Annotated in this window: 41 protein-coding genes and 1 other RNA gene (1 of these 42 running past the window's edge); 16 read left to right on the forward strand and 26 right to left on the reverse strand. The window is 42.5% G+C overall.

Going from position 1 to position 57,671, the window contains the following annotated elements:
• From I6E84_RS07940 to I6E84_RS07975, 8 genes are all read right to left on the reverse strand, one after another.
• Window positions 1-908: Ig-like domain-containing protein (locus I6E84_RS07940; protein ID WP_227681372.1), on the reverse strand; the 908-nt coding region annotated here is incomplete at its 3' end.
• A gap of 83 nt (window positions 909-991) precedes the next feature.
• Window positions 992-1,954 carry an OmpA family protein gene (locus I6E84_RS07945; protein WP_197217342.1) on the reverse strand — a complete coding sequence of 321 codons (963 nt, stop codon included), beginning with the start codon at window positions 1,952-1,954 and terminating at the stop codon, window positions 992-994.
• Between the two features lie 380 nt (window positions 1,955-2,334).
• Complete coding sequence (locus I6E84_RS07950) at window positions 2,335-2,937, reverse strand: class I SAM-dependent methyltransferase (RefSeq protein ID WP_197217344.1); 603 nt, start codon at window positions 2,935-2,937, stop codon at window positions 2,335-2,337.
• Between the two features lie 165 nt (window positions 2,938-3,102).
• A complete protein-coding gene (hrpA, locus tag I6E84_RS07955; RefSeq protein WP_197217562.1) occupies window positions 3,103-7,236 on the reverse strand; it encodes an ATP-dependent RNA helicase HrpA in 4,134 nt (1,377 codons plus the stop codon).
• 288 nt (window positions 7,237-7,524) lie between these two features.
• The gene (locus I6E84_RS07960) at window positions 7,525-8,271 is read right to left on the reverse strand and encodes a hypothetical protein (RefSeq protein WP_197217345.1); all 747 of its coding nucleotides are present in this window, start codon (window positions 8,269-8,271) and stop codon (window positions 7,525-7,527) included.
• A gap of 82 nt (window positions 8,272-8,353) precedes the next feature.
• Window positions 8,354-8,962 (reverse strand): DUF1543 domain-containing protein, encoded by a 609-nt coding sequence (locus I6E84_RS07965; RefSeq protein WP_197217346.1) that lies wholly within the window; start codon window positions 8,960-8,962, stop codon window positions 8,354-8,356.
• Between the two features lie 168 nt (window positions 8,963-9,130).
• Window positions 9,131-9,919 (reverse strand): metallophosphoesterase family protein, encoded by a 789-nt coding sequence (locus I6E84_RS07970; protein WP_197217347.1) that lies wholly within the window; start codon window positions 9,917-9,919, stop codon window positions 9,131-9,133.
• Window positions 9,920-10,058: 139 nt separating this feature from the next.
• A complete protein-coding gene (locus I6E84_RS07975) occupies window positions 10,059-11,480 on the reverse strand; it encodes an SLC13 family permease (protein ID WP_110923844.1) in 1,422 nt (473 codons plus the stop codon).
• Between the two features lie 446 nt (window positions 11,481-11,926).
• Here I6E84_RS07975 and I6E84_RS07980 point away from each other — a divergent pair, with 446 nt between their 5' ends.
• Window positions 11,927-12,079, forward strand: coding sequence for a hypothetical protein (locus tag I6E84_RS07980; RefSeq protein ID WP_197217348.1), 153 nt, complete (start codon window positions 11,927-11,929; stop codon window positions 12,077-12,079).
• 53 nt (window positions 12,080-12,132) lie between these two features.
• On the opposite strand, the gene I6E84_RS07985 is transcribed toward I6E84_RS07980, so the two are convergent.
• Together I6E84_RS07985 and I6E84_RS07990 are read right to left on the reverse strand one after the other, a co-directional pair.
• Window positions 12,133-12,831, reverse strand: coding sequence for a YoaK family protein (locus tag I6E84_RS07985; protein WP_197217349.1), 699 nt, complete (start codon window positions 12,829-12,831; stop codon window positions 12,133-12,135).
• Window positions 12,832-12,990: 159 nt separating this feature from the next.
• Complete coding sequence (locus I6E84_RS07990) at window positions 12,991-13,797, reverse strand: enoyl-ACP reductase (protein WP_110923842.1); 807 nt, start codon at window positions 13,795-13,797, stop codon at window positions 12,991-12,993.
• 342 nt (window positions 13,798-14,139) lie between these two features.
• Between I6E84_RS07990 and folE the strand changes: the two genes are divergently transcribed.
• Window positions 14,140-14,736, forward strand: a complete 597-nt coding sequence (folE, locus tag I6E84_RS07995) for a GTP cyclohydrolase I FolE (protein WP_227681373.1) — start codon at window positions 14,140-14,142, stop codon at window positions 14,734-14,736.
• 99 nt (window positions 14,737-14,835) lie between these two features.
• On the opposite strand, the gene msrB is transcribed toward folE, so the two are convergent.
• The 12 genes from msrB to ffs all read right to left on the reverse strand — a co-directional run bounded on the left by msrB (window position 14,836) and on the right by ffs (window position 31,001).
• Window positions 14,836-16,059 carry a peptide-methionine (R)-S-oxide reductase MsrB gene (gene msrB / locus I6E84_RS08000; protein ID WP_197217351.1) on the reverse strand — a complete coding sequence of 408 codons (1,224 nt, stop codon included), beginning with the start codon at window positions 16,057-16,059 and terminating at the stop codon, window positions 14,836-14,838.
• Between the two features lie 290 nt (window positions 16,060-16,349).
• Window positions 16,350-17,669 carry an iron-containing alcohol dehydrogenase gene (locus I6E84_RS08005; RefSeq protein ID WP_197217352.1) on the reverse strand — a complete coding sequence of 440 codons (1,320 nt, stop codon included), beginning with the start codon at window positions 17,667-17,669 and terminating at the stop codon, window positions 16,350-16,352.
• 227 nt (window positions 17,670-17,896) lie between these two features.
• On the reverse strand, window positions 17,897-19,561 hold the full coding sequence (locus tag I6E84_RS08010; RefSeq protein ID WP_197217563.1) for an ABC transporter ATP-binding protein: 1,665 nt from the start codon (window positions 19,559-19,561) through the stop codon (window positions 17,897-17,899).
• A gap of 7 nt (window positions 19,562-19,568) precedes the next feature.
• Entirely contained in the window at window positions 19,569-20,600 is a 1,032-nt protein-coding gene (locus tag I6E84_RS08015) for an ABC transporter permease (RefSeq protein WP_197217564.1), read from the reverse strand.
• A gap of 50 nt (window positions 20,601-20,650) precedes the next feature.
• A complete protein-coding gene (gene yejB / locus I6E84_RS08020) occupies window positions 20,651-21,721 on the reverse strand; it encodes a microcin C ABC transporter permease YejB (protein WP_110923836.1) in 1,071 nt (356 codons plus the stop codon).
• A 58-nt stretch (window positions 21,722-21,779) separates the two neighbouring features.
• Window positions 21,780-22,559 (reverse strand): hydroxyacylglutathione hydrolase, encoded by a 780-nt coding sequence (gloB, locus tag I6E84_RS08025; protein WP_197217354.1) that lies wholly within the window; start codon window positions 22,557-22,559, stop codon window positions 21,780-21,782.
• Between the two features lie 87 nt (window positions 22,560-22,646).
• Window positions 22,647-24,479, reverse strand: a complete 1,833-nt coding sequence (locus I6E84_RS08030; protein WP_197217355.1) for an extracellular solute-binding protein — start codon at window positions 24,477-24,479, stop codon at window positions 22,647-22,649.
• Between the two features lie 291 nt (window positions 24,480-24,770).
• Complete coding sequence (serC, locus tag I6E84_RS08035; protein WP_197217357.1) at window positions 24,771-25,895, reverse strand: 3-phosphoserine/phosphohydroxythreonine transaminase; 1,125 nt, start codon at window positions 25,893-25,895, stop codon at window positions 24,771-24,773.
• Between the two features lie 157 nt (window positions 25,896-26,052).
• Entirely contained in the window at window positions 26,053-26,922 is an 870-nt protein-coding gene (locus I6E84_RS08040) for a hypothetical protein (RefSeq protein WP_197217359.1), read from the reverse strand.
• A 156-nt stretch (window positions 26,923-27,078) separates the two neighbouring features.
• Entirely contained in the window at window positions 27,079-29,940 is a 2,862-nt protein-coding gene (locus I6E84_RS08045; protein WP_197217361.1) for a M48 family metalloprotease, read from the reverse strand.
• Between the two features lie 72 nt (window positions 29,941-30,012).
• Window positions 30,013-30,609 carry a LemA family protein gene (locus I6E84_RS08050; protein ID WP_197217363.1) on the reverse strand — a complete coding sequence of 199 codons (597 nt, stop codon included), beginning with the start codon at window positions 30,607-30,609 and terminating at the stop codon, window positions 30,013-30,015.
• Between the two features lie 295 nt (window positions 30,610-30,904).
• Window positions 30,905-31,001, reverse strand: an RNA gene (gene ffs / locus I6E84_RS08055) — signal recognition particle sRNA small type.
• A gap of 261 nt (window positions 31,002-31,262) precedes the next feature.
• On the opposite strand from ffs, the gene I6E84_RS08060 reads away from it, so the two are divergent.
• Window positions 31,263-31,976 (forward strand): SIMPL domain-containing protein, encoded by a 714-nt coding sequence (locus tag I6E84_RS08060; RefSeq protein WP_197101422.1) that lies wholly within the window; start codon window positions 31,263-31,265, stop codon window positions 31,974-31,976.
• Window positions 31,977-32,115: 139 nt separating this feature from the next.
• On the opposite strand, the gene I6E84_RS08065 is transcribed toward I6E84_RS08060, so the two are convergent.
• The 3 genes from I6E84_RS08065 to glnA all read right to left on the reverse strand — a co-directional run bounded on the left by I6E84_RS08065 (window position 32,116) and on the right by glnA (window position 35,587).
• Entirely contained in the window at window positions 32,116-32,868 is a 753-nt protein-coding gene (locus I6E84_RS08065; protein WP_197217365.1) for a DUF4124 domain-containing protein, read from the reverse strand.
• A gap of 330 nt (window positions 32,869-33,198) precedes the next feature.
• Window positions 33,199-33,984: a hypothetical protein gene (locus tag I6E84_RS08070; RefSeq protein ID WP_197217366.1), complete on the reverse strand. Its 786-nt coding sequence runs from the start codon at window positions 33,982-33,984 to the stop codon at window positions 33,199-33,201.
• 193 nt (window positions 33,985-34,177) lie between these two features.
• Window positions 34,178-35,587: a type I glutamate--ammonia ligase gene (glnA, locus tag I6E84_RS08075; protein ID WP_110923825.1), complete on the reverse strand. Its 1,410-nt coding sequence runs from the start codon at window positions 35,585-35,587 to the stop codon at window positions 34,178-34,180.
• A 776-nt stretch (window positions 35,588-36,363) separates the two neighbouring features.
• Between glnA and I6E84_RS08080 the strand changes: the two genes are divergently transcribed.
• The 5 genes from I6E84_RS08080 (at window position 36,364) to I6E84_RS08100 (ending at window position 40,881) form a co-directional block, all read left to right on the forward strand.
• Window positions 36,364-36,987, forward strand: a complete 624-nt coding sequence (locus I6E84_RS08080) for an anthranilate synthase component II (RefSeq protein WP_197217368.1) — start codon at window positions 36,364-36,366, stop codon at window positions 36,985-36,987.
• Between the two features lie 95 nt (window positions 36,988-37,082).
• Complete coding sequence (gene trpD / locus I6E84_RS08085; RefSeq protein ID WP_197217370.1) at window positions 37,083-38,204, forward strand: anthranilate phosphoribosyltransferase; 1,122 nt, start codon at window positions 37,083-37,085, stop codon at window positions 38,202-38,204.
• Between the two features lie 178 nt (window positions 38,205-38,382).
• Window positions 38,383-39,252 (forward strand): indole-3-glycerol phosphate synthase TrpC, encoded by an 870-nt coding sequence (gene trpC / locus I6E84_RS08090; RefSeq protein WP_197217371.1) that lies wholly within the window; start codon window positions 38,383-38,385, stop codon window positions 39,250-39,252.
• Between the two features lie 115 nt (window positions 39,253-39,367).
• Window positions 39,368-40,099: a Smr/MutS family protein gene (locus I6E84_RS08095; protein WP_197217373.1), complete on the forward strand. Its 732-nt coding sequence runs from the start codon at window positions 39,368-39,370 to the stop codon at window positions 40,097-40,099.
• Between the two features lie 149 nt (window positions 40,100-40,248).
• Entirely contained in the window at window positions 40,249-40,881 is a 633-nt protein-coding gene (locus I6E84_RS08100; protein WP_197217375.1) for a DNA-3-methyladenine glycosylase family protein, read from the forward strand.
• Between the two features lie 100 nt (window positions 40,882-40,981).
• On the opposite strand, the gene I6E84_RS08105 is transcribed toward I6E84_RS08100, so the two are convergent.
• Window positions 40,982-42,973, reverse strand: a complete 1,992-nt coding sequence (locus I6E84_RS08105) for a mechanosensitive ion channel family protein (RefSeq protein WP_227681377.1) — start codon at window positions 42,971-42,973, stop codon at window positions 40,982-40,984.
• 405 nt (window positions 42,974-43,378) lie between these two features.
• Between I6E84_RS08105 and I6E84_RS08110 the strand changes: the two genes are divergently transcribed.
• The 8 genes from I6E84_RS08110 to I6E84_RS08145 form a co-directional block, all read left to right on the forward strand.
• Window positions 43,379-45,280: a TonB-dependent receptor plug domain-containing protein gene (locus I6E84_RS08110; protein ID WP_197217377.1), complete on the forward strand. Its 1,902-nt coding sequence runs from the start codon at window positions 43,379-43,381 to the stop codon at window positions 45,278-45,280.
• A gap of 271 nt (window positions 45,281-45,551) precedes the next feature.
• Window positions 45,552-46,976, forward strand: a complete 1,425-nt coding sequence (ahcY, locus tag I6E84_RS08115; protein ID WP_197217379.1) for an adenosylhomocysteinase — start codon at window positions 45,552-45,554, stop codon at window positions 46,974-46,976.
• A gap of 13 nt (window positions 46,977-46,989) precedes the next feature.
• Window positions 46,990-47,838 (forward strand): methylenetetrahydrofolate reductase [NAD(P)H], encoded by an 849-nt coding sequence (gene metF, locus I6E84_RS08120; protein WP_197217381.1) that lies wholly within the window; start codon window positions 46,990-46,992, stop codon window positions 47,836-47,838.
• Window positions 47,839-48,073: 235 nt separating this feature from the next.
• A complete protein-coding gene (locus I6E84_RS08125; protein ID WP_197217383.1) occupies window positions 48,074-48,940 on the forward strand; it encodes a 16S rRNA (uracil(1498)-N(3))-methyltransferase in 867 nt (288 codons plus the stop codon).
• Between the two features lie 62 nt (window positions 48,941-49,002).
• Window positions 49,003-50,706, forward strand: a complete 1,704-nt coding sequence (locus tag I6E84_RS08130) for a putative bifunctional diguanylate cyclase/phosphodiesterase (RefSeq protein ID WP_197217385.1) — start codon at window positions 49,003-49,005, stop codon at window positions 50,704-50,706.
• A gap of 388 nt (window positions 50,707-51,094) precedes the next feature.
• On the forward strand, window positions 51,095-52,888 hold the full coding sequence (locus I6E84_RS08135; protein WP_110923814.1) for an acyl-CoA dehydrogenase C-terminal domain-containing protein: 1,794 nt from the start codon (window positions 51,095-51,097) through the stop codon (window positions 52,886-52,888).
• Between the two features lie 313 nt (window positions 52,889-53,201).
• Complete coding sequence (locus I6E84_RS08140; protein WP_197217387.1) at window positions 53,202-54,986, forward strand: acyl-CoA dehydrogenase C-terminal domain-containing protein; 1,785 nt, start codon at window positions 53,202-53,204, stop codon at window positions 54,984-54,986.
• Window positions 54,987-55,233: 247 nt separating this feature from the next.
• Window positions 55,234-57,671 carry the 5' portion of a site-specific recombinase gene (locus tag I6E84_RS08145; protein ID WP_197217389.1) on the forward strand. It continues 16 nt past the right edge of the window, so 2,438 of the gene's 2,454 nt are visible here — the first part of the coding sequence; the start codon lies at window positions 55,234-55,236; the stop codon falls past the right edge of the window.

Genomic DNA, 57,671 nt, shown 5'->3' on the forward strand with positions numbered 1-57,671 from the left:
GTTGGGTCTATGTCGCCATCAGGGTCGGTGTCGTTACCCAACACGTCAATCAATACGGGCTGGTTTAATGGGCCTGATCCTACGTCATCTACTGCCACGGGGGCTGATTGTATATAGTCAACGGTAATGGTCGCTTGGTTAGATTTCAAGCCAGTACTGTCTGAAACCACATAGCTAACAGGAGTTGGATCGCCAGTAAATCCTGTTTCTGGCGTAAAGGTAACCACACCTGTGTCTGGGTCAACGATCCATTCGCCTTCGCCTAGTACGGTTAATGTTGTCACTTCAGAGCCATCAGTCGGATCAATAAGCTTGACGCTGGTTGGGTCTATGTCGCCATCAGGGTCGGTGTCGTTAGCCAAAACATCTATAACTACAGGTTGTCCCACCGTACCGCTTTGGGTTTCACCTATTGCTGATGGTGCGCTATTCTCGTCATTATCATCACTACTATAGCTAGCAATCAAACCTACCAAACCGATCCCTGCTGCTGCAGGAATCCACCAAGGTATGGCTGCAGCAATATATTCTTCTCCACCCAAAGCTTGTCCTTCTACGTCACCATTTTCTAATTGCGTGACATAGTCATACGTTTCACCAGTATCTGGAATGTAGTAATAATACTCTCCATCTTCAGCAATACCGACTAAAGCACTATCTGGATTGTCATAAAATCCTTCTATGATGAGATCGCTGTCTTCACCATTTTCTTCAAATGAGACATGTAAATCATTCTTAATGCGTTTGGTAATGATGTGATTAGGGGCACGGTTAATCGCGGTATCATGAAACTCGTAATTGACTTTATCTGTCGCTTGGATGACTGTTGGTATGCCATCTTGAGTAACCACTTCTATTTGGTTGATGGTCTTATGCACATCGTTCGTTTTTACGATTATAGTATTCATGTTATTACCTTCTTTTTTTAATTCAGTGATACCGCTTAGTATTTCTAATTAGGCAAGTGTGGTTGCCTATGCATCATTTTTTATTAGCTGCTTGTGCGTTCTTCAACTACTGCAACCACACGGCGGTTAAGCTGTCGGCCTGCTGCATTATCGTTACTGGCTCTTGGCTGAGATTCACCATAACCAATGGCAGTTAAGCGCTCAGGCGCAACTGAGAACTGTGTTATCAACACTTCTTTGACGGCATCTACGCGGCGCTGTGATAAAGCTTGGTTGTAGCTGTCACTGGCACGGCTATCGGTATGACCTTCGATGGTCACGACAGTATTAGGATATTTCACCATAAACGCGGCCAACTCAGATACTTTAGAATAATATTCAGGGCGTACTATGGATTTGTCTGTCTCAAACAAGACTTCAAGTTCAATGGTTACTTTTTCAGCGAGTACAGGTACAGTCGGTTGCACAATAGGTGGCGGTGTTACGACAGGCGCTGGGCAGTTAGGTACCACTCGGCTGATTTGATGCGTTTGATAGCGTTTAGCATCTAGTAATGGTAAGGCACTTTCAGCGGTTATCTGATCAAGCTTACTTTTGCCTGTATCGTCCATATCTACATAAAAGAAATAGGTTTGACCGCCTACCAGCTGATAGTCTTTTTTGTCTGCTAGTAAGTCATTGTCTTTAAAGCCCGTAGCATGTGCACTAACTTGATTGGTACCAACACAAGAATTGACGACAGTATAGTTACCAGGATGCAAGCTGACTTGGAATCTATTATTAATGGATACGTTGGCACTGGTTTGTTCTACATCATCATCATTTTTGCGGATAAAGACCAGTCTCGTTTCGTCAGTATCAACGTTAGCAGCCAAGATTTTTTGGAAGTCGGTATCAGCTTGGTTGTTCCATGTTACGTTACCCACTCGCCGGCTGTCGCCTTCATTATCAACACTACTGTGACCAGTCATGGCGCAAGCTGACAGACTCAATAAAAGGGCTGGCAATACGATAGCCGCTGTCATATTCTTGAATACTCTTTCCATGGTTCATTCCTAATTCATCAATGATTTGTGGGTAACTTTTCTGAGTTTTTCTAACAATACGCTATATTTGAGCTATGAACTTACATTAAGACAGTTTTTTTATGAACATACTTATTCAAAATAAGTATATCCGTATTATATTTGGCAAAAAAATACACATAATTTATGTGTAAGAAAGTAATAATGCATAATTACACATAACTCTGATGTATTGATTATATATCAATACTCACAATTCGTCATTTAAAATAGCCAAACATTAGTCTAATTTTTCAAATTAAATATTCACTCACTCAGGATATATATAGCTTGGCTCGAGAAAAAATTCTTAATATTCTCTAATAGTTTTTATAAAAATAAACTACTTAACTTTTGTCATTTCATTTGTGCTTTTTTCCAACAAACTGTACAACAGCGCTAAGTCCTTGATGACGCTTCCCCTCTGACACCATACGCAGTTGCTCAATACCAATGATTTCCTTAAGCGCTACAAGCTCACTTTGTAAGTTCTCTAACAACCCAAAACGCTCTATTTGACTGACAGGTGGTCCTCCGATAGCATCTGTCTCTAGCTGCTCTTTGGTATAGGCTTCAACAATAAACACACCATTTGGCTTTAGAGCAGTGACAATCTGCGCATGTATATGTTGACGTAACGCGTCAGGTACATGTGCCCAGATAGAGACAATAGCATCCCATTTATTGGTACCAAAGGGGTAATCGGCCAAATCTGCCACTTGAGTTGTAATTGTCACCCCTCTATCTTTTGCCAACTGTGTCGCTTTTGTCAGACCCACTTCGGACATATCCATCGCAGTAACGTTATAGCCTTGCTGCGCTAAGAAAACGGCATTCCTACCCTCGCCCTCTGCCAGACATAATACGTGCCCACCTGTGGGAATCTGCTCAAACGTTTCTCTCAAAAAATCATTAGGCTCTTTACCAAATGCAAATTCTGTTCCGCTATAGCGTTCGTCCCACATAATTATCATCCTTTTTGTTTGAGATTATCTCTTACTTTGACGGTAGCTTACATAAGATAACCACAAAGCATTAGTGAAATAGTCACTGTTGAATCAGTGGTTTAAAACTCGTCACACTACCAAGTTTTAAAAAACTTATGATTGTTTGGCACTATAACTATCTGACTAACTCACCTTATCCCACATCTTACTTAGACGCTTGGGTGATACTGCCATACGAGTTTTCATTGGCTGGGCGAATAGCTGAATACGATACTCCTCCACCATCCAGCGGTAGTCACTAATGGCGTCTTTGTCCGCACGCCCTGCTAGTCGCTCCATATGTAAATCTAATGCATAGACGCCATCCAGATCCGCATCCAGATTGTGCTCAAGGCGTTCAAGACGAACCTCTAATGCTTCTAGATAACGTGGATACTGTTGCCAATGGCTATAATCCATACGATAGACAAAATCAGCCAAATGTAAATCTTCTAGCTGATCTTCAATATCCTCGATAGATTCACCAAATATCTCCCGATCTAGCATCAATAATCCTTGGCGAATACGTTGCCATCGGGTATAGACGTTTTTAAGCGTTTTGATCACGCTTTGACCAGTCAATAAAAAATTGCCAGCCACGACTTCTAATGTTTTCTGATACTCTTCTGAGGTAAACGGTAGCTCCTCAGCAAGCGCCACCGCAGTATCATCTGCATTTTCAGGCAAGTCTGTACTGTGATCAAATAATATATAATGCTCTTCAAGCGCCGCGTCTAATGCTGCATCGATGATGATGGTCTTAAGCTTACCCATATCGCCAAGTGGTGCAAAGGCCAATTTAAAGATACTATCAACTTGACTGGTGAGCTGTTTTTTCTTTGCGCCAAGCTTACTCTTAATTAAGGAGAGTACTCCGATGCGATGCGCCTGTAATGCCGCATTAACATCCGTATATTGATGAATCGATACCGCTTCACCTGCTTCATCAGCGACCAAAGCCGCAAACTGCTTCATCACCACGCCTGCACTGTGATGGTTTTTGCTAAAGGCAAAATGTTCAGGGAACTCAGTATGTGCTCCTTGCTGCTCATTAACGGCTTGACGGGTTTCACTGGCATGTCGAACCTGTAACGTTTGCAGGTCACGACCTTTTTCGATAATACGGTTTTTATCATCGACCACACAGATTTGTGGCTGCAAGTAGCGGTCAATAGTAGAAGGATTAAATTTATCTGGTGTCACTGACATAATACCGCGACGATTCAACGCTTGGCAGAGCTGCTTCAATAGTCCTTGTCCACCAGCGGGTTGCAACTCGTCAAACAAACCATCAGCCGTATCAGGAATCGGTACTATCTGACGGCGGATATCTTTGGGTAATGACTTAAGTAATTGTAGCACTAGCTCATAGCGCCAACCAGGTACGCCCCACAATAGCTCGATGGCATCAAGCTGCGGCAACGCGACAAGCGGTACGCGAATGGTTACACCATCATCATCACTTGCCGGGTCAAAGATATAACGTAGCGGTAGTTTTAAGTCACCCAGCTTCCATACTTCTGGGAAGTCTCCCGTGGTCGGTGCTTGGCTATTGAGTACGTCATCATCGGTAAAGAAAAGATGCTTGGTGTCAGATTTTTCGACCTCAGCGCGCCAATCTTCAAAAGATTTACGACTGGCAATGTGCTCAGGGATTTTTTTGTCATAAAACTGGTACAGCGACTCTTCATCTACCAACAAATCACGGCGGCGTAATTTATCTTCAATACGTTCGATGTCTGCGATTTTGTCCATATTGTGCTGTAAAAATGGCGCTTGACGACCCAAATTGCCAGTGACCAGACCATCACGGATAAATATTTCACGTGACTCGCTTAGATTGACTTGCTCATAATTGGTCAGCTGCTTACTGATAATAATCAGACCAAATAAACTAATCTGTGCGTAGGCTTTGACGCGACCTGTCTTTTTCGACCAATGCGGCTCAAAATAGTGATACTTCAACAAGTCACCAGCAGCGGAGATAATCCATTCTGGCTCAATCTTGGCCACCGTACGCATGAATACCTGAGAAGTTTCTACGACCTCAAATGCCATCACCCATGGTGGTATCTGCTTAAATACCGTACTGGCTGGAAATATCTTGGCTTTTTGTTGGCGGGCTGCTAGATATTCGCCACGATTTTCAGTTTTGTGAGCGATAGTGGATAACAGACCTGTCATCAACGCACGATGCAGGTTCGCGTACTTAACTGCCTTTAGCTCTTCATCTTCAATCGCCGTAGGGTCGCCAGTAGTAACCTCTAGCGCCTTGCCCTTAGCAGCAGCTTTGGCATCATTGACATCGGTAAGCTTCAAATCAGTTACCATTTGCACCAGTTGGCGATGCGTCTGATGCCACTCTCGTACACGTGGAAAGCTCAGATAATTTTTCTTAGTAAACTGCTTGCGCTGATTACCAGACAGCTTATTGCCGTCTTCGTCCTTTTCAAACAATGCTTTCCATAGGCTTAAATAGAACAAGAAGTCAGAGTCATCTTGGCGAAACTCCGCATGCTTTTGATCGGCTTGTTGGCGCTTATTGACAGGACGCTCGCGTGGGTCTTGTACCGCTAGCGCAGCGACGACAATGAGCATTTCACGAATACAATCAAAGTCAGAGCCCGCGACCAACATACGTGCCAGCCTTGGATCGATCGGCATACGTGCCATCTTTTGACCAGTAGCTGTCAATGCGAGATGATCAAGACCTTTTTTTGGTTTTGGCTTATTGGTTTTATTCGCAGAAGTGGCTTCAGTTTTAGAAGTAATGGCTCCTAGCTCGTCGAGCAATTTATGCCCGTCCGTGACCAAGCGGCTATCAGGTGGCTCAATAAAGGCAAAATCATCGACACTACCTAAGCGAAGATTGGCCATCTGCAAGATAACTGACGCCAAGTTGGTTCGTAGAATCTCAGGTTCAGTGAACTCTGGACGACCGCTAAAGTCTTCCTCGCTATAAAGGCGAATACAAACACCCGGCGCAACTCGACCACAACGACCTTTACGCTGATTGGCTGCTGCTTGTGAAATCGCTTCAATAGGTAAACGTTGTACACGTGAGCGGTAGGAATAACGGGAAATTCGCGCAAATCCTAGATCGATAACATAGCGAATACCGGGTACGGTCAGCGCTGTCTCAGCCACGTTGGTCGCAATGACGATACGTCGACCACGACCAGACGGCTGAAAAATACGCTGCTGCTCTTCGTACGTCTGCCGCGCAAATAAAGGTAATACTTCGGTGTGCTTAGGTCCATGACGCTCTAGGACTTCTTGTGTCTCACGAATCTCGGCTTCCGTCGCGGCAAATATCAAGATATCTGCCTGATCAGCATGTCCTTTGCTTTGTGCATCACTAAAGCACTCTTCTACTGCAGCAACGATGGCACGCGGTAAGTTCTCTTCAAAGTCATCATAACTGTCATCATCAGAGCTCGTAACAGGCTCATCAGTGAGTGGACGATAGCGCACCTCTACCGGAAAGCTTCGACCTTCGACATTAAAAATTGGTGCAGGTACTTTACGTTTAAGTTTGGCATCATAGTGACTAAAATACTCACTAAAGCGTTTGGTATCTAGTGTCGCTGAAGTAATAATGACTTTTAAATCCGGACGCTTGGGTAGCATCTTTTTCAGATAACCCATAATAAAGTCAATATTTAAGCTACGCTCATGTGCTTCATCAATAATAATCGTATCGTACTTACTCAGAAACCGATCATGACCCAGTTCAGCCAATAAGATACCATCCGTCATAAGCTTCACAACAGATTGCGCCGACCCTTGCTCATTAAAACGAATTTTAAAACTAATGGTATTCCCTAAGGGTTCGCCCAATTCTTCTGCAATACGGTTTGCCACACTTCTCGCTGCTAGTCTCCGTGGTTGCGTATGCCCTATCTGCCCTTTGATGCCACGTCCTGCCAGCATCGCAAGCTTCGGTAACTGCGTCGTCTTACCAGAACCTGTCTCACCTGCGACGATAATGACTTGATTATCGATGATGGCTTGAATCAAATCATCTGCACGTTGACTCACGGGCAAATCAAGGTTTAGCTTGGCTGGCAAGTCTGCAGGAATGCTATCAATACGTGCCTGTACTGCTTCTTGAGAGCGCGTTTTTATTTTGTCGTATTGCTCGCGTTTTTTCGCTAACGCTTCATTGGCTTTTTCGTTATTCTCTTTTTTACTCAACACAACGGCACGTGCCAGCTCTCGCTCTAGACGCGTTAAGTAATAGCTATCTTTGGCGAGTACTGGCAAATCAGTGCTCATATGAGATTGAGCAGCTGTTTTGTCACTGCATGGTGTGGCACTGTTTGGTGTAGCACTACGCGATGTAATACGTAAATTTTCGTGATTTGTGCTATCGTTTTCTTTATTCGGATTAGTGGTGCTATTGGTTTGACGAGTAGTATTTTCGTTAGATGCTTGTGTGGTATTCTCAGAATTATTGGACATATTTACTTAGGCTATTTATTATTTAGAAGTGGTTAGATTATGGGGGTAATTTGAATGCGATTCAAGTTGGTTCTGATGTTTGGTTGGTAACCAAAAAGACCTTTACTGATTTTCAAAACGCTCAGTCAAAAGAGATTCAAGCTCGTCAGTCATAGGTTTAAATTTAAAATGCTCTGGCTCCATTTGAGCAATCAAAGCATACTGATCATTTTCAATCGAGTTATTTTCACAAGAAAAATGATTCATCTCCTGACCAGTGATGGCATTAATAATATAAAAAGAGGTATCGCCGTCTTCATACTGTGTCAAATTATAATAATTATTTGGATCCCGCATAGTGATATCAGTAGAATTGAGGTACTTCACATAATAGGCATCTTCAGTAGCTTGCTGTGCTTCTAGCTTTAAAGGGTTACCTTGAGTGGCAAAATAGTACTTGAGCATATAACCAATATCGCTATTAATCACATCCAAACGTAAATGCTCACCGTCTTCCGTGACACATTGATATATTATAAAGGGTTCATACACACGTGGACTAGTGGTCGTGTTTTCATCTTTCACACTCTCCCATTCCATGCCCATAATAGGTGCATCTAACATGACACCTCCCTCTTCCATCAATTTATAACCTATCGGTACGTCTTGATCATTTACCATAGATTGAGAGCTTGATAACTCACTGTTATCTTCTATAGCCTTTTCAGCCTCGTTACTTGATACTCCTGTAGTGTCATCAGATTTTTCTGGTTCATTCTTATTATTCCAGAACTCTACAGCCACTAGAACAGTGAACATTCCTATTCCCATGCCAATACCTGCAATAACCCACTTAAAAAATCCTTTCATGAAATTTTGCAAATATGCTCGCCCTATTTTATTTTTGTGAATGAGTTATTTATTCAATCAGCTTGTTAATCATACTTATTAATCATAACGCCAATTTTTTCAAATTCTTGATACTCAAATAGCCGACATATTCTTTATCTGGTGAATCATCACTTATTGCTTTATCGATGCCATCGATAGGCTCAATCACTAACTGAAGGTCTGATATCAGATCATTCACGTTATATATATCGTCTATATCCACTTCAAACTTATCATCAATATGTGAAGCAGCATCAAAAGGCGAGTTGCTATCTTTAAAAGTAAAATTCTGATAAAACGCACTCTGTTTTGCTTGTTTAATAGCATCCGCTTGATTGGGGGCAACGATGAGTAACTTATAATGAAACTCTTCAAAACTGCCCTGCTGATATCCGCCAAGATTGATAAAAAACAGCTTTAGGCTTTTACTATGGTCTGTTTGATTGTCAGTTTTATTACTGGGCTCAACCAATTTAATAGTATGACCATCAACATTGGTAACCGCACGATACGAGTCAATATGCCACTTGTTTTTTACTTCTGGCCAATGCTCATTGATATCTGCGATTAACTCACTCACCTGATTGGCCACACCAAAGAAAATATCGTGCTGTTCAATCAAGCGACCTTTGGGCCGAGCACCCAGTTGAATCATATATAGGGTTGGCATAAATTATTGCCTTATATAGTCATTCCACTATGAAAGTATTACAGCGTTAACCTTGCTTGAAGTATTTAATATACATCTACACTCGGTTGCCTTGTACTACTTTTAAATTGAATCGACTATAGTTAAAGTTAGGGGGTAGATTATTAAATAAATAATGTCATACCGAGCTTAAAACACACGCCCCGTTCTCAGTGCAAACGCCCAATCTTCTCGACCATTCTTTGAAGCTAATTGAGCAGCGGCCTCATAATCGTAAGGCACCTTAATATGCTCTGCTTGCCAGCGCTTCCCTTTCTCGGTATCAACACATCTAATAATTGCATAACTTGCATGAGGAGAATAGGTCTGCATCCTATGGATATTAGGTAAGTCATCTTCATAGGCGGGATAACCAACGCTACCAGTATTGATAACCATTTGATCGGTCGATAGCTTTATCGTACGCGGGATATGGGTGTGACCACATACGATAACCTTACTATCAATACCATTGAGCAATGCCAGAATATCTGCGTCACTACGTACTCTTGGTTGTCCTGTTTCTATATTTTCTAACAGATATATCATGTCATCCGTTGGTGACCCATGACACAGATAAACGTCTTTGCTGAAATGACAGTCAAAAGGCAAGTTTTGCATCCACTCAATAGCCGACTTAGGCAAGCCTTTGATAATAAAACCTAGTGTCGGATTACTCTCAATATCTGCCGCTGTCGCCTCGTATATCTGCCTATCTTGGTTACCACAAATAGTAATAATATCGTCTCGATAGGTCATCAGCAGCTCATAAGTTGCTTTCGGCGCAATCGGACCATACAAAATATCACCAAGATTGACGATTTGTTCTACATTGCGACGCTTTATGTCTGCAAGAACCGCCTCTAGAGCAAAGACATTGCTATGAATGTCAGAAATTGCAGCGATGGTACTTATCTGCTGATCATCAAGGTTCATCATATTACTTACCTCCTCTCACCAATAAGGTCTTATACAAATACTAAGAAGCAAATATTAAAACCTCAGAAAGTAAAAAACCCGATGTTTAAGCATCACTTAAAACATCGGGTTTGGTTTCATTACTATATTATTTGCTAAACTATATTAAGAAAAAATATGCCCACAGCCCCACAACAAAGGTGGCGATAATATTAAGAATGATACCAGTACGAATCATCTCTGTTTGCTTGATGAGACCTGTACCAAACACAATAGCATTTGGTGGTGTCGCAACTGGTAGCATAAAGGCACATGATGCACCAATACCAATGACCAATACCAACACTTCATGTGGCAAGCCCATCTGCTCTGCAATAGCAGCAAATACTGGCACCAACAATGCGGCAGATGCTGTATTAGAGGCAAACTCGGTTAAGAAGATAATGAACGCAGATACCGCAATCATCACCACAACCAATGGTGCCGAAGACAAGGCATTAGCGACCGTTTCACCCAGTACTAGAGACGCGCCTGATACTTTCAACACTGTCGACAGCGCAATACCGCCACCGAACAGCATGAGTACACCCCAATCCGTATTGTCAGAGACTTGCTTCCACGATACCAATCCTAAACTCACCACTGCTGCAGCCGCTGATAAAGCGATAATGGCATCCGTATCAGTGATATCTAGTGCTTCACCAATTTGTTTGGAAAATATCCAACTCAATGCAGTAACAATGAAGACAATAATCGTCACCACACGCGGTTTATTCCAAGCAATAGGCTCATCTTCTACGATCACGATTTTACGATTTAGATTGGGTTTGAGGAACACATACATCGCACCTAATAATAGTGGCAATAACACCAACATCATAGGTATACCAAACTTCATCCAGTCAATAAAGGCGATATCCAGTGCCTTTGCTGCGATAGCATTAGGTGGCGAACCGACGATAGTACCCAAACCACCCAGACTTGCTGAGTAAGCAATACCTAGTAGGACAAATACAAACGTACCACGATCTTTTTCACGATCGACCTGTGTCAATATCCCAAGCGCTAACGGTAGCATCATCGCCGCAGTGGCCGTATTCGATATCCACATTGACAAAAATGCCGTCACGCCAAATATCAAAAACACAGCAGTGTTTAGCTTACCACCTGACATCGATAAAATCTTTAATGCGATTTTTTTGTCCAATTGCTGTACATGCAAGGCGGCTGCCAAAGCAAAACCACCAAAGAACAAATAAATCGTCGGACTAGCAAAACTCTCTAAACCGATTTTGGCATCGAAGTCTGGTATGCCAATCAGTGCACCCACGACCACGACCAATAGCGCAGTAATGGTAACGTGTACCGCTTCCGTTAACCACAGCACGCCAATGAAAAACAACAAGGCTAGCCCTTTATTGGCATTAATATCGAATGGCAACACATTATAGATAATCATAGCGACAATCGCCGCAATAGCGACAACAATCAATCCTTTACCAGTACCCTTTGGAAAGGTATCGGTAAATAAATACTCATTACCATCGTTAGGTAGATGACTGTCTAGTTTTTGCTCTGACATAAAACGTCCTTATTTCCTCAAAGACAGTGTGAAAATGCCCTACATATGAAGGCAACTATAGTATTCACTTTGTCATTAACCCAAAAAAATACGTGGCTATCATAGCAGATATATGACAGAAAAATTAATTGACAAATTACTTAATAAGTTTATACCAGAACATTCTTTTAACTATTCTTAATGCTCACATATTTATTAGCAATGAGTTCTATGTTACCTGTGGCGTAATTATGCATTTTATCTATGCACTAGAAATAGAAGCGCACCATTGAAAACCTATATAATCTCTGGTTACATATATTCACTAAACAAGTGTACACCGTATGTATACAAGAGTATAGCCGTCTCTCATACTGACAGTCGAGCTAAATAATAGTAGATATCTCAAAGCCTATTTCTATTAGAGATTTATGCTAGAAATACATAAAAATAAACAGGAGCACTTTATGACAGATGCAAATAAAACTGACTCAACCACAAAAATGGCACCGACAGACATCAATCAAGACGGTCTAGCCAAAGAAGATCAGCAACGTACTGATGACTCTGCATTAGATATGATGCAAGGTATGCACGAACATGAGGACCATGAAGAATAAAGCGAAAAATAAATGACCGCTTCATGTTTAAAACAAAAGAGAATAGGCGCTTATTATGATGATGAGCGCTTTTCAGATCTTGGCAGTCTTTTTTCTGGCAAGTGATCTGACGCATAGTTATATATAAATGCTGCTGTCAGTACGATAGTGATAGGCACTAGCAACGCGCCATAGCCTACTTTGGCGTACAAAAATGCCCCGACGACACTGCCACCGCAAAAGCAATACCAAATAATAGCTTGGAAACCTAGTGTCGGCTTGCTGATCGAACGACCTGCCAACCAATTACCAATCGCTGCGCCCATGTCTGACGTCAATCCTGTGAGGTGAGTGGTACGGATGACGGCACCGCTATAAGTAGCAACCATGGCATTCTGTAATCCACACGCCATCGCAGCGGCTAACTGTCCTAAATAATCGTGCTGTTGATACAACCAATAGCTAATCAGCAGTAATGACGCCTCAAGATATAACGCACGGCCATAACGTTTACCCAGCTTTAAAGGTGCTTGTCCAATCACGAAACCACTCAAGACCGCACCCGCTAAAAAAGACAGCAGCAGCGCACCAATATACAAAATACTGTGCACATCTAAATAAGCAATCGCTGATGCAAATAAGCTCACATTACCAGTAACATGAGAGACTGATAAATTAGCAAAGCCCATCAATGCAGCAGTATTGACGCAGCCCGCACTAAACGCAAGCACTGCACCACCCCACAATATCCACTTTGGTAGTTTAGTTATCATATTCACTGCCTGAAGGCTAACTTAAAAATAGCCCCTAGTATAAACCAAAAAAGGCAGCCAATTGGCTGCCTTCCTTATTTCTTAAACGCTATTTTTTAAACGCTATTTTTTAAACAATGCTATTAATTACCTAAGAATACTCTCAATTATCTAAGACAGTTACTTTGGTTCGTCCAACATCATTAACTGCTCGCTAATGGCAACGGTATTAAAACCAGCATCAACAAACATAATTTCACCAGTAATCCCAGATGCCCACGGAGATAATAAGAACAATGCAGCATTACCTACTTCTGTCTGGGTAATGTTACGTTGTAGTGGTGCGATTTTTTCGCTGACATCGAGCATTTTACGGAATGATTTGATACCACTAGCAGCAAGCGTACGGATAGGACCTGCTGAAATCGCATTAACACGGATGCCTTCACCGCCCATAGAGGTCGCAAGATAGCGTACACTGGCTTCAAGACTGGCCTTTGCCATGCCCATGACATTGTAGTTCGGCAATACTGAGATGCTACCTTCATAAGTTAATGTCAGCATAGAGCCGTGACGCATGGCTAGCAATGCGCGAGCTTCTTTGGCTAATGCAACAAAGCTATAGCTTGAGATATCATGCGCAATATGACTGCCTTCACGAGTGGTCGCGTTGACAAAGTCGCCATCTAGCTGATCCATCGGTGCAAAGCCAATTGCATGTACCACACCGTCAATACCATCACCCCAATGAGCAGTCACTTGCTCAAAGCAAGCAGCAATAGACTCGTCAGATGCTACGTCACACTCTAGTACCAAATCTGCTTCGAATTTTTCTGCAGCCATATCCACACGTTTTTTGATCTTATCGTTTGGGTAAGTCAAAATCAGTGAAGCACCTTCACGGTGTAGCGCTTCTGCGATTGCCCAAGCGATAGAGAGTTTACTTGCAATGCCCGTTACGACAAATCTTTGTCCTTGAAGTAGCATAGTATTTCCTTTTGAATCGATCAAATTTATTGATATTAAAAAATTATTTAGAGTTGTTATATATGACAGATAGCCAGTGATAATTAAACACAAATGATAGGTGAACTATTATACACGAATTAATTTAAGTAAACAGTCGTAAACTAGATTTGCCTACAATGGTGCCTAATATTGATTAAACATTGAACTACGAACCACAGCAGTATGAAGTTAAGCAGATTTCAAGTATAATCACAGCCCTTCCCAGCTTGCACAATTTTTATAATAATCCTTTACAACCATTGTTTGTAAACAAGGATTTAGCGTTAAGCTACACCCACATTTTGGATGGCTGCCAAACTTATGAGTAACACCCTAACAATAACATCAAATTACCAAGAGAGCGCCGATTCTTATCGTCAATTGATCGGCTCAACTGGTGAAGACTTGCACCGCCCTGGTCTTGAAGAAACACCCATGCGTGCCGCAAAAGCTTTTGCCCATTTAACCCAAGGCTATCATCAGAACTTAGATGAAGTCGTCAATGATGCGCTGTTCCCATCGAGCAATCGTGAGCTAGTATTGGTACAAAATATTGAGTTTTATTCATTGTGCGAGCATCATATGTTGCCGTTTCATGGTATCGCACATGTCGGCTATTTACCTAACGGACAAGTCTTAGGCTTATCAAAATTTGCCCGTATCGTTGATATGTTTGCCCGTCGTTTGCAAGTTCAAGAGAACCTAAGCGAACAAATAGCACAAACTATTATGGAAGTCACTGGTTGCCGCGGCGTCGCTGTCGTGATGGATGCCGCACATATGTGTATGATGATGCGTGGTGTAGGTAAACAGCATTCCACTACACGTACGATGTCGATGTTAGGCGAGTTTGTCCATGATAATCAAGCTCGTACAGAGTTTTTGAGCGCGATACCTAAGCGTCAACCTGCTTTTTGATTATTAGCATAAAGAGTCATTAAATATAGAGTCATTAAATATTCAGAAATAAGAAAAGGACGCATTAGCGTCCTTTTCTTATTTTAGTTCTGTCAAAAGTTAAGAAGCAATTGGTTTTACGTCATCAATCCAATCACCGTAACCTTCTTTTTCCATATCTGCTAATGGTACAAAACGCAGTGCTGCTGAGTTCATACAGTAGCGCTTGCCTGTTGGTGCAGGGCCATCATCAAATACATGACCGACATGAGAGTCAGCATAGCGACTACGAATTTCCGTACGAACGGAGAAGATACCGCGATCTTCTTTTTCAACGACCATATCTGTGCTTAATGGACGAGTAAAGCTTGGCCAGCCTGTTCCAGACTTGTATTTATCACGAGAAGAGTACAGCGGCTCACCTGATATGACATCGACATATAAACCAGGCGCTTTATTATCCCAGTATTCATTATCAAAAGCGCGCTCAGTGCCCTCTTCCTGAGTCACCTTATACTGAATATCACTGAGTGATTTCTTTAATTCACTCTTGGCAGGTTTTACAAAGGTCTTTGAATTAAAACCAGTAGTAGCCACTGCGGTATTTGAAGGTGTGGTTGATGTATTTACTGTCACACTACCAGCAGCTGGTTTGAACTGACTAAAATCCAACTCATAGTTTTTACCATATACGCTCTCGATAAACTGGTAGCGACCAGAGTTGAAGGTATACGCTTTATAACGAAGTGGGTTCTTTTTATAATAATCTTGATGATAATCTTCTGCTGGGTAAAAGGTACTGGCAGGAACGATTTCTATCACCACTGGCTTGTCATAGACGCCAGAGTCTTGCAACGCTTTTTTCGCCGCTTCTGCCGTTTGCTTTTCTTGTTGATTATTATAGAAAATAGCAGGTCGATACTGGGTTCCACGATCTACATACTGGCCGTCAGCATCGGTTGGATCAGCGATGCGCCATAATGCTTGTACTATGCCATTATACGTTATTTTCGTCGGATCATAATATACTTGTGCCGCTTCCGTATGACCGGTACCACCTGCCGATACCTGTTTATAAGTTGGATTCTGAGTCTCACCACCTGTATAACCTGATACCACTTCCACAACACCAGGTATCTTCTCATAACCCGCTTCTACACACCAAAAACAGCCGCCAGCGACTGTTGCCACAGCCAAATTAGGATCTGTAGGCGCATAAGGGTTATTACCAGTGGTTGGTGGCGTGGTCTTCGCAGTATTTTCAGTGGCAGCACAGCCGACAAAGAAGGTACTGCTCGCCGCAACAACCATAGCAGCGACCTTGGTGTTTAGTTTGAGGTTCATTAGAATATCCTAAAAATAATGTTATGGAGTGAGGCTACACAGTTATCATAACCCTTGTGTGTCACTGGAATACACCTAGTTTGTTATAAAAATTTAACGTAGATTAAAAACTCTGTACTTAAACTGAACAATCATCGTCTAATGTTTTTGGTTTAAGCTATTTCTTAGGTTTTTACTTTCGAATAGCGGTTTTTTGAGTATTTATAAGCTAAACCCATACAGCGTAATAACGGAAAAAGAGCACGCTACACTGGTGGTAGCATGCTCTTTTTATACCGCATTTATATATCTTAGGCTACTTTAGTACTTTCTGTTTTGTCATTCATACAGTGATCACTTGCCTGCTTGATCTTTATCAAGATATCTTTTATTTCAAATGCTGTGAGGTAAAGTGGTACTGCATAGGTATCACTGACTTCTTTTGCAGCGGCTTTAACAATATTATCAAAATCACTGGTTTGTAAGCCATCAACAGTAGGGTCTATATTTAAGTCTGTAATTAGCTCACGTACTTGAGCGATTAGATAATCGGTTATTGCACTGTCAATACTGTCACTTCCAGCTGCTTGATCTGTGTTTACTATGCCTGTTTTTCTAGCCAATGCCGCCAGTCTTTTTTGGCTTGCTTGACGGTTCACATCCAAAACATAAGGCAACACAATAGCATTTGCACGACCATGAGGAATACGATAATACGCTCCTAACTGATGAGCAATCGCATGCACATAACCGAGACCAGCTTTATTAAAGGCAATACCACCATAATGAGCAGCCACACCCATCGCTTCTCTTGCTTTCAGGTCGCCACCGTCCTGATAAACTATCGGTAAGTACTGCATAACAGACTTGACCGCAGAGGCCGCATAATAGTCGGTCTCTACGCTAGCGTTCACACTCATCCATGCCTCTAACGCATGTGTCAGTACATCGATACCCGTATCAGCGGTAATATGAGCTGGCATGCCTTTCATAATAACCGGATCAATCGCAGCTGCTAATGGTACCATTCTAGGATCAATAGAGAGCGCCTTTTGATGTGTCTTGTCATCAGACACTACCGCACCGAGTGTGGCTTCTGAGCCAGTGCCCGCCGTCGTCGGCACACAGTACAGCGGAATGGCGGGTTTTCTTGCTTTGAGGATACCAATGAGCTGCTTAGGTTCGCAGCGATTACCCTGCGACATCGCCATCATTTTGGCAGCATCAATGACCGAACCGCCACCGATGGCGATGATTGCATCGCATTTTGCTGCTATAGACTGGCTTAGACCTTCTTCGATGACTGCAAAAGTAGGATCTGGCGTAACACCATCATAGACATGATAGCTGATATTTTTTGCGTCTAGATAATCGGTGACTTTCGCAGGTATACCAAGCTTATTTAGTACCGCATCAGTGACAATAAAGACATTGGTGCTGCCTTCATTGATGAGCATATCGCACAGCTCATGACAGGAAGACTCACCGACGAACAGCATTGGTCTTCTGATCGAAATGACGTAAGAAAATGCCTTCAGCACTTTGGCGCGAGTCTTAGCAACGGCGACATACCCTGCATGTTGCAATCCAGCGTTACCTACTAATCTAGAAATACTATTTTGCTTCTTCATGGGTAAACAGTCCTTTTAATAATACCAAAATAGTAATAACAACCATTTTAATCAGCGACTAAAAGCTATTAGTAAAGTAACAGCACATCTATAACGTCAAAGCATGCCTTAATATTTACGCTAAAAAATCACTTTCTACCCTTAGTTTATCACTGCTATCCATATGATATCGCTATTAATATGAACTGCTACAGTCAATTCCATTTATGTCAGGTCTGATGTCACGACTAAGTGCTACTCGCCTGTAGTAAACGCCTGACATACGGATGTTGCGGATTATGAAAAATATCTTCAGTACTCCCTGACTCTACACACGCACCGTCTTTTAATACCATAATTTTTTGACATAGCGCCCGCACGACTTTTAGGTCATGGCTGATAAATACATAGCTAATTTGCAGTTTTTGCTGAATCTCACGTAGTAAATTAACCACTGTCACCTGCGTGGTACTGTCCAGCGCAGAAGTCGGTTCATCCAATATTAATAGACTTGGCTGCATGATAAGCGCCCGTGCGAGTGCCACACGTTGTCGCTGACCACCAGACAACTCATGCGGATAGCGCTGCGCAAACTCAGCTGATAAATGTACGGTAGCCAAACTATCAATGACTGCCTGCTGACGAGTGGCCTTATCGACACCTTGGACGAGCAACCCTTCTTCAACGATTTGCATCACTGTCATACGAGGATTGATACTGGCAAACGGATCTTGAAACACCATCTGAATCTGCGAGCGAAAAGTGCGTAGCTCACGTTTCGATAATGCCGCAATATCTTGCCCATTGACTATTATCTGTCCATCAACACGCGCCGTATTACCAAGTAACTGACTTAAAGCAAGCGCCGTCGTCGTTTTTCCAGAGCCGGATTCACCTACGATACCCAGTGCCTGTCCTTTATGCAGCATTATATCTAGACTTTTAACCGCATCAAACCAACGCTTTGTACCGCCAAATAAGCTTTTTTCCATTGGGAACTGTACTTGTAACCTATTTACTTGCAATACCGTTGACGGCTCACTTTTATTATCATCCAATATAATTAACGCTTGACCAAAATCCTGCTGGATAAGCGTGCGGGTATACTCTGCTTTGGGCTGATTAAATACAGCGGCCGTTTGTCCTTGTTCAATCGTCTTTCCTTGGCGCATAACGATGACATCATCACTATAACGTCTGACCAAATTGAGATCATGACTGATAAGCACCATTGCCATATTATGCTGACGCTTTAGATCGTCTAACAGCTCAAGAATCTCATGTTGCAAGGTCACATCAAGTGCCGTAGTCGGCTCATCAGCGATTAAAATATCAGGCTGCTGTGCCAATGCCATCGCAATCATGACGCGCTGACGCTGACCACCTGATAGCTCATGCGGATAGCGATTCATCTTATCAGCAGGATCGGTAATATTAACATCGTCTAGCAAGGCGATACTTTGTTCGCGCCATTGCTTTTTAGGAATACCACTTAGGCGCAGTGACTCAGCAATTTGTTTAGCGACCGTATGTAGAGGATTAAGCGCAGTCATTGGCTCTTGAAATACCATGCCAATACGCTGCCCACGCACAGCACGTAGTGCCGTGTTCCGCCCTTTACCATTAGCTACCGGCAATGCTGTCATACCTGCTGAATCTGCCAGCTGTACCTTGCCTGTAACGGTTAAGCCATCTGGTAATAATCCCAGCAGCGCGAGACTGGCTATTGATTTACCAGAACCTGACTCACCAACGATAGCTAGGGTTTGCCCTTGCGTCAGCTCATAAGACAACTCATCCACCAAAGGCACGCCCCCATCGGTATGAATACTGAGCTTATCTACCGACAGTATGACTGTGTTTGTTGCCTGACCATTATTTTTATTTAATCGGTTATTTTTAGCAGTCGTCATTGTCATATTAAGAGCGCCTCGGATCAAATGCATCACGTAGCGCTTCGCCAACGAAGATGAGTAGCGATAAAATAAAGGTCAAACTGAAGAACCCAGATAAGGCCAGCCACGGTGCATCCAGATTATTTTTACCTTGTACCATTAGCTCACCAAGCGATGGTGAACCTGGCGATAAACCGTATCCTAAAAAGTCTAGTGCCGTTAAGGCAATGATATTCGCCGTTAAAATAAAGGGCAATTGCGATAAACTTGAGGCCAAAGCATTCGGCAAAATGTGTCTCAGCATAATCTGGCTGTCCGACACACCAAGATTGCGAGCAGCTCGGACATAATCAAAGTTACGCGCGCGCAAAAACTCTGCCCGTACCAAACCCACCAGACCCATCCAGCCAAACAATAGCATCAGGGCAAACAGCATGGTGATACTTGGACTGAATAAGCTGACCAAAATAATAATCATAAACAGCTGAGGCATCCCGCCCCACACTTCCATAAAACGCTGCCCGATTAAATCAACCCAGCCACCGTAATAGCCTTGGATGGCACCGACAATGATACCTATCAATGCGCCTGCAAGTGTCAATGCCAAGCCAAATAGTAAAGACACTCGCAATCCATAAAGTATGCGTGCCAGTACGTCACGGCCTAAGTCATCCGTACCAAGCCAGTTTTGGGCGTTAGGTGCCGCTGGATAAGGAATGCCTAGCTCTACGTTGGGTGTCTGATCGGCAAAGGGAATCGGCGGCATAATATAAAAGCCCTGCTCATCAATCAATGCTTGCACCGCAGGATCTTTGTAATTGGTTTCGGTTTCAAACACACCACCAAAAGTCGTTTCAGGATAAGCCTTTATAACAGGAAAGTAATAGTCACCTTGATACTGCACCAGTAGCGGTTTGTCATTGGCAATCACATTGGATGCCATACAAATGGTAAATATCAGCGCAAAAACAAATAGCGAGATAACACCAAGGCGATTTTGGCGAAAACGGTTTAGGCGTGCCTGCCAGATAGGATTTAGCCGACGTTTTTTTGGCATAGAAACAGGAGAGTCAGATGAGGGTATTGAAGGTAATAGATGACTTGACATTAGCGCCCCTCAAAATCAATACGGGGATCAATCAAGTGATAACTTAAATCGCTGATTAATTGTAATAACAATCCCACCAAGGTAAAGATAAATAACGTACCAAAGATTACTGGATAATCGCGCTGTTGAATGGCTTCAAAGCCAAGCAAGCCCAAACCATCTAATTTGAAGATAATCTCAATCAGAAAGTTACCGGCAAAGAAAATACCAACGATAGCGGCTGGAATACCAGCGATAATGATTAACATAGCATTACGGAAAACATGCCCGTATAACACTTGCCGCTCTCCTAAACCTTTGGCACGAGCGGTAAGCACATATTGCTTGCCTAACTCTTCTAAAAAGCTAAATTTGGTCAAATAGGTCAAGCCAGCAAACCCACCGACCGTACTTGCCAATAAAGGCAATGCCAAATGCCAAAAATAATCTTTCACTTTTCCAAGAGCACTCAATTGGTCAAAGTTCTCGGAAGTTAGCCCTTGTAGTGGAAAGATATTCCAGTAGCTGCCACCCGCAAAGAACACCAGTAGTATGACGGCAAATACAAAGACGGGTATCGCATGACCGATAGCGAGCAGCATAGCCGTTGCTTTATCAATCCCAGAGCCATGATGCATGGCTTTATAGACCCCGAGTGGAATCGCTATCATATAAATTAGCAGCGTACTCCATAGCCCAAGCGAGATTGATACTGGTAGCTTCTCTACAATGAGGTCGGTTACTGTCTGACCTTTAAAAAACGACTCACCAAAATCTAGCTGGGCATAATTCTTTAGCATCAGCCAAAAACGTTCGGGGGCCGATTTATCAAAACCATATTGCGCATTAATCGCTGCCACCATCTCTTCAGATAGACCGCGCGTACCCTGATACGTGCTGTTATTGCTACCTGCACTGCCCGCACCAATATTACCAGCCAGCGCATTGTCTTTTGCGCCTTGTTCAATAAGCGCAAGCTGCTGCTCAACAGGACCGCCGGGGGCTGCTTGTACAATGACAAAGTTTGCGAGCAATATTAAAAATAGCGTCGGTAATATCAACAGTAATCTTTTTAAGATATAACGACCCATAACAGCAGCTTCCTAACATAACAAACATGACGATAGAGAAAACGAGCGGTGAACGCAGTTAGAAGTTATTTTTTAACTCACGTAAAGCAGCAAATACGGTCAAAGACTTATCATCGTTGATGCTCATTTTAGCCTTCACACCTGCTATCACACTGGGCTCTTGTGTACGTAAGAATACATTTACCATACGCTCATGCTCTAGGGTCACAGGTAATGTCGGCATACCTTGTGCGGTTTGCGCTTCTGCTTGTGCCAATGCTTGCTGCATTGCCTCATTGGCAGGCTCAATCGACAATCCAAAACGTAAGTTACTGGCCGTATATTCATGCGCAGGATATAGTAGCGTCTCAGCAGGTAGACCATTCAAACGCTTAAAGCTGTCATGCAATTGCTCAATCGTACCGGTAAATACACGTCCGCACCCTGCACTAAATAGCGTGTCACCACAGAAGCAATGCTTTCGCCCATCGATATCTAAAATATAGGCCACATGGCTCGCTGTATGACCAGACACATCCCAAACCTGTGCGGAGCAGCCCCATGCACTTACCGTACTGCCGTCTTTGATAGTTTGATCTTCATCGACATTATGCTCCGTATGCGCCACTAGGTGCGTCATCGGATAAGACTCTTGTAGCGCTGCGACGCCGCCGATGTGGTCATGATGATGATGCGTGGTCCAGATAGACGTCAGTTCTAGATTATTTTCTTCTAGGTAGGCAACGACAGGTTCAGCCTGACCTGGATCAATGACAATCGCTTGCTTATTGTTTTCATTAATCAATGTCCAGATATAATTGTCATTGAACGCTTTAATCGGGTGAATACAAATACTCATGGTAAATCCTTACGAATAGTTATCTCTGTTGCTTAATTTTTATCAGATGTTTTTGTGAAACGCTTCAACATTCAAAATTGTTGATTTTTACTTTTTTAAATAGGTATTAATACGAGCTTCTGCTGCTTTATCCGTCCACCAGTAGTCGATGCCGACAGCATTGGTAGGCAGTTTTTCTGTATGGCGGTATTGATTCCAGTAGGCGACATTGGTGCCTGACTTTCCATATAGTGGCACTAAATAATGACCAGCACGTAATAAGCGGTCTAGCACTTGGGTATATAGCACAATCTCTTCACGATTCTTAGCACGACCCAACTTGTCTATGACATCGTCGATTGCCACGTTTTTAATACCCGCTGTATTTCTATTACCTGCTTGGTCAGCTGCCGCGCCACCCCAAAAGCTGGCCTGTTCAGCGCCAGGAGATAAGCTCTGCGCAAATACATCCACCACCATATCATAATCAAAATTGCGCATACGCTCATAATATTGCGGGCCATCGACTTGACGCAAGGTCGTATCAAACCCTAAACGCTTCAAGTTGCGAATGTATGGCAACAGCACTCGTCCCATGGTTTCGCCTGTCATCAAAATCTCAATTTGAGCAAGCTGTCCATCAGGCTGATACAGCTTCATATCCTCATAATAGAAACCCGCATCTAGCAATAGCTGACGTGCCTCTAATAGCCCTTGACGATTAAAACCGCTACCATCAGTAGTAGGCAACTGCCATTCTGCCAATACAGCCTGACGTTGTATGGGTTCAAGCTTAGATAACAAAGGGGTTAGCACTTGCATCTCAGCAGTAGATGGCGTATTCGTGGCAGCAAGCTCAGAGCCATGAAAGAAGCTCTGTAAGCGCTCATATTGCCCATGAAATAAGGTTTTATTCATCCATTCAAAGTCATAAGCCACCGTCAATGCCTGACGAACACAAATATCTTGAAAGATTGGCCGACGCATATTCATCACCAGACCTTGCATCGGTACTGGATTTTGACTGCTTATCGTCTCTTTGTTAATCAGCCCTGCTTTTACTGCGAGGAAATTATAACCCGTTGCCCAATTGGACGCTTTATTCTCAGGACGAAAGCGATACTGACCAGATTTAAAACCTTCAAACGCAATCTCATCACTTTGATAATACACAAACTTAATCATATCAAAGTTATAACGACCACGATTGACCATCAAATCACGCCCCCAATAGTTGGCATCGCGTATATAGCTGACCGCTCGCCCTGCATCTACACGTCCAAGCTTATAAGGACCACTGCCCATCAATGGCGTTAGACTAATCTTCTCAAAATCAGCATCGATAGAGGTCTTGGCAAAAATAGGAAACTGTCCAACCGTTAACAAAATTTCTTTATTCTCATCAGACGCAAAGACAAACCTCACTCGTTGCTTATCCAGAACTTGAACGTCCTTAATATCACCTAAATAGCTGCGAATATACATCGGCCCTTTGTTCAATATGGCGTCATAAGTGGCTTTGACATCATCGCTAGTGACTGGCGACCCATCCCAAAATCGGGCAGCAGGATTGATATGATAAATAATCCAACTGGTATCGTCAGGGTCATACGTCACCTTGCTTGCCAGCTGCGGATACATCGTAAAGGCTTCATTTAATGAGCCAGTCATCAAGGTATCATACAGATAGTCGGTACCAGCCATTGCCACACCAGTGGTCATCCACTTATTAGCAGCATTAAAGGTGCCACGCGCATCGAGCGAGAGCGTGCCGCCTGTTGGTGCATTTGGATTGGCATAAGGCATGAATGGTGCGTCAATATAGTGAGTAGGACTATTATGACCAAGCGCAGTCGTGGTGATTGGCGCTGCGATACTGACAGGTATACAGCTCACTGCGGCAATTAGCATTATGGCTTTTAGCATAGTGTTTTTTATCATAATAAAGTTATAACAAGCCCTTTTGCCAAACCGATGAATATATTTAGAACTTATCTAGTGACTACAAGTTAATTGAAAACTCGCTAAGCATGATAAGTTGCACAAAATTTATCATAACAAACTTCAGTTTTTTAACCTAATGGTTTGCCATGCAAAATGTGTGGTATTACAAACCATTCATCTATCCACCCATCTATCCACCCATCTATCCACCAAGCAAACATGCTGATTTTAGACAAAAAAAGACGCAGCTCATAAAGTTGCGTCTTTTTTTCTAAAACTGGTGCTGATTTAAGCGTGCTTTTTTTCAAAGGCAATCATAAAATCAACCAGTTGCTGTACCCAGTCTAGTGATACGGCATTGTAGATACTGGCACGCATACCGCCCACATCACGGTGACCTTTTAGGTTCATCAAGCCTGCGGCGGCTGACTCTTCTAAAAACACTTTATCAAGACTGCTGTCTGCCAAGGTAAACGGCACATTCATAATAGAACGATGTTTAATGGCTACTGGATTGTTATAGAAATCGCTGTCATCAATCGTTTTATAAAGTAAGTCTGCTTTTTGCTGATTAATCTTGCCGATAGCAGCCACGCCGCCTTGCTCTTCTAACCAATCAAAGACCAGTCCTGCCAAGTACCAAGAATACGTCGCTGGCGTGTTTGACATAGACTCTTTTTCAGCCTGATGCTCGTAGTTCATTAGCAGCGGACACCACTCACTCGCCTGCCCTAATAAATCCTCACGAATAATCACAATAATCAGTCCTGCTGGACCAATGTTCTTTTGTGCACCCGCATAAATCATCCCAAATTTAGAGACGTCAATTGGCTGTGACAAAATGCAAGAAGACATATCAACGATAATCGGTGCATCGACTGTTGGCGGCTCAAATATTTGCAAGCCATGAATGGTTTCATTAGCGCAATAATGAAAATACGCCGCATTTTCACTTAACTGCCACTCACTTTGATCAGGCACATTGGTAAAGTTACTTTCTTTGCCCGTTGCGACCACGTTAGTCTCGCCCAGACCCAGTTTGGCATAGCGATCAGCTTCTTTGATGGCCTTGCCTGACCAAGCACCTGTCGTTAGATAATCTGCGCGCCCACCATTTAATAGGTTTAATGGAATCGCTGAAAACTGTAAGCTAGCGCCGCCTTGTAAAAATAGCACTTTATAATTATCTGGAATGTCCATCAACGAACGCAATTTCGCTTCAGCTTTTTCCGTAATAGCAATGTATTCTTTACTACGGTGACTTACTTCCATGACCGACATACCGCTTCCCTGCCAATCAAGCAACTCGTCTTGAGCGCGTGATAATACAGCAGTCGGTATCGTAGCAGGCCCCGCTGAAAAGTTAGGCACACGGTTAGGAGCGACAGTATTGATAGTTGATGTGGTGGTCATAGTCATTATCCTAAATATGATGAAATTATCGTTGTTTGTTGGAGCGTAAAAGTTGCCTATCAAAATCACTGTAAAAGTGACTTTCGTTGTTTTTATTTGCTAATGTCTGTTTTTTATGCCGATAGTTTATACAAGTAATTTATGACCACACCAATGGTCAACTGGTTTGACCAGATAATTTCTCCCAAAGCTGACGCTTTAAGCTGCTATCAGCGAGCATTTCATCTAACGTGGGTACAGCCGTAAGCGTCGGATGCTCAAGCCCTTCAGGCAATTCAGTCAATGCTACCACTTGTATTTCTTCACTGCGGCCAATTTTGAAGACATATCCCGCGAGACTGGCATTGGCAAGCTCTGCGGTATCCATTCCTTCACAAATAGGAAAAGAGGTGGTCTCACAAGTGATTGACAGCGCTTGGGTGATGTTCTGCCATAGCTTTTGACTGTCATTGTTTAGTGCTTGGATATCAACCAAAACCACCCAATCGCCATAACAACCGCCTTGCAAATCAAATGGTGCTATTTTTTTAAAGCTCTCATCGTTGTTTATATGAGCAATAGGGCTCTGCTTGATAGCGGCAATGGTTTGCTGGGCTATGTCGTTTACGAGGGATTTGACAGGTACATCACCTATAGCTTTGACGCTAGTATCAAAGCTATAGGTGACAGGGCTTTGTTCGTTAGGTGATTCTAACCCTACATCACTAGTATCATGGTAATAATTACGAGTGGCGTCATCATCGATAGCCGCTGATACAGAATCAGCAAATGCTATATTTGACATCTCAATGCTTGCGGCAGCATTACTTTTCTGTTCTATACTTGGTTGTTCAATGTTAGGAACAGACGATACAGCCTGAGTAGGCGTATCAATTGTAGAATCAGAAATAGTAGGCGCAGAGATATCTGCCATATTGATGGTGGCGGAGCTTGGCTGCACCCACTGATTGATACCCATCATCGCTAAAATTTGACGCTGCTGCATACGATGTTGCAATACAATTAGCGGGTCTGCAATGTCACTCATACGTCTTTACTATCCTACTCATCTAAGATGGGTTTACAGAGTATCTGTATTAAAAAATGTCAAATAACAACTTAAATTATGCTACTTCTAGCCAGCCCAATGCGTGCCAAACAATGCCTAAACACTTCGCTCAGTAACATCACTCAGTCATAGCATTCAAAAGAGCTTTCGAACGCCTAGCCAGCGCTCTGCCAACAGCATTAGGCAATCATACTCATCTTGGCTGACTATCGTATCGTGTAACATCACTGTATGCAATGTACTCAGCCATTGCTGATAATTATTATAGGTGTAACTCTCACCAGTCGTATCATTATAATCTATTTGCTTGAGGCTCTGTTGTCTCTCTTGATAATTATCACGGCGTTTGGCATCTATTACAGACGACCCAACGGTGGATGCTATGAACACAGGCACAGTCTCTATTAATGCCAATAGCTGAATACTATTGAGGTTTTGAGAAATCAGCAGCAACCACTGTAGATTGGCATCGCTAATGGCTGCTAAATCAATATCAATCAAACGTGCATGGCGGCGTAAATCCACGATATAGTGGGCCACACTAGCATCGTTGTAGTCAAGCATCGAACTATATAACGCTGATGTCATTTGGCCTTTGACATCTTTTGACAAACGATATGCTAGTAAAATTAGCATCGTTCTCTTAACATCGTTCAGTCGAGCAAACACTTGACCTGAAGGATCAAGCTGAGCATATACACCCTTTGTGCCAGCTCGCAATGTGTGCTGCCATGACTCATACTTACTTGCATGTGAAGGCTCATCACTTAGCACCGTAGATAGTACCGGTAACAGCTGTTGTAAATGTAGCGCTTGCCATAATGACAAAATAGAAGGCGTCCAAGATGTACCACTTTTGGCGTCAGCTGATTCTGACTGAATACTTTCCGTCAGAAAATCTTTGTCCGCCATCTTATCTGCTAAGTCTATACTCAGATCAGCAGTTAGCTGGCCGTTAAAAAGTTCAGTGATACCTTGTTGATAGCGCATAAGCATCATACGACATTTTTTTTGCTGACTATAATGCTGATAGCTTTCATTGCTATGGCTACTCTCATGCTTCAGACGTAGCTCTGCAATCACGCTTTCGGATAAATTATGCTGACTCAGATTTTTTATGGCAGTTGTGATTAGCGCACTGTCCAATCGTCGATCGATACTCGCCACGATTTCTATCAATTTATGGTCGATGGCATGCGGTAGAATTTGCGCTTGGCGATGATCATCGGTTTTATTGGTAGTAACTTCGTACCAAATGTCAGCCAAATCATAAGTACTCGTCGTTGCTAGGGCTTGACCCTGATGGCATAACATCACCGCTTCAACCAAGGCCTGCGCACCTAACGGGTGGTGACTGTGATTGAGTACATACTGTGGTAGCGAGACTTTTTCAATATCATCAATACTAATCAGCGCTGCCGATGGTAAATCGCTATCAGGTTTTGCCTGCCAAGGTTCTAACCGTTCATGGACATCGATATCTTGCGTCTGCACCTGCAATCGCCCATCAATGACGACATCTTGCGCTACAACGAAATCTAGCCCTTTCTCTTCTTTCTCTACCCCATTATTCAATGCTTGAGTAGAGAGTGGTTCTGCGTGGGGTAATTGTTTGTCAGTATTTTCTTTTTCATTACTACTTAGGCTATTTGTTTTTACTTTACCCACGTCCCCAAGTCGACGCTGCTCATATATTTCTTTTATTTTTTGCTGATTGATGCGCTTCTCTTTAGCAACTTGTACGGCAAACTTATGGTAAGCATTGGCATTGATAGCACCCATACGCTCGGACAAACTGGGATGAGTCGCAAACCAAGAGACATCCCCTAGATCTGCGCCACTACTGGCAAAGAAAAAATGACTGAGTCCATTGATATCAGTGATACCTGTCAAGCGTGAACCAAGTGAATCTTGGTGGATGGCTTTTAGTGTCTCCATAATCGCAGGAGAGCGCGTCAGCTGCACACTGGTCGCGTCGGCAAGCAGTTCACGCTCACGGTTGAAGCTATGTTTGATTAACTGAGCACTGGCCATGCTCGAAAAGCTCAACCCATGTAACAACAATGTCCAAACGCTACGAGGCGCTTTGCGATCTACTACTGGTTTGTTGTGTAGCCATTTCGACTGACTTTTTGCGGTTGATTGTTGATTTTTTGACTGACTTTGCCAGTACGCCACCCACTCACTATGGGTGGTAAAACTTGCGGTTTTCGCTTCGGTACTACGAGCATGATTATCGATGGACTTCTGTGATAGATCAAGGTTTTGATTGACGGCATTATCAAAATAATTGCCATTACCGATAGGATCGCTCCAGTCATATAGTATCTGTAAACCTGCTAACACTACCATCAGCTGCAGATTGAAGGTGGCGTCGCCATGGAGGATGTGACCATACTCATGTCCGATGAGCCCGTACAAAGCCTCATCAGACAACTTATCCAGTGCACCTTGCGTCACGACCAGCACCATATCCTGACTGTGTCGACCAGCCACGAAACCATTGATGCCTTGCTCATCAGGCAACACATACAAGACAGGCATACTCAAACCTGAAGCAATGGCTAACTGCTGCGCAATTTCATAATAGCGGCGGTAGACTGGTGGAAAATCACGCTCATCACGCACCGCGATATGACGTGCACTATAGCGAACCTTTTGTACAGGCTCATGCTGATGAGCAATACCCTCACTGTGCTCCCAAGCGTCTTGGCTATGATCAATAAATAATCTAACAGCACCTACGCGCTGAGCAATGGCACGACCGCCCGCTTTTAGACGACGATACTCCAAAAAACTACCACCAGCGAAGCTACCTAATGTCCAGATAATGACCAGTACTAATGCCCAATAATAAATGCCACCCGTAAATAACGTGAGCAACAGGACCATGACACCGAGCGCCACTGCCATATGCGCAAATACAATGAGAAAAAATAGCCCATAGAGTAATAGACTGCGCTGAGTACGTGTGCGCTGTTCACCAAAAAAATCCATCTACTTGTCTTACCTAAACTTTATATTGTCTAAATTTTATATTATCTAAACATAGCCGAACGCCTGTGAATATCAGCCCATATTGACAACAGGTGCTTGAGCAATCGCCTTTCTATCTTCAAACACCAACTGACTTAATGGGCGAAAGCCAAAAGTCGTGCTAACCAGATTGTTTGGAAACACTTCACGATCGTTATTGTAAAACATCACACTGTCATTATAATGCTGACGTGCAAAGCCAATACGGTTTTCTGTATTAGTCAACTCATCCATCAGCTCTTTAATCACGCTGTCCGCTTTTAGCTCAGGATATGCTTCAACGACAGCGGAGAACTGTCCTAATGCTTTGGACAGCATGCTTTCTGCTTTGGCAAATAATGCCATATGCTCCATTGAGTCTGGCTGATGCTGATTAGAGTCTTGCAAACTTTGGGCATGATTGCGTGCACTAATCACACGAGTAAGCGTTTCTTCTTCGTGCGTCAAATAACGCTTGGCAGTCTCAACAAGATTTGGAATCAAATCATGACGGCGTTTTAGCTGCACATCGATCTGAGCAAAACCATTTTTTGCTTGGTTACGGGCGCGTACCAATTTATTAAATATGGATACCCCAAATACAACCACCAACACCACAAAGGCAATAAACAGCCAGACAAACATCTTCATAATCAAATCCTAAAACGTTTCGTATTGATATTAAGGCCTGTTGCATACTCCACCATGGCACTAACAGCGACTATTGGTGAAGACTCAACACACTCTAATGTTACTAAAAAGTTAATACATTGTATTTTAACTCATATTAATCAATGAAGCTTCGAAATTGAATAAGAAATTAAAATATAAAATAGATAAAATTAACGCAAAAAAAAGCCCTTTACAATGAAGGGCTTAATACATAATACGAGTGTTTCTGACTGATTATAAAACCAATTATCAAATTTTAGGCAAAAAAAAGCGGCTCCAAAAGCACATCCTCGGCACACACTGTGACTATTACCGTTGCTACCTTCCGGTCCTGGCGGGATTCATAGAACAATGTTGCGAGGCTACCAATGGAGCCACCAGTTGCAAATTATACAAGAATTTTTTAATTTTACAACCCCTATCGTAAAACTGTTTTTGTAAGGCAAAAAAATCAGTAACTTAGGTGACAAAATTATCACAGCATCGCGTCTGAATTTTGCTATGTTAGCCTATAAAGCTGAGCATGATGGATAGCAACTAACAAATAAAATGCACTGCTTTTAATAGAGAGAGACAGCGTTTAATGATAGCGTCTCTCTTTATCATTGATATAACTTACTGAGGAGATAGTGATGAAAACTACTTTACTAAACAAAGCAGCCCTAACGACTGGCTCTGCACTTCTATTAACCGCTATGATGGGTAGCGCGCATGCAGAACCAACTGGCTACGACCAGCTTACTTTTCAAACAGAAGTAAAAGAAGAAGTGCAAAATGATGAAGTACGAGCCAGCTTATACAAAAAAGCACAGGCAACTGACTCAAAAGCATTGGCCACTACGCTCAACACTTCTATCAACAATGCCATGAAAATCGCCAAACGCTATCCTAGCGTCACTGTCAGCACAGGACAGCAGCGCACTTACCCTAGTTATGATAAAAACAACAAAATCATAGGCTGGACAGGACAAGCCAATATAGATTTGAAGAGTACTGATTTTGCCGCGACCAGTCAGCTCATTGCTGATCTACAAGAAACGCTTGTCATGGAAAATCTCAGCTTTGGTGTGTCTGACACCAAAAAAGATGCGCTAGAACAGAAGCTAATGACAGATGCCTCCCGCGCGTTTCAACAACAAGCTAAAAACCTAACTAGCGCATGGAGTGCTCGCGGCTATCGTGTGGTGAACGTCAACCTAAATACAGGTAGTAACTACCCGCGTCCAATGTATAGCGCCATGAGCATGAAATCAGACTCACTTGAGTCAGTACCAAGCCAAAGCTTTGAGTCTGGCAACAGTACGATCTCAGTGACCGCAAATGGTACGATTGAGCTGACTAAATAAATCAACTTATACCAGCAGTTGGTTCGTTCATAAATTGAACTATTCATACTAAAAAGGCAAGCACCATTAGGGTGCTTGCCTTTTTTCTTAAGCTGTTATTTATGCTGTCGTTATTCATCATTCATCAATAAGACAAGCTCTAATCACTTTGACGTAACTTTAATAATAGTTTTTGGTACAACGATAGGTTCTGATAAGCCAACAGCTGCTCTGCCTTTCTTTTATTATCTTGCAAGGTTGTATTGTTTTGGATGACATAAACAGTTCGTGCTACTTGTTGCAGGGTTTTACCTTTCTCATTGGTCACAACTGCCGTGATACTGTGCGATCCTGGTAAAATATCTACCGTTGGGATGGAAGCATTAAGACCCTGTGCCACCTCATTACCATCCAAGTAAATACTCACGTTATCGCCTGCTTGTAAAGATGGCTTTACTTGTACATTTACAGCGATATTTTGGGCAGGACGACGATAAGCACGCTCTTCGCTTGGTTCAGTGATCGTAAGCTGATAATTGACCGCGGTTTTGACGGTTGAACTGTCAGCATCAGGTGTAATCGTCGTCTCTGTGCTGGCAGCTTGAGCAGTACTGCTAGACTGACCACTCGTATTGCTATTGTTACTTGAGTTAAGAGCATCACTTCTAGTCATGACACTGGTCTGACTGACTTGCTTATCCGCTTGCTGCTCATAATTCTGTGGACGATCGGTGAAGGTGACTTGACCCGTCTTTTCATCAACGACTTTATAAATAGCAGAGGCATTTGCTAAAGGGGCGTAGAGGCTGGCTGTGAAGACGAGCAAGCCTGTAAATAACATCTTATTTTTGGTATGACTGCGTATGGTCATGGCGGTCTGAATCAAACGGGAATGTTTTGAGAGTGAGTGCATAGTCAGTCAACCTAATAAGTGCGCGTATTTAACAAATATGATAGTACCATTATGGGGTATTTTTCAGCGAATAACACTAGGGCGTGTCTTCATTTTAAAAATGGTAATAAAAATGAGATAAATTGCAGTCAAACAAGGATAATATCGAGATATTAGTCAGCTATTTGACGCCGTTTGGCAAGATTTAGCCATTTTTAACCCATTTAGATGACTATCGATTGAATTGAGGACACGCCCTAGAGCGTGTCTTCAATCTGAGTATTAAACATTGAAAGCTTCATAATAGTGCCTGTTGTTATAATCATGATGGCTGATTTAAGTAATCAGTATTTACTCTATTGGCGATATATTCCACGTTTCTATCAAATCCCATATTGCAGTATCAATTTCCTGCCAGTGTTGTAAGTTGCTAGGATGAAAGTACCATTCGACTTTGATGCCCCCATAGATAGGCTCGTATGAAATAGCTTTGATTTTCTCATCATTCCAAAATGAAAAAACTATGCCAGAGACTTGTGGATTAATAGAATTACCAAAGCAGTGTGGTATTCCAATATCATCTCTAGTACGGCAATGTAATCCATACTTTTCTGAAAGCTCTTTTTCGTATTTAGCCTTTACCTCTCTTTCTTCCTTTTCTGTTGCCTCTTTAGTTGTAAGACTAGCTTGATATGAGTTAATCACTACCTTCACCTGATCAGGATGATCTAAAGTATCATTAGACTCAACTACTCTATCCGACGCCTGCACTGTAGAACCATTAAGCATCAGATTAAACTCATATCTTCTGCCTGAGTGCTTAGAGATAGGCATGTCTCTTGCCTCTGACTCGCTTATCTTGTCAAATCCTATAGGCTGATAATCAATAGGAAATTGTCCAAGATAACGCTCATACTGTGGACGATAGAACTCGGCTTCCCCTCTTTTAGAGTGGTTTTCAAGAGAGTGCTCTCGCCTTTGTCCGACTTCAGCTTTTAAAATAAGATGATTATTAATCTTCCAAGTAACGATATCGCCCTCTTTATAAGGATCTTGCTTTTTATCTTGTTGCATACAACTTATTTGAAACAGTGACAAGGTTATTATTACTAAAGAGCTTAACGTTGAAAGCTTCATGGTAGTGCCTGTTGTTATAATTATGATGGCTGATTTTGGAAAATTGAGCGTTACGGCTAGTATTTGTTATCGACTATCCACTCTTAATCTCTTATTTTAAGATAATTATTGGTTTAAATTCCATAAAAAAACCAGCTAAGAATAACTTAGCTGGTTTCTATGAATCAAAATAACTGAGTGCTTTAGCGACTAATTAGCAGCTGTAGTACATGTCAAATTCAACAGGGTGTACAGTTACGTTCAGACGCTGTACTTCTTCTTCTTTCAATGCGATAAACGCTTCTAGCATGTCTTCAGTGAACACATCGCCTTTTAATAAGAAGTCATGATCGTCACGCAATGCTTGTAGTGCTACATCTAAGCTCTCTGCAACCGTTGGGATTTGTGCTTCTTCTTCTGGTGGCAAGTCATACAAGTTTTTGTCCGCAGCTTCGCCTGGATGCATTTTGTTTTGGATACCGTCAAGGCCGGCCATCAATAATGCAGCAAATGCTAAGTAAGGGTTCGCTGTTGGATCAGGGAAACGGGCTTCTACACGTACTGCTTTAGGGCTGCTCACGTGTGGAATACGGATAGACGCTGAACGGTTAGATGCTGAGTAAGCAAGTTTAATAGGCGCTTCATAATGTGGTACTAGGCGCTTATAGCTGTTGGTCGATGGGTTGGTAATCGCGTTCAAAGCACGAGCATGCTTGATGATACCACCAACGAAGAACAGAGCTGTTTCAGACAAACCAGCGTATTCATCACCAGCGAAAGTGTTTACGCCATCTTTAGCGATAGACATATGCACGTGCATACCTGAACCATTGTCACCAACGATTGGCTTAGGCATAAAGGTTGCTGTTTTGCCAAACTGATGCGCAACGTTATGTACCACATATTTCAACTGTTGAACTTCATCTGCCTTACGTACCATCGTGTTGAATGCTACGCCAATTTCAGACTGGCAAGATGCTACTTCGTGATGATGTACTTCAACGCTACCTGCACCAACGATGTCTTCGATACGCTCACACATAATTGAACGCATGTCTTGTGAGCTATCGATAGGTGGTACTGGGAAATAGCCGCCTTTGACACGTGGACGATGCGCCATATTGCCCCATTCATACGTCTCGCCTGTTGACCATGCTGCTTCTTCAGCAGTGATTTTATGGCTAACACCAGACATATCAATTGACCACTTCACATCATCGAAGATGAAGAATTCAGGCTCAGGACCAAAATAAGCAGTATCACCAATACCAGTAGACTTTAAGTACTCTTCAGCACGGCGTGCGATAGAGCGTGGGTCACGATCATAGCCTTGTAGCGTTGATGGCTCGATAATGTCACAAGTAACGACAACGGTAACTGAATCAAAGAACGGGTCAACAAAAGCAGTTTCTGGATCTGGGCGCAAGATCATATCTGAGGCTTCAATACCTTTCCAACCAGCAATAGATGAACCATCAAACATCTTGCCGTCTTCCATTACTTCTTCGTCAATGGTATGTGAAGGAAAGCTGATATGTTGCTCTTTACCACGGGTATCGGTAAAACGAAAGTCAACCCATTTAGCATTTGTTGATTTGATAAGGTCTAGTAATTTGTTCGACATAAATAATCTCCGTTGTGTTGATCACGTTATTGCGATTTAAAGTGACTGATGCAATTTACTGGTTCAAGAATATCAGCTGTGCTCTTAATACTAAATAGCGCCTTCAATATTATGCTTATTATCAGCACTGTCAATGTCTTTAGTCAAGACATCCTTATAATGCTTTTTCTCATTCTAACAACATATAACTCACAATAGTAAACTCTTCTAGCACTTATTAATAATTATTTTTGAGTCAATTTTTAGCCATAAATAATCATGAAAATAGTAATGCAAACGCTGTGCCAACTTATAAAAATAATAATATTTGAGAAAACACCCATCAACTTAATTCGCAATTATTACAATTACCTATAACATGATTTATTCTTTATCAAGCATGGCCTATCAACGACCCACTCACCTCTTATTTCTCATTTATAGACATAAAACATCATATTTTTGCACTTTTTCGGTGCTAAAAAACCGCACCATTAACGAACAATGTTCTTTTTTAGTGCATATCTTACAATTAAAAAATATCAGACAAGCCAATAACCAAAGTCTCCTCGCAAGTATTTCGTCAAAAGTATTGTGAGGTAAAATAATTTTTACGCATGACTTACTTGGATAGCCTGTACCTTACATTTGATAGACCACAAAATAATGGTAAGATAACTGCGCCTGACAAACGTATGAATCCAGAAGCACTTGCGTCAAAAATTACTTAAACCAAGAACCACTATAGATAAATATAAGTCTAAAAAACACAATCACATCCACAAGTTGAAAACCCAATGATTTTGATGATCGATAATTACGACAGCTTTACGTACAATATCGTACAGTACTTCGGTGAATTACAGCAGGACATCACCGTCTGGCGTAATGATCAGGCTACCATTGAACAAATTCAAACCCTTGCACCAGACGTAATTGTCATTGGTCCTGGCCCATGTGATCCTGATCGAGCTGGCATCTCTTTAGCAGTGATTGAAACATTCAAAGGTATCATACCGATATTGGGCATTTGCTTGGGTCATCAGGCCATTGGACAAGCATTTGGTGGTCAAGTGGTCAAAGCTGGTGAAGTCATGCATGGTCGGCTATCAGCCGTCTACCATAACGGTCAAGGTGTGTTTACTGGATTGCCTAATCCATCACAAGTCACCCGTTACCACTCGCTCGTCATTGACAAATGCAGCCTGCCCGATTGTCTTGAGCTGACCGCATGGACACAGTATGCCGATGGCAGCATTGAGGAAATTATGGGCATCCGCCATAAAACTTTGGCCATCGAAGGGGTGCAATTCCATCCTGAGTCTATTTTGAGCGAGGCCGGTTATCAGTTGCTCAATAACTTTTTGCAAACACATAATTTGGCAGTACTGGCCTCGAACGAATTACCACAAGTCGGCTAAGTATCGTTAAAAAATAAATCTAAAATATCTATAATATTAAATTTGAAACCAACTTAATCTAAAACAAACTTATAAAAATAGTAAGAGAGAATATAATGAGTACAACAAAAATAGAGGGCAATCACACTCCAGATAGTATTGCTCAATTGTCTGATACAGATATTCATAAGTTATTGACGGCATCCTTAGAAAGAATTTTTCAACACATTGATTTAACCTTTGATGAGATGTATCAAGTGATGCTGATCATCATGCAAGGCAGATGTAGCGACGCCATGATGGGCGCTATTTTGACTGGCTTACGTATGAAAGGTGAATCAATCGATGAGATTACTGCATCGGCCAGTGCCATGCGTGCCTTGGCTTCTAATATCGAACCAAAGAACTGTGATCACTTAGTGGACATCGTTGGTACTGGTGGCGATGGCGCTAATTTATTCAACGTGTCTACCGCCTCTGCTCTTGTGGCAGCAGCGGCTGGCGCGCAAGTTGCCAAACACGGCAACCGCGGCGTGTCTAGCAAATCGGGTAGCTCAGACTTACTCGAACAAGCGGGTATTAGCCTTGCGCTCACACCTGAACAAGCACAAAACTGTATCGAAAACCAAAGTATCGGCTTTCTGTTCGCACCCAATCATCACAGTGCCATGCGCTATGCCATACCTGTGCGCCGCGAACTCAAAGCGCGTACGATTTTCAATATCTTAGGGCCATTAACCAATCCTGCTGGCACGCCCAATCTGGTCATTGGTGTTTTCACTGCCCAACTGTGTGAGCCTATCGCCAACGTCATGAAAAACTTGGGCGCCCGTCATGTAATGGTCGTGGGTGCAAAAGACGGCCTGGATGAAATTAGCCTTGCTACTTCCACTACGGTCGCTGAATTAAAAGATGGCGAGATATCTGTTTATGAGATGATGCCAGAAGATGCTGGTATTGAATCGCAGACACTGATCGGTCTCGATGTCGACTCTCCAGCGCAAAGTCTGGAGCTGATTCGCGCTGCACTATCTGGAGCCGATACTCATGACCGCTCTGTACTCAAAGCACGTGATATGATTGCGCTTAATGCAGGTGCGGCCATATATACGGCAGGACTTGCCAGCAACTACGCCAATGGTGTGAGCCGAGCGCAAAAAGCCATCCAAAATGGTGATGCATTGGCTAAACTTGAGTCTCTGGCCAACTACACACAGCAATTAGTGGCTCAGGGTTAACTTGTAAGCACTCATATGATGCAAACTTTGCCACCACTGTCTATAGACAAAGAAATCTAAAACGGATACAAGGCAGCCGACTGCAGATTGTACAAGTCGTACATCTAAGAAGGGTAATGCCGTAGCCGTTTAGTAGTTCTTTGACTATATTTACATTTAATATTATTCGGATACCAGTATGACCACAACTCACTCAGACATACCTTCAGTATTGCAGCGCATTGTCGCAACCAAAATAGAAGAAGTAAAAGCCGCGCGTGAGATGCTTTCTCTTGAGGATTTACAAGCGCAAGTCGCAGCTGATAATAAACCACGCCGAGGCTTTGCTGCTGCTTTACGAGCGGCCAGTACGAACAAAAACAGTGTCGGTATCATTGCTGAAATCAAAAAAGCATCACCATCTAAAGGCATCATCAATCATAACTTTGCACCGGCATTATTTGCCCAGCAATATGAGCAAGCTGGTGCCAGCTGTTTATCAGTATTAACTGATCGTGATTATTTTCAAGGTGATGATAGCTATCTTCTTCAAGCGGCTAATGCTGCAAGCCTACCAATATTGCGCAAAGACTTTATGGTGGATGTATACCAAATCTATCAATCTTATCTAATGGGTGCAGACTGTATACTACTTATCATGGCTTGCCTTGATGACACGCAAGTACATGAGCTGCACGCACTGAGTATTGAGTTAGGTATGGATGTATTGATAGAGATACATACCAAATCTGAGCTTGATCGTGCACTAACATTGCCACGCTCAGCACATAATATTTATGGCATTAATAATCGCGACTTAAATACTTTTGACGTCGATCTGCAAACCACATTAGATCTAAAAAATATTTTGATCGAAGCATTAGCGGTAGACAATACAACCCTTAAACCGCTTGTCGTCACCGAGAGTGGCATTCATAGCAGTGATGATATTCGTTTGATGTTAAGCCATGATATTCAGCACTTTTTAATTGGTGAGCAGTTTATGAAAACCGATCATCCTGGACAAGCGTTACAATCCTTACTTGCGGGCGTCGCAGCAGACGAGTAAAGTAACCAAAATAGCTTAGGCTACGATACGACTCGTAAGCTTATATCAATATAGAACCAGCGACGATATAGACTATCAAGTCATTCATTCATCAACCAACGATACATTAACTTTTATGTCAAATTCTCTGTTTTCAAAAGAAATGCAAGACCAACTTAAAGAGCTAAAAGGCCAACTAAGCAAAGGTCGTGATACCACTTCACCTGAAGGTGAGGATCAAAAGCCAACAGAACCTGTGTCATTACCCACGCAAAAGCAAGTAAATAAGACTGTTAAGCAAATGAACAGCGAACATGTTGATGATGATAAAGTACTGTTTATGCAAGCCATGCATGGTGTCAATCAGCTTGACGATAAAAACGTCCGCTCACCTGCAAACGCAGCAAAAGTGGGCAAACCTGATGCAACCACACTGTCTAAACGTGCAGCTGCTCAAGGTAGTGAAGCGAGTGACTTGGGTGCAGGCTTGTCAGATATGCAAGCACTGCTCAACCCTGTCGCTGCTGAAGCATTTTTATCGTACAAACAGCCAACCTTGCAAAACAAAATCTTTGATCAACTTAAGAAAGGAAAGCTACGTTGGTATGATGCTGTAGATATTCATGGTTGCACGATAGAAGAAGCTCGCGACGCCATGACGCAATTACTGAGTCAAGCGAAGCAGAAAAATGAAACGATGGTAAAAATAGTCCATGGCAAAGGCTCTGAGGCCATTCTAAAGACGTGTGTGAACGGTTGGTTACGTCAATTACCAGAAGTACTAGCATTTTGCTCTGCCCCGCCTAAAGATGGTGGTAATGGTGCAGTATTGGTATTGCTCAAAAAGCCTAAAGCTGATGGCGAATAGTCTGTATTGTTAGCCCAGTATTAGAAATAAAAAGGACTGCAAATAGCAGTCCTTTTTTATATAAATAAATCGTCTATTTCTATAGTAGCAAGCTGTAGACACACAGCTATACGACTGTCATGCACAATTTTTATTAGAGTGAATCTATCATGAGCATACAAACAATTGAAAGTATTGAAACACTAAATGAGCATATCACTGCTTTAATTGCTATCGAGCCAAGGTTTTCGCCTGTCCATAAGCAAGTTGGCACGCCAAGCCTTAGACACAATACAGGTGGGTTTGAGCAGCTGATGAGAGCAATGGTTGGTCAGCAGTTATCTGTCGCTGCCGCAGCCAGCATTTGGCAACGGTTGGTTGATGCAGGCTTGACGACACCGAATGCAATCATTGAGGCAACAGATGAGACTTTGCGAGCACAAGGACTGTCTAAACAAAAAACTCGTTATATTCGCTCATTGGTTGAGCACGATATAGACTTTAATACATTAGAAACTATGCTAGATGAAGATGTCATACTTACGCTAACCGGTGTCATTGGCATTGGTCGCTGGACGGCTGAGATGTACTTGTTGTTTTCTTTAAAACGCGCAGACGTATTCGCTGTCGATGACTTAGCCATCAAAGTGGCTGCAATGGAGTTGCTAGGTTTAGCAGAGCGACCGACGCCGAAACAATTAAAGAACCTGACCCAAGACTGGTCACCACACCGTAGTGCTGCCAGCCTATTGCTATGGTCGTATTACGGTGCATTACGCAATAAAACTGCCGTGCCTTTATAAAGACCTAGTATTAAAAAAAGTGAGTAATACCATCGTCTAAATCTTATTGATAACAAACTCTGTATTTAACACCATTACAAAGGTCTCTTTAATCTTTACTCTAAAATTGGTTCCATATAGAAAAGCTAGGTCTTTTTTTGACATGCTTAAACTTGCTTTTCTTTAATACATGGCTTTTATGTATGAGTCCTTTGAGCGTGTGGCTTTTCTTGCTTTTCAATGTTGCCTTCTTTTTTTCATTGAGGGCTTCATCGCTATTAGTACTTTCATTGCCTTTATCTTTATTTAAATCCACAGCATTATGGTCATCAGAACTGTCATTATCAGTATCTTTACTAGTTGATACCTCTTTTACCGATTCAATGGGGTTGTTTGCTTGATTATTGCTTTCTTGATTATGGTTTTGATCCTCATTATCAATGTGATCTTCTAGCTCGGCTTGATTGACGATAAGCTGCTGAGTCGGCAATGCATGTTCTACTTTATATTTCGCGACTTTCTTTAATACATCGATAAATAACGTATTTTGCTTGTCATAGAATTCAATAATTCCAGTAGCATTGACATAAGCCTGCAACTGAATGACATAGCAATCTTGACGCAGCTCTAAGATATTGACCTGATTCCACTCTGGGTTGGTTAAATCATGCTCTTTTATGAATTCATCCAAGTCGTTTACCATTTTGAAAATCACATCAAGATCAGCGGTACGCTTCAGATATAAATGATGGAAAAAACGAAACATATCACGAGAAGTAAAGTTTTCAATCTGCATCGATGAAAAGTCACCGTTCGGTACCGTCACGATCGTACGCGTCAATGTCCGCACACGCGATGAGCGAATACCAATATCAATCACCGTACCTTCATAAGTGCCAAATTTACAATAGTCACCGATTCTCACTGGCGAATCTGCTACGACGACGACACTACCAACTAAGTTTTCGATGGTCTTTTGCGCACCCAGTGCCAACGCCAAACCACCCACACCCAATGCAGCAATACCTGTGGTCAAATCAAAACCCAAATTACCAAAGATGACAATCACAGCAAATATCAGCAGCAGCGCTTTAACCACTTTGCGCATCAGGCCTAAGATTGAAACCCGCTCAGTATAGTTTTTCTTATAGCTCAAATTTACCGCACGAGTGAATATGGCATCGACGACTCGTAGTAGTAGCCATGTTATCGCCACCCACGAAGCTATTTCTGTAAATCGGTTGACTGGCTCGCGTAGCGTCACTGATACGCCAGCGTATACCATCACCTCAGACAGTATCAGTGCCATAATTACTACGGAAAGCGGCAATATCACTTTATCCGGTAATGGCAATGTCACACCGCGAACATGCGGATAAGTGATTCTCAATAGATGATACAACAGCCAAACCATGATGTAAGTCAATATAAAGCTACTGACGATCATGGCCAGCGCCGCGACCAAATCAGCCAACTGATAACCGAAAAGCTTTTTGCCGTCCAATGAATCAATAGTATAGCGAGACACCAAAGTGGGTTCAGTGTTCTCTATTACTTCCGGTATCGAGCTGAGCGTATCGCTTGAAAACTGCCAATACTTTTCATTTCTCTCAGACGTAACTTTTTCGAGTATCAGTGACACGCTTTTTTCACCAATATTAATCGCACCTACATTTTCTTGATTTGGTGGTAGCTGATCAGTGAGGTTACCCTCAGGCGTATTGCTCAGCTGCAAATCCGGCTGAAAACGGCCACCTGCATCTAGCGCTTGCTTAAATTGCCGTACAATAGTCGTTGGATTGTCAGACTTCGATAAATTTAGATAGTTACTCGCCAGCAGGTAGTCATTTTCACCCAGGGCGCTGATAAACCCTTGCACCGTATTCCTTGGTGTATCTCGCCCGAATGAATCCGGTCGCGGTGATTTTTCTGACTCTTCACTGCTACTATCACTAATACCCAATGAACTGGCTTCTGCTGCAAAAGTATGAGTTGGCCATAACAAACTCAACAGTAACACAAGTAAAAACCCCATCATGAGTAATGGTACTTTAATGATTGAGTGTGATGAAGATAACTCGGTGCTGGGAATCAGACGATACTTAGTAGACAAAACAAACCTCTTAGCTTATGGATAGTACAACAGAGAACAATGAAATCCTGACTATGATAGCAATTATTTATCACAGCAGTGCTTTTGATTACGCATTTTTGTAGCTATCTATATCAATAACTGCCCAACGATATTGCTTACTAATTTAGCTCAAATCTCTCATAAATATCAGCTTATTTGAAAGCCGAAATGATTATCAAATGAATAATTAGCAACTAACCATGAAATTTACTCATGTTAGCGTGAAGAAACATTAGGTTAAAGTGGTTTATAAAGTGGTGATTTTTATAGATAATGAGCATAGTTTTGCTCACTTATTGCTTTTTGTAATTTTTAACCATATTAGCGTCAAAATGGTTATTTTTTATTTCTGTACTTCTTAATATGATTACTTTGGAATTGACTATGTTTTTACCACGTTCTTCTTCGACTGCCTATCTTCGCTTATGTATTCTGAGCGCACTTGGCGTATTTTCTTTGAATGCAACAGCAGCAACCGATTCTACTGTCGTAAGCAACAACGAAGTACCAGAAGTTGAACTCGATGAAATCGTTGTAACAGCTACCCGCACACCGACTAAGACTAGTAATGTTATTGCTCAGACACGCGTGGTCGATAGTGAAGAGCTAAAACATTATCAAGGGCAAAGTGCCTTTGAAGTATTGAAGCAGCAGCCTGGTATCAGTCATTATACTAATGGTGGCATGGGTACAGTCTCAAACTTTTATATGCGCGGTTACGATAGCAAACAAATCTTAGTATTGATTGATGGCATACGCTATAGCTCTGTTAGTAATGGTGGTGCAGCACTCAACCTATTGCCTGCCGACCAAATCGATCGTATCGAAATTTTATATGGTGCATCAGGCTCTAGTATTTATGGTGCAGATGCGATGGGCGGTGTGATTCAAATATTCACCAAAGGTAGTAATGTAGATCAAAGCAGCATGTCGGTTACTGCTGGTGTTGGCTCAAACGATCAATACTTATACGGTGCTAGCGCTCAATTTGCCAATGACACTGGTACCACACTGAGTTTATCAGCCAGTCACAATGAAAGCGATGGTATTAGCGCCAAACTGCCCAGTGCATCTGGTTATAATAAAGATGAAGACGGGTTTGAGAGCGACAACGTGAGTATTGCTCTAAATCAACGCATTAACGATCAATGGCTAGCAGGCGTCAGTGCATTATATAGCAAGTCTACTACCGACTTTGATGACGGTAGCTATGAAAATGCGCATGCTGATCAAGAAAATGGTAGTGCTCAGGCTTATGTAGATTGGAATTATATGCCAGGTTCTTCATTGAAACTACAATATGGTCATTCAATTGATAAGAGTGACTCTTCTAGTCAATATGGCGGGGTATTTGATACCAAACAAGACCAAATAAGTTTACTAGGTCAACATCAGCTCTCAATTGGTCAAGGTTTTTATGGGATCGAATACCTTAACCAAAGCCTAGATAGTAGTGCCTATGAAATCGATGATCGTGATGTAACCAGTGCATTTTTTGGCTACGTATTTGATATCAACCAATTCGATGCCCAAGCAAACCTACGTTATGATGATAACTCACAATACGGTGATGAAACGACTTATAACTTAGGCGGTGCTTACCATATTAATCCTGATTGGCGTATTGGTACTAGCTATGCAAAAGGATTTCGCGCACCTACTTTCAATGATATATATCCTGGATACGGTGGCAACCCTGATCTAAAGCCTGAAACCAGCGACAACTATGAAGCTTTTGTTGAATACAGTACGCCATTACAGTCTACACGCTTGACTGGCTATTATAATGATGTTGAAGATTTAATCAGTTATGTCGCAACTCCTACAACCGCCAACCCTTATGCAGGAGCTACTCAAAACGTCGATAGAGCCGAAATTAAAGGCTTAACATTGACATCAGATTGGACTGTTGATAACTACCTGTTTGGTGGTAGCTATGACTACCAGCAGGCGGAAGACAATAGTGGCGGAAATAATGATGGTAACTATCTCCCCTATCGTCCTGAACATAAAGGATTGGTATACGTCGGATACCGTCTGCCAAGTTTGGATATTCGTGCTGAGTATCAATATGTGGGTGACTATTACAGCAGAATTACCAATACTGACGCTCAATTTATAGACAATTATGGACTGCTGAATATCAGTGGTAGCTACGAACTGACTGACAACCTATCTATGACAGCACGTCTAAACAATATCACTAACGAAAGTTATATAACAGATATTGGCTATAAAACTGACGGTACTAACTTCTTCACCTCATTAACTTATAACTGGCATTAAAGTTATTTGTTCTATCGTTACAAGAGACCATCGATTGATGGTCTTTTTTATGGGTGACATTTTACCTGTCATCTATTACAATGACACCCTCCGAGAGGTGTTGCGCCATAATTACTGATTATTGCATCTAGGCTTCAAAGCCATGCTGATCAATCATTATGTTAGGCTCGGTTAACTGTCGAGTGGCCTATTTTGGTCGCTCACAGCGCAAACAACGGCACCTGCGTTTTTATTCTTTTTATCATAAATTAACCACTGATAGGAGCATATTATGGACGCAGTGTCTAACACCCCATCTGCCCATACGATCGACCCCTCTTTCACTGACTATAAAGTAGCTGATATTAGCCTTGCTGATTACGGCCGCCGTGAAATCACTCTTGCTGAAGCCGAAATGCCTGCCCTAATGGGTTTGCGTCGTCGCTACGAAGCCGATCAGCCACTTAAAGGCGCTAAAATCGCTGGCTGTATCCACATGACCATCCAAACTGCCGTACTTATCGAGACACTAGTCGCGCTAGGTGCTGAAGTACGCTGGACCTCATGTAATATCTTCTCAACTCAAGACCATGCTGCTGCTGCGATTGCTGCTGCTGGTATCTCTGTTTATGCTTGGAAAGGCGAAACAGAAGAAGAGTACGAATGGTGCTTACGTCAGCAAGTCCACGTGGGCGGCGAAGCATCTGGCCAACTTTGGGATGCCAACCTAATTTTGGATGACGGCGGTGACTTAACTGCTTTGATTCATAATGATTATGCTGAGCTTCTTGATAGCATTCATGGTATCTCAGAAGAGACGACTACTGGTGTCCACCGTCTGGTTGAGATGCTTGCCAAAGGTACACTTAAAGTGCCAGCAATCAACGTCAACGATGCCGTTACTAAGTCTAAAAATGACAACAAGTACGGCTGCCGTCATAGCTTGAATGATGCTATCAAACGCGCTACCGACATGTTCCTTGCTGGTCGCCGTGCTTTGGTTATCGGTTATGGCGATGTGGGCAAAGGCTCTACGCAAAGCTTACGTCAAGAAGGCATGATCGTACGTGTATCAGAAGTTGATCCTATCTGTGCCATGCAGGCATGTATGGACGGCTTTGAAGTATTATCGCCTTACATTAACGGTGATAACACTGGCGGCGCAGAAAACATCAACACGCGTCTGCTAGAAGATACCGATATGATCGTTACCACCACTGGTAACTACCATGTTTGTGATCGTCATATGCTAGCAGCACTGAAACCTGGTGCAGTCGTTTGTAACATTGGTCACTTCGATACCGAAATTGACACCCAATTCATGCGTGATAACTGGCGCTGGGTTGAGATCAAGCCACAAGTGCATCAAATCTTCCGCTCAGATGATGAGAACGATTATTTGATCTTGCTTGCTGAAGGTCGTTTAGTGAACCTAGGTAATGCGACTGGTCACCCATCACGTGTGATGGACGGCTCATTTGCTAACCAAGTATTGGCTCAAATGTATTTGTTCGAAGAAAAATTCGCTGAACTACCAGCAGACAAGCGTACTGATAACTTATACGTAAAAGTATTGCCTAAGAAATTAGACGAAGAAGTAGCCGCTGCGATGGTTGCAGGCTTTAACGGTACTTTAACCAAGCTGACTAAAAAGCAAGCTGAATACTTAGGTGTATCAGTCGAAGGCCCATTCAAGCCTGACGCTTATAAATACTAAAAGGAGCCAGACTGTGAGTAAGCCTGCGTTCTCTTTTGAGTTCTTCCCTGCAAAAACTGAGCAGGGACACGAAAAGCTACTGAGTACTTATGATGAGCTAAACAAGCTGTCACCGAGTTATTTTTCGGTGACTTATGGCGCTGGTGGTTCCACCCGCAGTCGCACCTTGGATATTGTGCAAGCATTATGCACACGTGGTGATACTGGTGTTGCTCCTCATATGTCCTGTATTGGCGATGATAAAAGCGAAATCGCTGAACTATTGACACATTACAAGAGTTTGGGCATCAATCGTATTGTCGCGCTTCGTGGTGACTTACCGTCAGGTCAAGTTGGTATGGGTGAGCTGCCGTTTGCGTTAGACTTAGTCAAGTTTATCCGCGAACATTCAGGTGACCACTTTCGTATCGAAGTAGCCGCATATCCTGAGATGCATCCACAAGCCCGTAGCTTCGATTCTGATATCGACAACTTGGTCAACAAGTTCCAAGCGGGTGCAGATGCAGCGATTACCCAGTTCTTCTACAATGCTGATAGCTATCTATACTTGCGCGACACCCTAGAAAAGCGCGGTGTTGATACGGTTACTAAGCCATTGGTTGCTGGCATCATGCCAATTACCAATTCTAGCAATCTGATGCGTTTTGCTGATAGCTGTGGCGCTGACATTCCACGTTATGTACGTAAGCAATTGGCAGATTTTGGTGATGACCGCAAGGCCATCCGTGAATTTGGCTTTGATGTGGTTTATCGCTTATGTGAGCGTCTCATTAGCGAAGGTGTACCTGCCATGCATTTTTATAGCATGAACAAAGTTGAGCCAAACAAACGTTTGGTTGAAGAGCTAGGGTTAACCACGTAAATTATTATTCAATTTACTGCATAGCGACTGGCGTTCTTCGGAGCGCCAGTTTTTTTTGGTGATAACTTTTTGAGATTATTAGAGACAATCAGAAATAATTAATATTTATTACAATAAAAATTATACTAATAAGTATTATGCTAAATGTACTAACAGCAATAACTTCACCTACTCTGACGATATTCTGCTAAGATATTTAAAAAACTCATTATTCAAATTATAGGATTAAGCAACTGTGCGACGTTTTTTTTATGCTACCAGCAATGACACCGATAATGCAGAAAATACAACTTACCCTCGACTTAGCACTTTGCCTATAGGTGCCAATGTCGAACTTACAGAAAATATTGTTCATCATTGGTGTCGCGTATTACGGGCAAATGTTGGTGATAAAGGTGTTTTATTCGATGGGTCTGGCGGTGAGTATCAAGTACAGTTACAGACCATTAGTAAAAAGCATGCCACTGTCACTCTATTGGCTCATATAGAGGATGATCGTAGCGCATCAGTACTCACTAAAATTGGTCTGGTAATGAGTCGCGCTGAACGCATGGACTATGCGATTCAGAAGTCAACCGAGCTGGGTGTAACGGCTATTCAATTACTAAGTAGCCATCATGGTGAGGTCAATCTAAAACCTGCACAAGTTGAGAAAAAACTTGCACATTGGCAGCAAGTGGCAATAGCAGCCTGCGAGCAATGCGGCCTCAATCGTCCACCGCTCATTCTCGCACCTATCTCTATCCATGACTGGTTAGCCAAAGTAGCAGATAACAATCAAGAGACAGTAGTCAGCCCTATAGTAACCTCACTCAGTCAAGATGCCTATTATCATCGGCTACAGCAGCCAGCTGACTTACGTGTGCAGTTGAGCGTGCCAGCACTAGGACAGCCCGCGATGCCTGAATTGTTACCAGTCACCCTAAAACAGTCGACACCTTATATTGAACTATTAATTGGCCCTGAGGGCGGGCTCAGCGACGATGAATGTCAGCAAGCATCAGAGCTCGGCTTTCATCCTTGGCAAATTGGCCCGAGAGTATTACGTACCGAAACAGCCCCGGTAGTTGCATTGGCGACCTTACATGCTTTGAGTCATTAGTTATCAAAAGGCCATGTATGTAACCTTATTTATTCTTCCACTTTAATGTTATGGGTCCGATTATGACTAATGCCGCCACTATGCCAATCGCAGACAAGCAACAGTTGCTGGCTCAGTTATGCGAACAACTTGATGACTCTATATTCATCTTAGATGCCAATTTGCGCTATTTATCAGTTAATGCTTGTTATGAGATGACTATTGGTTATACCGAGTCATTTTTACTTGGGCGACCGCTTGGTATCTACGCGGCAGAATTTTTATCAAAAGAAGAACGAGATATCTTAGCGGATATCACTAGTCATCTAGATACTAATGGTTTTTATGAAAATGACTTTTCGATGGCCAATCGCTATGGGGAGATCGTTGATTGTCATATCACTTATCGCAAACTCTATGTCGAACAGACTATTTACTATATTGGTATGCTGCGTGATACCTCTTCTGCCATCAAAGACAAAAAACAATTGGTACATTTGCTCAATTATGACCAAGTGACAGGCCTGCCAAACCGTAAAGTATTTTTGAGTCAAGTCAGCGACTTACTATTAGACAGTTACCAAGAGGTCGTCATCGTACGTTTGAATATCGACCGTTATCGCAGCCTTTCAAGCTTACTGGGCCCTGATGGCATAAACGCTTTGATTAACAGTTTTGTCAAACGCGTCAAAAAACTCAAACTCGATAATTTGCATTGTTTTTCCCATTTTGGTGGTGATGATTTTGCCTTATTATTCGAATGCCCTAATGCTAATATCATTCGTCACCAGCTAGACAGCTTAATGCAAATGTGTGAACGTCCCTTTTCTCCAGATAAATCAGAAGCAAAGATATATTGTCACGTATCCATTGGTGTTAGTTACTTTCCTAAAGATGGTGAAGGATTGACAGGGCTGTTGACCAAGGCCGAAAAAGCGCTACATTATGTCAAGAATCAGGGTGGTGACGATATCTGCTGGTATGACACCGCTATTGATGAAGCCACCACTGATAGTTGGCAGTTAGAGGCTGAACTCAGAGTCGCCGCTTCTGAAGGCCAGTTTATTCCTTATTATCAGCCAAAATTTGAATTAGCGACAGGCGCCATTACTGGTTTTGAGGCATTGGTACGCTGGCAACATCCGACTCGTGGACTGTTGAGCCCAGTACACTTTATCGATGCCATTATCGCTCATAAGCTATCATTTGAGCTATTCTCACAAATGGCCATTCAAATTGCCAAGCAGCTGTCGATTTGGCAAAAACAAGGCTTTCTTCAGCATATCTGTATCAATGCGGACGCCGCGGAATTTAGCCATCCTAATTTTTCTGAGATGGTGAGCAGCCTCCTTACACAGCATGAGATTTCTACGCATAAATTGCATATTGAAGTGACAGAATCTTCTCTCATTCAACGCCATAGCAATGTTAAAAAACAACTGGAGTTACTCAAAGAGTTGGGAATCTGTCTGGCCTTAGATGATTTTGGCACCGGTTATGCCTCGTTAAGTTACTTACAAGAATATCCGTTTGATTTTATTAAAATCGACAAAAGCTTTATCTCTAATATTGAAAATAATCCTACCCAACATGCGATTGTCAAGGCTATTTTAGATTTGGGCAATGCCCTTAATATGCAGGTCATCGCTGAAGGTATCGAAACCGAGGAGCAGCGTGACGTACTATTTGCAATGGGATGCAAGCAAGGTCAAGGCTATTGGCTGAGCAGACCCGTGCCAGCTGACTCTGCAACCAATATGTTAATTCAGCAGTACAGTGTGGTATAACCCAACCTGATTGAACGTCACTTACTTAGTATCACTAATAATTTCATGTGGTTATTCGTCTTTATCTTGAACGCCTAGCTTCGATTACACAACGGATGCAAGGTAGGTTCATGACTTATCAGTCCTGTCACCAAACTTGTATAATCTTCTGTGAAAGCCTATCTTTTATAGTGAATTTGTTAGGTCTTATCCAGCCTCAAGCCGACTCTAACAATCACCACTCTTTTCAATACGATTTTATGTAATCGATAACTTAGTCAATCTGTATTACAGCCTAGCATTTATTTAGGATGTTCAGATTAAAGTGACCAGGACTTTTGCGCTATCTAATAGTGCAGCAACCTACTCTTGACGATTATTGATTATATTCCAAAAAGGACAGGAAGTTATGCAATATAAAGCGCCCTTACGTGATATTCAATTCGTAATGCATGAGTTACTTGATAGCGAAAGCCACTATAAAACTTTACCTGCGTTTCAGGAAGCTGACCGTGAATTGATGGATAGCCTGTTCGAAATGGCTGCAAGCTTCGCTGAAAATGAGCTATCACCATTGAATCAAAGCGGTGATGCTGAAGGCTGTCATTTTGATAATGGCGTTGTTACCACGCCAAAAGGTTTTAAAGAAGCGTACAAAGCGTTCTGTGAGCTTGGCTTCCCTGCTTTGTCTGCTGAAGAAGAGTTCGGTGGTCAAAACATGCCTTTTTCATTATCAACGGTTATCAATGAAATGGTTGGTACGGCCAACTGGTCATTCTCTATGTACCCCGGCCTATCACATGGTGCTATTCAAACCATCGAACACCATGGTACTGATGCACAGAAACAAACCTATCTCGAAAAAATGATCAGTGGCGAATGGTCAGGTACGATGTGTCTGACTGAAGCGCATGCGGGTTCTGATTTGGGTATTATCCGTACTAAAGCTGAGCCTAAAGAAGATGGCAGCTATAGCATTACTGGTCAAAAAATCTTTATCTCTGCCGGCGAGCATGATTTAACTGACAACATTATCCACATTGTATTAGCGCGCCTACCAGGCGCACCTGCTGGCACAAAAGGTATCTCATTGTTTATCGTCCCTAAAATGACGGTCAATGAAGATGGTAGCGTTGGTGAAAGCAACAATGTCGTTTGTGGTTCTATCGAGCATAAAATGGGCATTAAAGCCTCTGCCACTTGTGTCATCAACTTCGATGGTGCAACAGGTTACCTAATTGGCCCAGAAAACCGCGGCCTACAGTGCATGTTCACCTTTATGAACGTTGCCCGTATCGGTACTGCTGTTCAAGGTCTAACAGCTGCTGAGTATGCGTTCCAAGGTTCACTAACCTATGCAAAAGATCGTCTGGCCATGCGCTCTTTATCAGGCACTAAAGCACCAGAAAAAGTAGCTGACCCGATCATTGTGCATCCAGCGGTTCGCAACATGCTATTGACTGAAAAAGCCTTTGCTGAAGGCGGCCGTGCATTGGTTTATTACCTCTCGCATTTTGCAGATATCGTCGCAAAAGGCGAAGGCGAAGAGCTTAAATTTGCTGATCAAATGCTGTCGCTATTGACACCAATTGCCAAAGCATTCTTGACCGAAACTGGTTTAGAAGCCGCCAATCATGGTATACAGATTTATGGTGGTCACGGCTTTGTGAGCGAATGGGGTATGGAGCAAAACGTCCGTGATACTCGTATCGCTTGTCTATACGAAGGGACGACTGAGATCCAAGCACTTGATTTATTAGGTCGTAAAGTATTGGGCTCACAAGGCAAACTACTTGGCAACTTTGTCAATATCATTCAACAGTTCTGTGAAGATAACAAAGAAAATGACGAGATGGGTCAATTTGTTCGTCCACTTGTCAAGCACCTTAAAGAATGGGGTGATCTAACGGCACGTATCGGCATGCAAGCGACTGAAAACCCTGAAGCAGTAGGCGGTGCAGCGGTTGATTACATGTACTTCAGTGGCTATGTCACACTAGCTTACTTATGGGCTCGTATGGCACTAGTTGCACAAACTGCTATTGCAGACGGTACTAGCGAAGCCGCATTCTATGATGCCAAAGTAAAAACCGCACAATTCTACTTTGCTAAATTATTGCCACGTACTACCACTCACGTACAGCGTATCAGCACTGGTGTTGAGCCATACATGAGCATGGACGTCGATCAATTTGCTTTTTAATTGAAGACTTTATAAATTAGCTAAGATACATGATCGGCAACATACCACGGTATGTTGCCGATTTATTTTGTGCCACTGTTCGTCGCTTTAGTGCTTTAGTATCTTATATCAACAACGGCCTTCGCCCTTGAGAGGTAGTTCAGCATCACAATAGTCGCTACTAACTTTTGGTGCACGCACGATTCACGAAGAAATACACCCGCGCGCAAGCTTATTTGTTAAACTTTAATTATTAATCGCTCAGGTTACATTAGAAAAACAACCTATAACTTTAATACTCTTAACTCTACTCATTTGAACCAAAGGAATGTTTATGGCTGTCTATAATGCCCCTCTTAACGACATGCGCTTTATCTTAAATGATGTGTTTAATGCGCCTAAATTTTGGCAAAATAACGAAAACTTAGCTCATGTTGATATAGAAACTGTCGATATGATTTTGGAAGAAATGGCAAAACTGTCAAAAAATATTCTGTTGCCTATCAACCGCAGTGGTGATGAAGAAGGCGCAACCTTTCATGGTAACGGCGTCGTTACTACCCCAACTGGATTCAAAGAAGCTTATAAGCAATTTGCTGAATCAGGCTGGGTTGGTCTAAGTGGTAACGCTGAGTACGGCGGTCAAGGCTTTCCAAAAATGGTCACCATGTTGACTGAAGAAATGGTTTTCACTGCAAACCAATCGTTTGCACTGTATCCAAATCTGACAGTCGGTGCGACGCTTTGCTTGAACGCTGCTGGCTCTGAAGAGCAAAAACAGACTTACCTCGAAAAAATGTACAACGGTGAATGGTCAGGTACTATGTGCTTGACCGAGCCACATGCTGGTACGGATTTGGGTATTATCAAGACCAAAGCTATGCCTAATGATGATGGTAGCTTTGATATCTCTGGTACCAAAATCTTTATCACTGGTGGTGAGCATGATCTGACTGACAATATCATTCATTTGGTATTGGCAAAAACACCTAATGCGCCAGAAGGCTCAAAAGGTATTTCATTGTTTGTGGTACCAAAATTCTTGGTCAACGAAGATGGCAGCTTAGGCGAGCGCAACACATTGGCAGTGGGTTCTATCGAACATAAAATGGGCATCAAAGCATCAGCCACTTGTGTGATGAACTTTGACAACGCTAAAGGTTGGATGGTTGGCGCAGAAAATACAGGCCTATCTTCAATGTTCATTATGATGAACTATGAGCGTGTCACGATGGGTCTACAAGGCCTTGGTGGTTCTGAGCTTGCCTATCAAAATGCCGCTTTATATGCCAATGACCGTGGTCAAGGCCGTAGCGATACGCAACTACAAAGCCCAGAAAAACCTGCTGATGCTATCATTCATCATGCCGACGTACGCCGTATGCTACTGAACGCTAAAGCGAATACCGAAGCTTCTCGTTGTTTTGCCATGTACGTTGCGAAAAACCTTGATGAAGAAAAATTTAGTACAGATCCTGAGTTGGCAAAAGCAGCTGCTGCCCGTGTTGCCCTACTTACGCCAGTGGCCAAAGCATTTTTGACCGATAAAGCGTTAGAAGCTACTGTTGATTGCCAGCAAGTATTTGGTGGTCATGGCTATATCCGCGAATGGGGTATGGAACAAATCGTACGTGATACTCGTATTGCACAGATTTATGAAGGCACCAACGGTATTCAAGCGCTTGATTTATTAGGCCGTAAAGTTGCTCGTAATAACGGCAAATATGTCACAAATTTCTTGGGTGAAATCCGTGACTTTATCGGTAACATGCAAGCAGATCATGGCATTAAACAAGCTACGTTAAATGCTGCAGATACGATCGAAGCATTGACTCAGACTGTGCTTGGTAATATTGGCGAGCGTAAAAATGAAGTCAATGGCTGTGCCGTTGATTATATGCATGCCTTTGGCTACCTAGCATATTCGTACATGTTTGCACTGATGGTCGAAGCGGCCAATGGCAAAGAAGGTGATTTTTATACCAATAAAGCCAAGCTTGCTGATTATTTTGTCGGTCGTATATTGCCACGTATCGAGTCACATGCACAGATGGTACAAGCTGGTAGTGATCCGATGATGAACTTTGATCTTGATTACTTTAATGTACCTGCTAGCTAAGTAATTATCATATAAAACACTCTTAAAAAAGGACAGCCACATTGAGCTGTCCTTTTTTGTGCCAAAATGATTCTCATCATAATTGCTAACAAAATAAGTGACTATCAATGAATGGTTCAGATTAAAATGACGTACAATAAAGCGTTATTTCAACCAAATAAAGAGGTTTTCATATTTTCAGAAAAACGCTTACTGTGACCCATTACATAATAAAAACTACCAAAATAATCATAACAAAGGGTATGACGTGTCAGAAATGAAACACATTTTACAGCAGATTACTGCCTTAAGTGATGTACCCGATAACGCGGTACTAAAGCGTTTAATAGACGAGCTACGGGTAAATGATAAAGAGCCCGCCCTCGCCAACGCAAATATTCAATCGCTTATTGACATTCTTCGTCAGCATCCAGAATATGCTGATGGACTCTCTAGCTTCGTCCTAAAGATAATCATTCAATACCGTCAAATCGCTTTGTATACTGATACTGGCATCATGTCAGACCAAGGATTCTTTAACAGCTTACGCCGTTTGGTTGGCCATCGTTTTTTGCCTATACTACCGCAAGAAGACTCTGTCGTTGAGTTGGTTGGCTACCTGTTCGATAAAAAATCTGATGAACGCTGGCTTGCCAATATCGAAAAAGACAAATGGGATACGTTAATAGAGCTGCTTAAAGTAGAAGAGAAGCATTTAGACTTAGTCGCCACCGTAAAAAACAGTATTCTGAATGCGATTATTATCTTGTCTTATCGCATCAGTGGTATCGGCTTGCATCCTGATTTGATGGACTCTTATCCGCAGATGTTGAATTACTCAGCGTCTTTCGTGGCCCAAAACCAAGAAGCAGTCCTGTTTGTCAATGAATACAGAAAAGCGCATGAGCTTGACACGTTAACGGACATCACCCCTGAACAAGCGGTTGATCCAGCTCCGTTATTGGTAATGATTGAGCAGTGTGAGGATATCGTTGCCACCGTACGCAAACGTATTTACAAAACTGGTATCTCTATTCGACTGACGAATATGATGCTGCGCTTAGACCAAAGCTTACAACGTATGCGCATCTTGACGGAGCTGGTCACTGATGACGATCACAAGCGCGATCGTGCGGTGATTGATCTGATTCAAACGCTGATTACAACTGCCAATCGTCGCTATAGTATTGGCTATTTAATCGATAATAATACCAAGCTACTCTCTCGTAAAGTCACAGAGAATGCGAGCCGTGTCGGTGAGCATTACATCAGTACCGATAAGTCTGGCTACCGAAAGATGTTCAAAAAAGCCTCTATTGGTGGCTTTATCATTGCGTTTATGGCCACTATCAAAATACTGGCTTATCAATTGGCACTGGCTCCAATAGGTCGAGCGTTCGTTAACAGTATGATTTATGGTTTGGGCTTTGTCTTCATCCATGTCATCCGTGGTACCGTTGCTACTAAGCAGCCAGCCATGACGGCAGCCGCTATTGCCTCTACCATATCTGAAAGCTCTGGTAAAAAATCCCATCAGCTGACCAAATTATCAGAGTTGGTCGTCGATATTTTGCGTACTCAGTTCGTTGCCATCATGGGTAATGTGATGCTGGCGATACCCGTTGCCCTCATTATCTCTTTTGCGTGGCTGCAATATACGGGTACACCGATGATAGACTCCGAAAAAGCGGGTCACCTACTCCATGATCTAGATCCCTTTCACTCTCTGGCACTGCCCCATGCTGCGATTGCTGGTGTGTACTTATTTTTATCGGGTCTGATTGCTGGTTATTATGACAATTTAGCGGTGTACAATAATATAGGTGCCCGTATCCAACGCCATAAATTACTCATGTACATACTACCGAAATCATGGCTTCAGCGCCTTGGTGGCTTTATAGAAGCCAATTTGGGTGCCATCATGGGTAACTTTTTATTCGGTGTGTTCTTAGGTAGTACTGCGACAATTGGCTTTATATTTGGCTTGCCAATTGATATTCGCCATATTGCGTTTGCCTCGGCGAACTTGGCACATGGTTTATTTAATAGCTCTGCCGATGAGATAAGTTGGAGCGTTATTTTAGTCTCAATGCTTGGCGTGGCACTTATTGGTATCGTCAACTTATTGGTCAGTTTTTCACTGGCACTGTTTGTCGCATTACGCTCTAAAGAAGTTCGTTTCTTTGAATGGAGTCGCCTAACCAAATTGGTATTCGGTCATATTATTAGCCATCCTTCTGACTTTTTCTGGCCACGTGATAAGCCAATGAAATACGCACGTATCGACAGCCAAGGGCATATGATATTTGACGATACCTCAGCGCAAAAAAATGGTAAACACTTACCAAGCAATTATGTCGTACGACGTTTGTCGGATGTCAGAATTTTACCTGAGTCTAAACAAGGTAATGCTCAGTATCCTCAAACAAACACTGATATATATTATGACAATCAACCTGAGGGCGATCATACGCAAGCTCATGCCCCTTCTCACCAAACTGTAGACCTTGACGATGGCTTAATGGATGAAGAGCTCAATAGCATGCCCTACACCAATGATATTCAGTACAATCAAACGGACAAAACGCCGAACAACCATGATTACGATGCTAACAGCGATATCAGCAAAGAACCACATCATGTAGATCCTGATAGCAAAGCAGCAGGCGATGCAAAAACACCTCTACCAAAACCAAAAAAGCCGCC

The sequence above is a fragment of the Psychrobacter sp. SCQQ22 genome, from assembly GCF_015864605.1.
In the GTDB taxonomy this organism is placed as follows: Bacteria; Pseudomonadota; Gammaproteobacteria; order Pseudomonadales; family Moraxellaceae; genus Psychrobacter; species Psychrobacter fozii.

Coding starts and splice junctions, on each gene's coding strand:
- I6E84_RS08110 (WP_197217377.1), top strand. CDS start 43,379: ATGTTTTTACCACGTTCTTCTTCGACTGCCTATCTTCGCTTATGTATT.
- I6E84_RS07965 (WP_197217346.1), bottom strand. CDS start 8,962: ATGCCAACCCTATATATGATTCAACTGGGTGCTCGGCCCAAAGGTCGC.
- folE (WP_227681373.1), top strand. CDS start 14,140: ATGAGTAACACCCTAACAATAACATCAAATTACCAAGAGAGCGCCGAT.
- serC (WP_197217357.1), bottom strand. CDS start 25,895: ATGACCACCACATCAACTATCAATACTGTCGCTCCTAACCGTGTGCCT.
- I6E84_RS07950 (WP_197217344.1), bottom strand. CDS start 2,937: ATGTGGGACGAACGCTATAGCGGAACAGAATTTGCATTTGGTAAAGAG.
- yejB (WP_110923836.1), bottom strand. CDS start 21,721: ATGGGTCGTTATATCTTAAAAAGATTACTGTTGATATTACCGACGCTA.
- I6E84_RS08005 (WP_197217352.1), bottom strand. CDS start 17,669: ATGAAGAAGCAAAATAGTATTTCTAGATTAGTAGGTAACGCTGGATTG.
- I6E84_RS07970 (WP_197217347.1), bottom strand. CDS start 9,919: ATGATGAACCTTGATGATCAGCAGATAAGTACCATCGCTGCAATTTCT.
- I6E84_RS08030 (WP_197217355.1), bottom strand. CDS start 24,479: ATGATAAAAAACACTATGCTAAAAGCCATAATGCTAATTGCCGCAGTG.
- I6E84_RS08045 (WP_197217361.1), bottom strand. CDS start 29,940: ATGGATTTTTTTGGTGAACAGCGCACACGTACTCAGCGCAGTCTATTA.
- trpC (WP_197217371.1), top strand. CDS start 38,383: ATGACCACAACTCACTCAGACATACCTTCAGTATTGCAGCGCATTGTC.
- I6E84_RS08040 (WP_197217359.1), bottom strand. CDS start 26,922: ATGAGTGACATTGCAGACCCGCTAATTGTATTGCAACATCGTATGCAG.
- I6E84_RS08130 (WP_197217385.1), top strand. CDS start 49,003: ATGACTAATGCCGCCACTATGCCAATCGCAGACAAGCAACAGTTGCTG.
- trpD (WP_197217370.1), top strand. CDS start 37,083: ATGAGTACAACAAAAATAGAGGGCAATCACACTCCAGATAGTATTGCT.
- I6E84_RS08050 (WP_197217363.1), bottom strand. CDS start 30,609: ATGAAGATGTTTGTCTGGCTGTTTATTGCCTTTGTGGTGTTGGTGGTT.
- hrpA (WP_197217562.1), bottom strand. CDS start 7,236: ATGAGCACTGATTTGCCAGTACTCGCCAAAGATAGCTATTACTTAACG.
- I6E84_RS08015 (WP_197217564.1), bottom strand. CDS start 20,600: ATGCCAAAAAAACGTCGGCTAAATCCTATCTGGCAGGCACGCCTAAAC.
- I6E84_RS07975 (WP_110923844.1), bottom strand. CDS start 11,480: ATGTCAGAGCAAAAACTAGACAGTCATCTACCTAACGATGGTAATGAG.
- gloB (WP_197217354.1), bottom strand. CDS start 22,559: ATGAGTATTTGTATTCACCCGATTAAAGCGTTCAATGACAATTATATC.
- I6E84_RS07980 (WP_197217348.1), top strand. CDS start 11,927: ATGACAGATGCAAATAAAACTGACTCAACCACAAAAATGGCACCGACA.
- I6E84_RS08135 (WP_110923814.1), top strand. CDS start 51,095: ATGCAATATAAAGCGCCCTTACGTGATATTCAATTCGTAATGCATGAG.
- I6E84_RS07985 (WP_197217349.1), bottom strand. CDS start 12,831: ATGATAACTAAACTACCAAAGTGGATATTGTGGGGTGGTGCAGTGCTT.
- I6E84_RS08140 (WP_197217387.1), top strand. CDS start 53,202: ATGGCTGTCTATAATGCCCCTCTTAACGACATGCGCTTTATCTTAAAT.
- ahcY (WP_197217379.1), top strand. CDS start 45,552: ATGGACGCAGTGTCTAACACCCCATCTGCCCATACGATCGACCCCTCT.
- glnA (WP_110923825.1), bottom strand. CDS start 35,587: ATGTCGAACAAATTACTAGACCTTATCAAATCAACAAATGCTAAATGG.
- I6E84_RS08065 (WP_197217365.1), bottom strand. CDS start 32,868: ATGCACTCACTCTCAAAACATTCCCGTTTGATTCAGACCGCCATGACC.
- I6E84_RS08095 (WP_197217373.1), top strand. CDS start 39,368: ATGTCAAATTCTCTGTTTTCAAAAGAAATGCAAGACCAACTTAAAGAG.
- I6E84_RS08010 (WP_197217563.1), bottom strand. CDS start 19,561: ATGACGACTGCTAAAAATAACCGATTAAATAAAAATAATGGTCAGGCA.
- I6E84_RS07945 (WP_197217342.1), bottom strand. CDS start 1,954: ATGGAAAGAGTATTCAAGAATATGACAGCGGCTATCGTATTGCCAGCC.
- I6E84_RS07990 (WP_110923842.1), bottom strand. CDS start 13,797: ATGCTACTTCAAGGACAAAGATTTGTCGTAACGGGCATTGCAAGTAAA.
- msrB (WP_197217351.1), bottom strand. CDS start 16,059: ATGAACCTCAAACTAAACACCAAGGTCGCTGCTATGGTTGTTGCGGCG.
- I6E84_RS08100 (WP_197217375.1), top strand. CDS start 40,249: ATGAGCATACAAACAATTGAAAGTATTGAAACACTAAATGAGCATATC.
- I6E84_RS08070 (WP_197217366.1), bottom strand. CDS start 33,984: ATGAAGCTTTCAACGTTAAGCTCTTTAGTAATAATAACCTTGTCACTG.
- I6E84_RS07960 (WP_197217345.1), bottom strand. CDS start 8,271: ATGAAAGGATTTTTTAAGTGGGTTATTGCAGGTATTGGCATGGGAATA.
- I6E84_RS08060 (WP_197101422.1), top strand. CDS start 31,263: ATGAAAACTACTTTACTAAACAAAGCAGCCCTAACGACTGGCTCTGCA.
- I6E84_RS08080 (WP_197217368.1), top strand. CDS start 36,364: ATGATTTTGATGATCGATAATTACGACAGCTTTACGTACAATATCGTA.